Origin of the sequence: Kitasatospora sp. SUK 42 (assembly GCF_015776785.2) — a bacterium.
Classification (GTDB): Bacteria; Actinomycetota; Actinomycetes; order Streptomycetales; family Streptomycetaceae; genus Kitasatospora.
Genome location: NZ_LFMD02000005.1, coordinates 31,930 through 89,600, shown reverse-complemented (window position 1 = coordinate 89,600; position 57,671 = coordinate 31,930). Strand labels below are relative to the sequence as shown.

At 72.0% G+C, this 57,671-nt stretch carries 43 protein-coding genes and 1 rRNA gene (1 of these 44 running past the window's edge); 30 read left to right on the top strand and 14 right to left on the bottom strand.

Translation table 11 applies throughout. The features are described 5' to 3' along the window. Together RZ50_RS19065 and RZ50_RS19060 are read right to left on the bottom strand one after the other, a co-directional pair. Positions 1-1,000, bottom strand: partial view of a hypothetical protein gene (locus RZ50_RS19065; protein ID WP_308271853.1) — the 5' portion only. 2,255 nt of this gene lie to the left of the window's left edge; the window shows 1,000 of its 3,255 coding nt (coding positions 1-1,000); the start codon lies at positions 998-1,000; the stop codon falls past the left edge of the window. Positions 1,001-1,199: 199 nt separating this feature from the next. Beyond that, the gene (locus tag RZ50_RS19060) at positions 1,200-1,925 is read right to left on the bottom strand and encodes a LuxR C-terminal-related transcriptional regulator (protein ID WP_196946971.1); all 726 of its coding nucleotides are present in this window, start codon (positions 1,923-1,925) and stop codon (positions 1,200-1,202) included. 321 nt (positions 1,926-2,246) lie between these two features. Between RZ50_RS19060 and RZ50_RS19055 the strand changes: the two genes are divergently transcribed. After that, on the top strand, positions 2,247-3,689 hold the full coding sequence (locus RZ50_RS19055) for a hydrolytic protein (protein WP_196946970.1): 1,443 nt from the start codon (positions 2,247-2,249) through the stop codon (positions 3,687-3,689). 428 nt (positions 3,690-4,117) lie between these two features. On the opposite strand, the gene RZ50_RS19050 is transcribed toward RZ50_RS19055, so the two are convergent. The 3 genes from RZ50_RS19050 to RZ50_RS19040 form a co-directional block, all read right to left on the bottom strand. Then, entirely contained in the window at positions 4,118-4,546 is a 429-nt protein-coding gene (locus tag RZ50_RS19050; protein ID WP_196946969.1) for an SMI1/KNR4 family protein, read from the bottom strand. A gap of 68 nt (positions 4,547-4,614) precedes the next feature. Next, the gene (locus RZ50_RS19045) at positions 4,615-4,992 is read right to left on the bottom strand and encodes a hypothetical protein (protein WP_196946968.1); all 378 of its coding nucleotides are present in this window, start codon (positions 4,990-4,992) and stop codon (positions 4,615-4,617) included. A gap of 23 nt (positions 4,993-5,015) precedes the next feature. Further along, positions 5,016-12,254: an RHS repeat-associated core domain-containing protein gene (locus RZ50_RS19040; RefSeq protein WP_196946967.1), complete on the bottom strand. Its 7,239-nt coding sequence runs from the start codon at positions 12,252-12,254 to the stop codon at positions 5,016-5,018. A 368-nt stretch (positions 12,255-12,622) separates the two neighbouring features. Between RZ50_RS19040 and RZ50_RS19035 the strand changes: the two genes are divergently transcribed. From RZ50_RS19035 to RZ50_RS19020, 4 genes are all read left to right on the top strand, one after another. Continuing rightward, positions 12,623-16,417: an RICIN domain-containing protein gene (locus RZ50_RS19035; RefSeq protein ID WP_196946966.1), complete on the top strand. Its 3,795-nt coding sequence runs from the start codon at positions 12,623-12,625 to the stop codon at positions 16,415-16,417. A 193-nt stretch (positions 16,418-16,610) separates the two neighbouring features. Then, the gene (locus RZ50_RS19030) at positions 16,611-17,165 is read left to right on the top strand and encodes a TetR/AcrR family transcriptional regulator (RefSeq protein WP_254802878.1); all 555 of its coding nucleotides are present in this window, start codon (positions 16,611-16,613) and stop codon (positions 17,163-17,165) included. 277 nt (positions 17,166-17,442) lie between these two features. Further along, on the top strand, positions 17,443-18,480 hold the full coding sequence (locus RZ50_RS19025; protein WP_196946964.1) for an agmatine/peptidylarginine deiminase: 1,038 nt from the start codon (positions 17,443-17,445) through the stop codon (positions 18,478-18,480). A gap of 64 nt (positions 18,481-18,544) precedes the next feature. Then, a complete protein-coding gene (locus RZ50_RS19020) occupies positions 18,545-19,732 on the top strand; it encodes an agmatine/peptidylarginine deiminase (RefSeq protein WP_196946963.1) in 1,188 nt (395 codons plus the stop codon). Positions 19,733-19,772: 40 nt separating this feature from the next. Here the strand turns inward: RZ50_RS19020 and RZ50_RS19015 are convergent, their stop codons facing one another. Next, positions 19,773-20,225 carry a MerR family transcriptional regulator gene (locus RZ50_RS19015; protein ID WP_196946962.1) on the bottom strand — a complete coding sequence of 151 codons (453 nt, stop codon included), beginning with the start codon at positions 20,223-20,225 and terminating at the stop codon, positions 19,773-19,775. Positions 20,226-20,290: 65 nt separating this feature from the next. Between RZ50_RS19015 and RZ50_RS19010 the strand changes: the two genes are divergently transcribed. The 6 genes from RZ50_RS19010 (at position 20,291) to RZ50_RS18985 (ending at position 27,078) form a co-directional block, all read left to right on the top strand. Further along, complete coding sequence (locus RZ50_RS19010) at positions 20,291-21,508, top strand: MFS transporter (protein WP_196946961.1); 1,218 nt, start codon at positions 20,291-20,293, stop codon at positions 21,506-21,508. A gap of 117 nt (positions 21,509-21,625) precedes the next feature. After that, complete coding sequence (locus RZ50_RS19005) at positions 21,626-22,453, top strand: DUF6292 family protein (protein WP_196946960.1); 828 nt, start codon at positions 21,626-21,628, stop codon at positions 22,451-22,453. 83 nt (positions 22,454-22,536) lie between these two features. Continuing rightward, complete coding sequence (locus RZ50_RS19000; protein ID WP_308271848.1) at positions 22,537-23,919, top strand: NtaA/DmoA family FMN-dependent monooxygenase; 1,383 nt, start codon at positions 22,537-22,539, stop codon at positions 23,917-23,919. Further along, positions 23,916-25,136 (top strand): LLM class flavin-dependent oxidoreductase, encoded by a 1,221-nt coding sequence (locus RZ50_RS18995; RefSeq protein WP_196946959.1) that lies wholly within the window; start codon positions 23,916-23,918, stop codon positions 25,134-25,136. The genes RZ50_RS19000 and RZ50_RS18995 overlap by 4 nt, the downstream gene beginning before the upstream one ends. Positions 25,137-25,216: 80 nt before the next feature. Further along, positions 25,217-26,086, top strand: a complete 870-nt coding sequence (locus RZ50_RS18990; RefSeq protein ID WP_196946958.1) for a polysaccharide deacetylase family protein — start codon at positions 25,217-25,219, stop codon at positions 26,084-26,086. Between the two features lie 323 nt (positions 26,087-26,409). Beyond that, positions 26,410-27,078 carry a response regulator transcription factor gene (locus RZ50_RS18985; protein WP_196946957.1) on the top strand — a complete coding sequence of 223 codons (669 nt, stop codon included), beginning with the start codon at positions 26,410-26,412 and terminating at the stop codon, positions 27,076-27,078. A gap of 80 nt (positions 27,079-27,158) precedes the next feature. Here RZ50_RS18985 and RZ50_RS18980 read toward each other — a convergent pair whose 3' ends face one another. Together RZ50_RS18980 and RZ50_RS29740 are read right to left on the bottom strand one after the other, a co-directional pair. After that, on the bottom strand, positions 27,159-27,902 hold the full coding sequence (locus tag RZ50_RS18980) for an arylmalonate decarboxylase (RefSeq protein WP_196946956.1): 744 nt from the start codon (positions 27,900-27,902) through the stop codon (positions 27,159-27,161). 7 nt (positions 27,903-27,909) lie between these two features. Beyond that, entirely contained in the window at positions 27,910-28,527 is a 618-nt protein-coding gene (locus RZ50_RS29740) for a helix-turn-helix transcriptional regulator (protein WP_308271844.1), read from the bottom strand. Positions 28,528-28,972: 445 nt separating this feature from the next. Between RZ50_RS29740 and RZ50_RS18970 the strand changes: the two genes are divergently transcribed. The 12 genes from RZ50_RS18970 (at position 28,973) to RZ50_RS18915 (ending at position 41,985) form a co-directional block, all read left to right on the top strand. Then, positions 28,973-30,124 (top strand): isopropylmalate synthase, encoded by a 1,152-nt coding sequence (locus tag RZ50_RS18970; RefSeq protein ID WP_196946955.1) that lies wholly within the window; start codon positions 28,973-28,975, stop codon positions 30,122-30,124. A 32-nt stretch (positions 30,125-30,156) separates the two neighbouring features. Beyond that, positions 30,157-30,342: a lysine biosynthesis protein LysW gene (locus tag RZ50_RS18965; RefSeq protein WP_196946954.1), complete on the top strand. Its 186-nt coding sequence runs from the start codon at positions 30,157-30,159 to the stop codon at positions 30,340-30,342. A 5-nt stretch (positions 30,343-30,347) separates the two neighbouring features. Next, entirely contained in the window at positions 30,348-31,199 is an 852-nt protein-coding gene (locus RZ50_RS18960; protein ID WP_196946953.1) for a RimK family alpha-L-glutamate ligase, read from the top strand. After that, the gene (argC, locus tag RZ50_RS18955; RefSeq protein ID WP_196946952.1) at positions 31,196-32,251 is read left to right on the top strand and encodes an N-acetyl-gamma-glutamyl-phosphate reductase; all 1,056 of its coding nucleotides are present in this window, start codon (positions 31,196-31,198) and stop codon (positions 32,249-32,251) included. Before RZ50_RS18960 ends, argC begins: the two co-directional genes overlap by 4 nt. Then, a complete protein-coding gene (locus tag RZ50_RS18950) occupies positions 32,248-33,051 on the top strand; it encodes an acetylglutamate kinase (protein WP_196946951.1) in 804 nt (267 codons plus the stop codon). The genes argC and RZ50_RS18950 overlap by 4 nt, the downstream gene beginning before the upstream one ends. Positions 33,052-33,063: 12 nt before the next feature. Next, positions 33,064-33,627, top strand: a complete 564-nt coding sequence (locus RZ50_RS18945; protein WP_196946950.1) for a gamma-glutamyl-gamma-aminobutyrate hydrolase family protein — start codon at positions 33,064-33,066, stop codon at positions 33,625-33,627. 117 nt (positions 33,628-33,744) lie between these two features. Next, entirely contained in the window at positions 33,745-34,860 is a 1,116-nt protein-coding gene (locus tag RZ50_RS18940) for a Glu/Leu/Phe/Val dehydrogenase (RefSeq protein WP_196946949.1), read from the top strand. Further along, on the top strand, positions 34,857-36,509 hold the full coding sequence (locus RZ50_RS18935; RefSeq protein ID WP_196946948.1) for an AMP-binding protein: 1,653 nt from the start codon (positions 34,857-34,859) through the stop codon (positions 36,507-36,509). Before RZ50_RS18940 ends, RZ50_RS18935 begins: the two co-directional genes overlap by 4 nt. Before the next feature lie 64 nt (positions 36,510-36,573). Continuing rightward, positions 36,574-37,866 carry a pyridoxal phosphate-dependent aminotransferase gene (locus RZ50_RS18930; RefSeq protein ID WP_196946947.1) on the top strand — a complete coding sequence of 431 codons (1,293 nt, stop codon included), beginning with the start codon at positions 36,574-36,576 and terminating at the stop codon, positions 37,864-37,866. 36 nt (positions 37,867-37,902) lie between these two features. Then, complete coding sequence (locus RZ50_RS18925; RefSeq protein ID WP_196946946.1) at positions 37,903-38,805, top strand: fumarylacetoacetate (FAA) hydrolase; 903 nt, start codon at positions 37,903-37,905, stop codon at positions 38,803-38,805. Positions 38,806-39,016: 211 nt separating this feature from the next. Next, the gene (locus tag RZ50_RS18920; RefSeq protein WP_196946945.1) at positions 39,017-40,042 is read left to right on the top strand and encodes an alcohol dehydrogenase catalytic domain-containing protein; all 1,026 of its coding nucleotides are present in this window, start codon (positions 39,017-39,019) and stop codon (positions 40,040-40,042) included. Positions 40,043-40,146: 104 nt separating this feature from the next. Then, the gene (locus RZ50_RS18915) at positions 40,147-41,985 is read left to right on the top strand and encodes a glycoside hydrolase family 15 protein (protein ID WP_196946944.1); all 1,839 of its coding nucleotides are present in this window, start codon (positions 40,147-40,149) and stop codon (positions 41,983-41,985) included. Positions 41,986-42,020: 35 nt separating this feature from the next. Here the strand turns inward: RZ50_RS18915 and RZ50_RS18910 are convergent, their stop codons facing one another. The 3 genes from RZ50_RS18910 to cysC all read right to left on the bottom strand — a co-directional run bounded on the left by RZ50_RS18910 (position 42,021) and on the right by cysC (position 46,427). Beyond that, on the bottom strand, positions 42,021-44,678 hold the full coding sequence (locus RZ50_RS18910) for a SpoIIE family protein phosphatase (protein WP_254802877.1): 2,658 nt from the start codon (positions 44,676-44,678) through the stop codon (positions 42,021-42,023). Between the two features lie 235 nt (positions 44,679-44,913). Next, positions 44,914-45,852 carry a sulfate adenylyltransferase subunit CysD gene (gene cysD, locus RZ50_RS18905; RefSeq protein ID WP_196946942.1) on the bottom strand — a complete coding sequence of 313 codons (939 nt, stop codon included), beginning with the start codon at positions 45,850-45,852 and terminating at the stop codon, positions 44,914-44,916. Then, positions 45,849-46,427 (bottom strand): adenylyl-sulfate kinase, encoded by a 579-nt coding sequence (cysC, locus tag RZ50_RS18900; protein ID WP_196946941.1) that lies wholly within the window; start codon positions 46,425-46,427, stop codon positions 45,849-45,851. Before cysC ends, cysD begins: the two co-directional genes overlap by 4 nt. 98 nt (positions 46,428-46,525) lie before the next feature. Here cysC and RZ50_RS18895 point away from each other — a divergent pair, with 98 nt between their 5' ends. Next, positions 46,526-47,122: a sulfotransferase family protein gene (locus tag RZ50_RS18895; RefSeq protein ID WP_196946940.1), complete on the top strand. Its 597-nt coding sequence runs from the start codon at positions 46,526-46,528 to the stop codon at positions 47,120-47,122. A gap of 6 nt (positions 47,123-47,128) precedes the next feature. Here RZ50_RS18895 and RZ50_RS18890 read toward each other — a convergent pair whose 3' ends face one another. Next, positions 47,129-47,914 (bottom strand): class I SAM-dependent methyltransferase, encoded by a 786-nt coding sequence (locus RZ50_RS18890; RefSeq protein WP_196946939.1) that lies wholly within the window; start codon positions 47,912-47,914, stop codon positions 47,129-47,131. Further along, positions 47,895-49,943: a DUF2264 domain-containing protein gene (locus tag RZ50_RS18885; protein ID WP_308271841.1), complete on the bottom strand. Its 2,049-nt coding sequence runs from the start codon at positions 49,941-49,943 to the stop codon at positions 47,895-47,897. The genes RZ50_RS18890 and RZ50_RS18885 overlap by 20 nt, the downstream gene beginning before the upstream one ends. Positions 49,944-50,194: 251 nt before the next feature. Here RZ50_RS18885 and RZ50_RS18880 point away from each other — a divergent pair, with 251 nt between their 5' ends. Genes RZ50_RS18880 through RZ50_RS30185 form a run of 6 tightly spaced genes read left to right on the top strand, consistent with a single transcriptional unit; the run spans position 50,195 to position 57,339 of the window. Then, positions 50,195-51,043 (top strand): SDR family oxidoreductase, encoded by an 849-nt coding sequence (locus tag RZ50_RS18880; RefSeq protein WP_196946937.1) that lies wholly within the window; start codon positions 50,195-50,197, stop codon positions 51,041-51,043. Further along, positions 51,040-51,639: a non-canonical purine NTP pyrophosphatase gene (locus tag RZ50_RS18875; protein WP_196946936.1), complete on the top strand. Its 600-nt coding sequence runs from the start codon at positions 51,040-51,042 to the stop codon at positions 51,637-51,639. Before RZ50_RS18880 ends, RZ50_RS18875 begins: the two co-directional genes overlap by 4 nt. Then, positions 51,624-54,011, top strand: coding sequence for an MBL fold metallo-hydrolase (locus RZ50_RS18870; RefSeq protein ID WP_196946935.1), 2,388 nt, complete (start codon positions 51,624-51,626; stop codon positions 54,009-54,011). Before RZ50_RS18875 ends, RZ50_RS18870 begins: the two co-directional genes overlap by 16 nt. A gap of 46 nt (positions 54,012-54,057) precedes the next feature. After that, complete coding sequence (locus tag RZ50_RS18865) at positions 54,058-55,227, top strand: deoxynucleoside kinase (RefSeq protein ID WP_196946934.1); 1,170 nt, start codon at positions 54,058-54,060, stop codon at positions 55,225-55,227. Between the two features lies 1 nt (position 55,228). Beyond that, positions 55,229-56,263: a GTP 3',8-cyclase MoaA gene (gene moaA, locus RZ50_RS18860; RefSeq protein ID WP_196946933.1), complete on the top strand. Its 1,035-nt coding sequence runs from the start codon at positions 55,229-55,231 to the stop codon at positions 56,261-56,263. Between the two features lie 5 nt (positions 56,264-56,268). Next, complete coding sequence (locus tag RZ50_RS30185) at positions 56,269-57,339, top strand: glycosyltransferase (protein ID WP_196946932.1); 1,071 nt, start codon at positions 56,269-56,271, stop codon at positions 57,337-57,339. Between the two features lie 62 nt (positions 57,340-57,401). Here RZ50_RS30185 and rrf read toward each other — a convergent pair. Beyond that, positions 57,402-57,518: ribosomal RNA gene (rrf, locus tag RZ50_RS18850) — 5S ribosomal RNA — on the bottom strand. Positions 57,519-57,671 lie beyond the last annotated feature (153 nt).

Genomic DNA, 57,671 nt, shown 5'->3' with positions numbered 1-57,671 from the left:
TGGTGCTGTAGAGCAGTTGGGGGTCGGTGCAGGAGCAGGTCGGCGCGCGGTAGAGGTTCACGACCGGCGGCTGGGCCGGGTCGGCCGGCGGCCCCGGGGGTGCGGGGGTGAGCCGGTCGGCGCTCAGGAAGAGCACCCCGGTGCCGTCGGCCAGCCAGGAGGCGGAGCCGCTCTTCCAGGTGGAGCCGGTGCCGGGGAAGAAGGCCTTCTCGCCGCCGGTGGGCGAGGTGAGGATCAGGGTCCGGCCCTTGTCGCCCTGGTCCCAGGTGTAGACGATCTCGTTGCGGTGCGCGTCGTCGTTCACCGGGTTCCAGGTCGGGTCGATGGCGTCCCCGCTGGTCACGTTGGTGACCTTGACGGGCGCGCCGCCGCCGAACGGCCGCAGGTAGATCTGGAGGTGCCCCGGCTCGCCGGTGCAGGCGTACGCGACCCACTGGCCGTCGGGCGAGACCGTCGGGTGCGTCTCGTCGGCCGCGCCGTCGGTCAGCCGGCGCAGCCCGGTGCCGTCCCGGTTGACCACCCACAGGACCTTCTGGGACGTGCCCGGGGTGCTGGTGGGCTCCAGCGCGACGAAGACGACGGCCTTGCCGTCCGGGGCCAGCGCGGGCTGGGAGGTGTCCATGCCGGTGGTGAGCCGGTGCACCGCGCCGGCCGCGTCGCGCAGGTACACCTGCGGCAGCGGGCCGTCGCGCAGGCTGGTGAAGACCAGTTCGCCGCCCCGGGCCGAAGGGTCCTGGTCGAAGTGGATCGGGCCGGGCCCGAACAGCGGGCTGCTGTCCGCCGCGCCGGTCACCCGGCCCAGGCCCCGGTGGTTCGTGCCGGCGAAGACGATCCGCCCGGCGGCCGGGTCGGCCGCGGCGGCCTGCGCCGTGGGGCTGCTCCGCCCTTCGGGGGCGGAGGTGCCCAGGGTCACCACGGCGGCCGCCAGCGCGAGCAGGACGGCGACGGCGGCACGGGCCGGCCGCCGGATGGAGCGGGGAGTGCCGGTGGCGCCGATCACGCTCGACCTCTCAGGGTGGCAGGGGCGGTCTCCCCCGCAGTCTTCCCGGCCCGGGCGCCCGGGAACAGAGCCCGGGTGCCCGAGCCGGGGGTAACGACCTGTGTCCCCAAAGGGCAGGCCGCTACGGCCGTCGGCCACGGATGCGGCCACGGATGCGGCCTCGGACGCGGGCCTCGGACGTAGGCCTCGGACGCAAGGCTCAGATCAGGCCGCGCCGCATGGCGTACCCCACCGCGTGCGCCCGGTTGCGCAGGCCCAGCCGCGTGATGATCTCGTGCAGCACGTTCTTGACGGTCCGTTCGGAGTACGAGGTCTTGGTGGCGATCTCGCTGGTGTCGAAGCCCTCCGCGACCAGCCGGAGCATCTCCGCCTCCCGGGCCGTCAGGGTCGACAGGGTCAGGCCCCGCCCGTCCAGCATGGTGCGCTGGAGCAGCCCGATCCGGTCGAGCAGCTCGCCGAGCAGGTCCCCGGGCATCACGCCCTCGCCGTTGGCCAGCGCGGTGATGAGGTGCACCAGCCGGTCCTGGTCCGCCTCCGAGCGGCGCAGCACGGCGGCGACCCCGCACTCGACGATCGTCTGCAGCCCGCCGGCCTCGAACTGCCCCACCACCAGGCCGATCCGGCCCGACGTGGCGAGCCGCAGCCGGCGCAGGTTCTCGGCCACCGCCTCGGTCAGGGCGTCGACCACCAGCAGGGAGACGTCCGCCCCCGCCGCCTCGGCCTCGCTCAGCAGCTCCACCTCGGGCCGCTGGCGCAACTGCTGGACCACGCCGGTCTGCAGGATGAGATCCTCCGCGTACACCGCCACGCGCACCTGCGCGGCGGCGCCCGGCCGGGCCGACGGCCGGGCGGTGCGGGACCGCTGTGCCACCACGGTCCGCCTGGCGGTGACGGCTTCCTCACGAGAGGTCTCGGTCGTCGTCATCGAACTACTCCATTCTCCAGTGGCCCTGGGGTCTCCAGTGGACCTGCTGCGGTGACGGCCGTCCGCCGTAGCGCCCGGCCGGCCATGGGCCTGAGGGTGGTGCGGACGCCCGGGGGTCTGAGGCTCCGGGCGTCCGCGGGTCTGAGTGGCGCGGGCGTTCGCCCGCGGAGTGGTACGGCCGCCGGCGGGACGAGCGGCGCGGGCGCGGTTCGGCGCGCCGGCGCCGGGCAGGGCCGGTCCGCCCGTACGGGCAAGGGGTGTGCCCACGGGTTGCCCGTACGGCTCTCTCCTCGGACCGCCCGGCGGTCCTACCGTCAGGCTATGACCACATCCGCCGAACTCGGCCTGCCCGCACTGACGGTGGCGCCCGGTGGCGTGGCCACCACGACGCTGACGGTACGCAACGACCTCGACATCGTTGAGGCGTACACGCTGGAGGTGGTCGGCGACTGCGCCGCGTGGACGACGGTCGAGCCGGCCCGGATCTCGCTCTATCCGGGCACGTCCGAGACGGTGACGGTCCGACTGGCCCCGCCGCGTTCGTCCTCCGCGCGGGCCGGTGAGTTCCCGCTCGGCATCCGGGTGCTGCCGACCGAGCGCCCGGACCTGGTGACGGTACCGGAGGCGACCGTCACCGTGACGCCGTTCCACGAGCTCCAGGCCGCGCTCGCGCCGCGCCGCCGCCGCGGCTGGCTGCGCGGCCGCTACCGGACGTCGGTGCGCAACCTCGGGAACGCCCCCGACACCATCGTCCTCACGCCCGGACAGGCCGGCGAGGACCTGCGGTTCCGGGTGACCCCGGAACGGCTGAAGCTCGAACCGGGCGAGTCCGGCGAGCTGCGGGTGCAGGCGCGCAGCCGCAAGCTGATCTGGTTCGGGAAGCCGGCGTCCTGGCCGTTCGAGGTCACGGTGGGCCTGGCGCAGGGCGCGGGCGGCGCGGCCTCGGGCGGCGCCGCCTCGGGAGCCACGGCTTCGAGCGGCGCGGCTCCGGGCGGCAAGGAGGCCGACGCGAAGGCCGCCGACGGCAAGTCCGCGGCCGCCCCGGCCACCGAGGCCCCGGCCGTCCAACGTCCCGTCCTCGACGGTGAGTTCATCCAACTCCCGATCCTCCCCAAGTGGCTGCTCGCTCTCCTCGCGGCGCTGCTCGCGCTGCTGCTGGCCTGGTTCGCCCTGGTCCGCCCGGCGGTGCGCAGCTCCGCCAAGCAGGCCGCCGAGCAGGCCGTCGCCCAGCAGTCCGCCACCCCGGCGCCGACTGCCGCCGCTCCCGCCGGCGGCGCACCGACGGCCCCCTCCGGCGGGAACACCGCCTCCCCGGGCAAGCCGGGCACCGGACAGCAGACCCCCGGCACCACCGGCCGCGGCGGCACCGGCCCTGGCGGCCTGGCCGTGCCGGGCACCGGACAGCAGAGCTCCGCCACCATCGACGTGCAGACCGGCAGCGGCGCCGCCGCGGTGGGCAGTTACCAGGTCCCGCACGGCAAGGTCTTCGACATCACCGACATCGTGGTCTCCAACTTCCAGGGCGACCAGGGTCTAGTGACCATCACGGCCGGCAACCAGACGATCACCACCATCGCGCTGGAGACCTTCCGCAACCAGGACTACCACTGGGTGACTCCCATCCAGGTCCCCGAGGACCAGGCGGTGACGGCGAGCGTGACCTGCGAGGCGCCGGGCACCCCGGCCTCGGGCAAGCAGGCCGCGACGTGCCGCGAACTCCTGAACGTCAGCGGGACGTTGAGCGACATCAGGCAAGGAAACTGATTCGACGGGCACGGCGCATCCTCCCCTCCGGGCAACCGGACCGGAAGGTGCGCCGCTTGCCCCTCATGATGCCGACGGGTCCGTTCCGACCCGTCCATCTCCACGATCCCCCTCCCGTATCTCCCCTTACAGCACGTGGCCATGTCAAATCCGCCGCCCACCGCGACCGGTTCGGACACTCACCCCATACCCGCTCCAACCGCACCCACCCGCCCAATCTGCCCCCCACGGGCACCCGGCCCGTCCCCCACGGACCGCGAACTCTGCCCCGACACACGGTTCCTGACGCCCCCAGAGCCCCCGGTCCGGGCCGAAAGCGGCGGCCGACGCTCCACTACCGGCCGGGGGCGACTCCACAGTTCCCCGGCAGGATCCGGGAACGCCGGAAGGCGTGCCCCGGTGTTGCCCGGGGCACGCCTCCGTCTCTCCTACTCAGCCGATCCGATCCCGACGAGGGAGAGGAATCGATTCACATTCTCCGCAACGACCCTCCAACCGTCGGCGCCGCAGTACAGGACCCTCGGCTCCGCCGGGTCGCCCCGGTAGTCCAGCGCGATGGGCATGTCGGCACCGAGGCTGCCGATCAGCAGAGACCGCTCCGGATCGATTCCCACCCCCGGCACGACCCACAGCTCACGCTCCTCCTCGTCACCGCGCGCCTCCCGCCGGAAGTCGGCGGTCTGACGACCGATCGCGGCCGGATCGAACAGCTCGAAGAGGTAGCCGCCCTCCTCCTGGAAGACCTCCCGGATCCGCTCCGCGTCGTACCGCAGCCGCACCCGGCCACCGGCCGTCAGCCGCAGCAGCGACTCCGGCAGCACCAGGCCGGCCACGATCCCATCGAGTTCGGCGACCATCAACTGGCCTTCGTGAGGGCCTGGGCGAGTGCGAGCTCGTCGGCACTCTGATGGGCCCGACCCCGAACTCACCTGGGAAAACCGAACGACGTGTAGACCTGCCACAGCTCGCAGCACCCGGTAGAACTCACCACTCGGCCAACGAGGGACGGGGGTGGCGCATCGGCGGCGACCCGTTCGACGACCTCGGTGGCACCCTCCGAGACCTCGCCGGGGTCTCCCGGCCAGATGATCGGCCGCCCCTCCGCCGCTCCGAACTCGTCCTCCAGGACAAGCGCGTCGTCCGCCGGGACCTCCGAGAAGGCGTAGAGGCACTGGTCGATGTCGTCCGGATCGAAGCGCGTGGCCAGCGTCCGGAAGTACCACCACGCCCCGTGCCCGGTCTCCAGCCGGGCGAAGCCTTCCCGGGGACCATCCTGCCAGTCGAAGATCGCGACCGCCTTCATGACGGAGCGACCTTGGTCCGAGGTCATCGCTTCTTCCTTCCGAATGCCCGGTTGAACGCCCCCTGAGCCTCTGCCTGGACAGGTTTCGGGAGAACGACGGTGTGGTGCATGTTATCGGCCCTCGTCGGTGTGTAGCGCAGTTCGAAGTGTGCCACGATCGCTCCCTTCGTAGCCGTCGAAGCGTCCGCGGGATTGTTCGACAGTGCCGCGTTGGACTCCGGCACGGTCACCGAAACCCCGTAGGGCAGGCGACCGGTCGCCTCCGCCTCGCTGGCCATGCGCTCCAGACGGCCTGTGCTCTCCCAGCTCGTGCCTCGGCGAACGAAGACGTCGTCCATCGAGCAGGTGCAGGGCAAGTTCTGCCCGGGTCGACCGTCCCCGCAGTTGTGAACGAGGACCGCGACGTCGCCGACCACCACGAAGTATGCGTGGGTCTGCTCGACACTCAGGTCGTACGTCCGCTCGTGATCGGTGAAGGGAGTCACCCCTGTCACCACGACAGTCCTGCCGTCGGTGGTGCGCAGGCTCGCCCCAGGCACGAGATCGGCCGCCTCCACCCAACGGTCCTGCGAAGCGCTCCAGAACGGGTGGTTCTCGGTCGAGGTCAGGTTCTCGGTGCGGTCACCGTCGAAGACAGCGATCCTGACGAACGCCTTGTCGCTCTCGGTCGTGATCACGTCGGTCACCGGCGCCGACGTCGTCGCCGCGCCGTCCCCGTCTCCCGAGATCACCTTGTCACCTGGCTGGACCTCGGAGATCCTCTTCCGGGAACCGTCGGCCATCACCACCTCGGTGTCGGCCGGGAAGCTGTGGCACACCCCCAGGCTCCAGCCGCCCCCGAGGTCGATGGACATCTGGTTGGGCATCGGCCCCCCGATCTTCCCCACGCCCTGGAAGCCGTATGTCAGACCGTCGGGCTCGTAGTAGACCGCCTTGTTGCCGTCACCGCACGCCGACTTGAAGGCACATGCGTTGATCATGACGCCCGCATTGTGAATCGGCGGCGCGCCGAACTGCGCGGGTCCGACAACATCCACCGCCCACAGGCCCTCGATCATGTCCTCAAGGTCGCGGTTGCAGGCCGGCCCAATGGCCTTGCACGCCTCGGCCAGGGCTGCGACGTCGTCCTTCGCGGTCATGTACTCCGGGTGCGGGATTTTGGCGACCGCCGCGTTGTACGCCTTGGCGAACTTCTGAACGAGGCCCGATCCGTCGTCCTGGATCGACAGGCTGCTGTTGATCGCGACGTACTTCGGCCCCACGTCGTCACTCCCACCGTTGCCCGCACCGCTGCTGCTCCCGGTGCTGCCTCCGCCACCGGAGTTGCCGGCGCCCGCGGCCTTGGCGGCCCTGTCCTCCTCTTCCTTCTGGGTCGCATCGGCGCAGGCTTGGGAGGCGCACCAACTGCCGTAGAGACCGCTCGGGTCGCTGGCGTTGACCGGGTCGTTGTAGGAGTAGACGTAGGCGTTCCACTGACTCGGGCTCGACGGGTCGAGGATGGGGTCGGGGCTGATGAAGCGGCCCGTTGCCGGGTCGTACTGCCGTGCTCCGAGGCTGGTGAGACCGGTGGCGTCGTCCTTCAGACCGCCGACGAAGCCCTTGGTGCCGGCCCAGGCGGATGCTGCGGGCTGGGTTCCGCGCGGGTTGCCGAAGGGGTCGGTGGGCCGTCGGGTGACGGTCATGGCCGGGTCGGTGCCGATCTGCAGGCCGTTGGTGCCGTGCGGGTCAGCGGCCTGGATCACCACGGTGCCGCCGCCAACCGGGGCAGTGACGCGGGTGAAGGTCAGCCCGCCGCCGCCGTCGAGGGAACGGGTGTTGGCGATGGCCTGGGTGGCCGTGTTCAGGGTGAGCTCGTCGGTGCCGGCCAGCAGGGTGGTCTTGCCGGGGCTATGCCGGACCAACTGGTTGCCGTCCGCGTCGTAGACGTAGTCCGTGTCGCTAGCCGTCCCGGTCTTGCTGACCTTGGTCGGCTTGCCCTCGGCATTCCAGGCCAAGCCGGTGGTGCCGGAAGTGTCGGTGATCGCGGTGGTATTGCCAGTCGCGTCGTACTGGTAGCGGGTGGTCTTGGCACCCGACGGACCAGTGGTGACGGAGCTCAGCAGAGCGTGCGGACCACCCGTGCCACCACCGGTATTGGGGGCGCTGGTCGGGGTGTTGCGGGTTCCGGCGGCTCCGAAGGTCTGGATGGTGGTGGTGTCGTTGAGGCTGTTGCCGGTGATGTCGTGCTGGACCAGGCCGATGCGGTTGCCCGCGGTGTCATAGCTGTAGGTGTTCCAGTACGGCGCCGGACCACCGACGGTGCGCCCGCCGGGGTTGACGGCCGCCGGTCCGGTGGCGTTGTCGCATCCACCCGTGCCGGGGACCTTGGTGGAACTGCCGGTGCCGTGCTTGACGCCGGAGGTATCCGTCCAGTCCGCCGTGGTGTGGGTACCGCCCGTGTCCGTCCAGGCGTTGGTCAGCCTGCCGAGCCCATCGTAGGTGAAGCACTGCAGGTCCCGGTCGCGGGCCTCCTGAAGGTTGGTCACCGAGGTGATGCGGCCGGACTCGGTGTAGGTATAGCTGCTCTGGTCGGCCGAAACCGTACCGTTCTGCCGATCGACGAAGGCGTTGATGACCCGCCCGGTGGCCCAGTCGTACTGCTGCGTGGAGACCACCTGCGTGCCGTACGGACCGACGGTGGTCCGCACGGGCCGGGAGGCGGCGTCATAGACGATCTCGGCCACCACGGACTTCTTGAGACTCTTGCTGGAGACCAACAACCCGGTGTCGTTGTAGGTGTAACCGATGGTCTCCGAGGGGAGCCCGCCGGCGGCCGGCAGCGTGAGGGTGTCCACCAGCCCGAGGACGGGCTCGTAGGTTGCCTCGGTGCTGTAGGTGCCGGCCAATGTGCCCTCGGCAGAGGGGATGGTCACGGCCGTTCCGGTCGGTCGGTAGGCGACGTCATAGCCGGTGACGGCGTTGACGTACTTCGCGCCGGCCTTCCCGCCGACGTAGCGGGTGGACGAGGTCGGCTTGCCCTTGGCGAGCGTGTCATACGTCCAGGAGGCGAGCAGGTTCGCGTCCGCGACGCCGCCGTTGTACTGACCGGTCTTCCGGCCGATCAGGTCGTAGGTGTAGACAAGCGTGTTGCCCTTGGCATCGACGGTGTGATCGATCCGGGAGTTGACGTCGTAGTACGTCCGAGAGGTACCGGCGTCCGGGTCGGTGACCGAGGTCTGCCGGCCCAGCTGGTCGTAGGCGTAGTTCCAGGTGTTCCCGGCGGAGTCGGTGTGCGTGGCCGGCTGGCCTAGAGCGGTGTAGGTGAAGCTGCTGATGGCGGCGTCGGCCGGGTTGCCCGTCGGCGTCGCGGTCCGGTACTGCCAGGCCACGACGGTGCGCCCGCGGGCGTCGGTCACCGTGGTCGTCGGCGAAGCGCCCGCCGGCGGGGTCACGTCGACCCGGTCCGCGCCCGGGTACGCGGTGGTGGTGGCCCACTGCAGGTTGGCGTTGGAGCGGAACTCGGCGCGCACCGGACGGCCCATGCCGTCGTACGACGTCCAGGTCTGGGCCGGCACCTGCGAGTCCTGCGGCAGGAACAGCGTGCCGCTGGGCGCGGTGGTGGCCTCGTAGTAGGGCGCCGAGGTCTTGATCACCCAGCCGTGCGAGTCGTACGCGGTGTCGGTGATCAGCCGACCGGTGGCCCGGGCGTCGCTGGTCCGCTGGCTCTGCCGTGGGCGACCGAGGCCGTCGAAGATCTCCCGCTGGCCCGAGTAGGTGTTGCCGGTCTTCTGGAGCCACTCACTGGTGATCACCGAGGGGCCTGTGGTGCCGTTGACCGCGTAGCTGAAACGCTGGTTGGGAAGGTCGCCGGTGCTGCGGCCCGGCGCCCAGACGGCGGTGCGGCGGCCGAGGCCGTCGTACTGCTGGGTGGTGGTCCGCTGGTTGGCGTCCGTCTCGTTGAGTGGCAGGCCACGGCCGGGCTCCTGGTTCACCACGACCGTCCAGCCGGCGCCCATCGGGCCGGTGGTGGTCACGGTGGTCGGGAACAGGCCGGTGGCCGGGCTGCGGGTGGTGCGGGTGGTGGCCGGGGTGAGCGTCGCGTCACTCAGCCGGGCGCCGTTGCCGTCGTACGTCGACCCGTCCGGGGTGGACGTGGTGACGGTACGACCGTAGGCGTCGAAGGTCGTGCTGCCGCCGTGGGCGTAGACCGGCTTGCCGGCCGCGTCGTAGTGGTCGAGGACCTGCACGCTGGTAGCGTCGCCGATGGTGCCGGCCTGGCCGAACGGCCGCCCGTCGTACAGGGTCCGGCTGCCGCCGACGGTGTTCGCTGCGGTCGCGGCGGTGCCGCAAGGGCCCTGGACCGTGATCCGGCGGGAGGGCAGGATCTGCAGGGCCGGGTTGTCGCTGGCCGCGTACTCGATCGAGGTGCACACCTCCGGGGTGGCGGCGGTGCCGTCACCCTTGTCGGAGGTCTGGAGAACCCGGTTGCCGTGGGCCGGATCGGTGGTGGTGACCGCCGTGGTGGTGCGCCAACTGCCGTCGGACAGCTTGGCCTTGCCGATGTCGGTGACCTGGGAGTCCGCGTAGCGGGCGTAGATCTTCGGCACGCCCGCACTCTGGGCGTGGGTCGCGGTCACCGTCTGCCCACTGTGCAGGCTGCCGGACACGGACCGGACGGTGCCACCGGCCTGGTCGAAGACCTCGGTGGCGACGGCGGTGCCGGCCAGCCAGTCGCTGTCCTTGACGGTGCCGCCGAGCGGACTCGCGACGTCGACGCCGCGCTGCGTGCCGTCGGCCTTGTAGTCGCCGTCCATGCCGCGCAGGTAGGTGGTCTTCTTCTGGGTCTTCGGGGCCTCGTCCTTGAAGGCACTGCCGGTCGTGGTGACGACCCACTCGTAGCCTCGGAAGTAGTCCCAGGTCCGGGTCTTGGGGTCGGTGAACTCGGCGTCGTCGCGGTGCCAGGCGGCCTTGTCACCGTAGGTGTACTCGGTGGTCCGGGTGACCGATGGGCTGGTGACCAGGTCCTGTTCGGTGACGGTGCGGACCATCGGCTTGTTGAACCAGTCCTGCACCGGGTCCGGCGAGGACTGGCCCGGCAGGTACCAGTTGACCGGCATGCAGGCCATGGTGTTGGTGTCGGCGGAGGCTGGCATGTGCTTGTTGACGCGCGAGCACTCCGCGTCGGAGTAGACCACGTTGATCCGGCCGCCGGTCTCGGTGGTGATCTCCCGGATGCGCGGACGCATGAACATCGGTGAGGCCGGCACCAGGCCGTCCACCCGGTTCGGGATCATCTTGTAGGCGAAGCCGACGGCCGGAAGGGCCACGTCGGGGCGACCGTCGCTGCCGGTCCGCTTGATGGAGTCCAGCCAGAGGGTGCGCTTGGTACCGTCGCCCGGGTCCACCAGGGACTGGCCGAGCGCCCAGGTGTCCACGGTGACCGGCCCGGAAGCGGTCGTCACCCGGGTGGTGATGGAGGTGAGCCGCTTGGTGGAGAAGAAGGCCGGCGCGTAGTTGGTGCAGGTTCCCGAGGCCGCGCAGAGCTGGTCGATCGGGACGTCCGGCCAGGCGTCCGCGTTGGCGGCGGTGCGCTGGCTCTCGGCGCAGGTGATGCTGCCGCTCGGGTTGCAGCGCTCGGCCGTGGCGTCGAACAGCACCGACGCGCCCGGAGTGAGTGTGCCCTTCGCGGCCTTCTGCTCGTCGTAGCGCTGGTTGTAGCCGATCTCCTTCAGGGTGACGGCCCGCTCGTAGGAGGTGAGCGTGCCGTTGCCGTTGTTCTGCCCGCCGCCCCGGTTGTAGTGGTTGCCCTCTGAGGCGTAGCGGTAGGTGATCAGGTTCTTGTGCGCGTCGACCACGTAGTCGAGTTGCCAGCGCCAGGCCATCTGGCACCAGGAGCCCTTGCCGGTGGCGGCGCTGTAACACGGGTCGCCCGGGTTGGGCGAGTAGACCGGGCTGGTCAGAACGGACTGGGCGGCCGGGTCGGTGGCGTCGCTCCCGGGCAGGTGGTTACTACCGAAGTAGTACTCGGTTCCGTCCGGCGTGGTGATCCGCCAGTACTCGGTGTCACGGTAGTCGCGGTCACCTGCCGCGTGCGGGGCACCGGTGAGCTGCTCGACCTTGGAGCCGTCGTCGCTCTGCAGGTGCCAGACGCCGCTGTCGTCGTCACGGACCAGGGCTCCGGAACGCCCCGCTAGCGAGAGCGTGGCGTTCTGCCCGCCCCAGCAGCGGTCACCCGAGTCCTTGATGCCCTTGTCGCCGCCCTTGTCACAGGTGCGGTAGGAGCGCTCGATGAAACCCGGCTCGTACGACCAGCCGTCACCGATCCAGGTGGATTGGGAGTTGGTCGCCGATGTCCGGCCGTCGACGGCCGAGGAGTTGTAGTCGAGCACCACCGACGGCGCCAGGCCGCCTAGGGTCGGCGGGAGCTGGATCGTGTAGTTGTACGTGAAGCTGCCGACGTTCGAGCCGGCGCTCCACTCCATCGACGGAGCCAGTGGCGTCGCCGCGTAGCTGCCGCCGGCGCCCGACGGGCCCGGCTCGGCGGCCAGGACCATCGGGGCCGAGAAGGCGCTCTGGGCCGCCGGAGCGGCCTGTGCCGTCGCCGACTTCGCGGCCGCGGTGCCGACGGGCGGCAGAGTGACCTCGGCGGTGACCTGACCCGCCGCCACGTCCACGGTGGAGTCCACCGGAGTCCTGGTGCGACACTCGGCCCGCTCAGGCGTGGTCAGCGCACAGCCGGGCAGCGCCACCAGTCGCGCCCGGTCCACCCAGCCTCCGGCCTGGAACCCCTTCAGGTCCAGCGAGACCTGCGCCCGCCGTCCCTCGGCGGACGGGGTGGCGTCGGCGTCGGTCAGCGCGACCAGGGCGCCTCCCGTGCCGACGGCCCTGCCCTTGGCGGGGTCCGTCACTTCGACGGCCACCGCCGTCGCGCTCGCCGCACCGTCGGCGGTGGGGGCCAGCAGGACGGGCAACTGCCCGGCCCGCCCGGGTATCGTGCCGTCCGAAGCGGGGGACGCCCCACCGGTCGCGGCCCGAGCCGCCTTCGCCTCCTCACCGTCGGCGCCCAGCCGGACGACTGCCTTGCCGGGCTCCACGGGCGGCGCGACGACCGGCGTCCATGACGCCGGTCCGCTGCTGCCCTTTTCGTCCGGGACGTAGTCCCGGCCAGGCACTGACGGCGTGTCCGCGCCCAACGGCGTCTGCGGCGGCGACCAGACCTGCTCGTCCGGCTCGGCCGCCGCCCAGGCCACGCCCGGCGGCACCACCACACCCGTCAAGGTCAACGCGAGCAGGGCGGCCAGGCCGGGTGACCAGCGGCCGCTCCTCCTCCGTCGTCCGTCGCCCCGTCCCGGGGCATGCCGAAGCTCCACCAGTGTCCTTCCGTCTGACGGACGGGCTGACGCGGTATCACCAGTGCGGACCCGTCCGTGTACCGATCAGGCGACGGACCCTAGTGAGATCAACTACCTGCCGCTACCCCGAATCGGACGAACCGACCCGGCTTTACATGTTCGTTACTCAAAGCGGAATCACCAATGGGACATGTGAAGACAAAATCGCAATGAGGTTGACGAACTGCCAGATGAGACACCATCGTTCGTTCCCGCACGTGCTGCTCGGTCGCGACGGCTTCACCGAAGGGGACAAACCTTTGTCCATCAAACACACACAATCATCACTGATCCAGACACCCCATGGAGGCCCGCGACGAGCGCCGAACCGGGCCCTCGCCGTACTCGGTACGAGTCTGGCGCTCGGCCTCGGCCTGCTCGGCACGCCCTCGGCAGCGGCCGGGCCGGGCCCCGCCGACGGAACCCCCGCGCCGATCGTGCCGGTCGGCCCGGCTCCGGCACGCACGCCGGAACAGCAGGCACTGCTCGACGCCCTGACCACCGCGAAGTCGACCGGCAAGCCGGTCACGGTCGAGACGATGACCACCGAAGCGTCGAAGACCGTCGCCAACCCGAACGGCACCCTCACCACCACCGACAACAGCGCCCCGGTCCGCACCAAGCGGTCCGACGGCTGGGCCGACCTCGATGCCACACTGCGCGCCAACCCCGACGGCACGCTCTCCCCGGCCGTCGCATCCACCGCACTGACCTTCTCCGGCGGCGGCAACGGCCCTATGGCCACGGTCGCCACTGACGACGGGAAGAGGCTCGCCGTCGAGGCGCCGTTCGCCCTTCCCAAGCCGACCCTGAACGGCGACACCGCCACCTACCCGGACGTCCTGCCCGGGGTCGACCTCCAGCTCACCGCCCTGCCGGTCGGCGGGTGGCGGGACGTGATCGTGGTCCGCTCCGCCGAAGCCGCCGCCAACCCGGCGTTGAAGACCCTGCGCTTCCCTCTCAAGGCCGAGGGGCTCACCGTCTCCGCAACCGAGTCCGGCTCGGTCGAGGTCAAGGACGACAAGGGCGGCCTGCGGTTCCGTTCCCCCTCTCCGCTCCAGTGGGACTCCTCCCGCCCGGTGTCCGCCGTCGCGGCGGCCAGGCTGGCTGCTGCGGCACATGACCCCGAGACTCCCCCGGCGACGCCGGCGTCCTCCGTAGAGGGGCCGGGCGACGGCGCCAACGTCGCCGCTATCGCGACCCGGGTGGTCGGCGGAGCCCTCGAACTGACGCCGGACCAGGGTGCGTTGCGCTCCGGCACCGGCCCCTGGTACCTCGACCCGACCCTGGCCTCGGTGGCCAGCTACTCCGAGGGCTCGGTCCAGGTCCAGGAGAACTACAAGACCGCCGAGAACTACAACAAGAAGACCGACCTCTCCACCGGCTACTGCGGCTACCACAGCAGCGACCCGCGGCTGAACTGCGCCGTGGAGGGCCGCGAACGCGCCTACTTCCAGTTCCGAATCAACCCGGCCATCTACACCAAGCCGGCCGGCGCCGAGTTCCCGCCCACGGTGTTCACCTCGACGCTCAACGGCCAGGTCAGCGACGCCTCCAGCATGGACACTCCGACCGACCTCGGTGTGTACGCGGCGCCACGGGACTACCTCATCCACGAGCACAGCAACTGGAACGACCAGCCCTGCGGCACCAACGGCAACCTCGTGATGAACGGCTGCACCTACGTCGGCGGGCAGCAGATCAAGGGCACCGGACCGCTCGCCGTCAACGTGACCGGCGCGATCCAGCAGGTCGCCGCCGGCCAGCAGTCCATCTGGACCGTCGGCATCGCGCCGCAGGCCACCGAGTGGGAGAAGCTCTACCGGCACAAGATCGCCAGCAACCTCAGCATCGCCACGACCTACGACATCACGCCCACCGTCTGGTACCCGCGCACCAGCCCCGGACCGGGCTTCGCCGACACTCGCCGCACGGCCGAGTGCACCAGCGGCGGCGCCCACCCCTGGGACAATCCGGGTTGGGTCGGCAACAACCAGAACATCAACCTGATCGTCAACAGCTGGTCCCCCACCGGGCAGAGCCTCTACACGGGCTTCCACATGTGGGACGACAACGACCCCAACTTCTCCCTCCTCGACGGAGGTTGGGGTGGTAGCTACAACGACCCGGGCTACAGCCAGCCGGTCGGGTCGCTCTCCGACGGCCACCAATACGGCTGGTACGCCAAGGCCGCGGACGGTGCGCTCACCTCACCGTCGAGTGCCTGGTGCTACTTCCGTGTCGACCGGACCGCCCCGCGCGTCAGCATCAGCTCCCCGGACTTCCCGCCGTCCGGGACGCCCAACGACCACCCGACCCGGTTCGCCATGGACACCCAGCCCGGCACTTTCGTCCTCAACGCCGAGGACCCGGCTCCCGGGCCCGGCCTGTGGGCCTCGGGTGTCGCCTGCACGCGCTTCAGCACCGATCCGACGCCGGTCGTCGGCTGGCAGTGCGGTCAGTCCGGCACCTACCGCCCCGGTGAGACGGTCAAGTTCACGCCCACCAGGTGGGGCACCAACACCGTCTACGCATGGGCCATGGACATCGCCGGCAACTACAGCCAGCGCGCCGACTACTCCTTCTACGCGCCGTGGAAGCCCGGCTCCGTCCCGGTCTTCGGCGACACCGACGGCGACCAGCTCGCGGACATCGTCATCGCGGACGCCGGCGGCAACCTGCGAACCATCGCCGGTAACGCCGACCCGATGCGTGCCATCACCGCGGCTGCTGCCAGCGCGCCCCGCAACGGGGTCAACGACACCACCACGACCTGGGCCGACTACCAGATAACCCACCGCGGCACGCTGAACGAGGCGGGCACGCTCGACCAGTTGATCGTCCACAACACCAAGGACGCCAACCTCAAGAAGAACCTGTACCTGATCGACAACGACGGCACCGGCCGGTACGACGTCTACCAGAAGACGCCGCTGACCCGGCCGAAGTCCACCGCCTGCGCCGCCGTACCGACCTCGGGGGTGGCCTGCCCGGACAGTCGGCCGTTCGCCGCCGACTGGTCCCAGGTCAGCCAGATAGTCGCCCTCGGCACCCCCGACGGGGAGCTGACCAGCACCACCCCGGCCACTCCGACCAACCCGGCGAAGACGTCGATCATCAGCCAGACGTCCCTGCTCACCGTCGAGGGCGGCCGGCTGTGGCTGCACAACGTGAGCGAACAGAAGTGGAACGACGTCAGCTCCACCGCCCTGCTCATTCCCACCGCCCCCAACAGCGGCACCTGGGACGACTACGAGCTGATCAACCCCGGACCGGCGAACGGCACCACCTCGACGATCGGCAAGCCCGCGACCCGGCAGGCCACGCTCTGGGCGCGGCACCGCACCAACGGCAACATCTACGCCTACCCGCTCGGGTTCACCGCGGACGGCCAGGTCGACTTCAGCACGCTCACCAAGCCCAACAGCGGGACCGTGATCCTCAGCGGCGCCAACTGGACCGTCGCGGCCCAGCCCAAGGTCGGTGCCGCCGACCTCAACGGTGACGGCTACCCCGACCTCTGGGCAATCAACAACAACAACGCGATCACCGTCTTCCCCGGCAAGAGCAGCATCGGCAACCCGGGCAAGGTCGACGGCTTCGACAACTGGCAGCTCCTCGGCTACGCCAACGCCAGCGTGTCCCTGCACTCCAACCAGGTCCCGTGGCAGTGCGTCGACGCCGAGGGCGGTCCCCGCAACGGCGCCGACGTGGCCGCGTACGCCTGCTGGGAGACCATCAATCAGCGCTTCACCCTCGGCATCGACGGCACCATCCGGGCCTCCGGCTACTGCCTGACCGCCAAGAACGCCTCGCTGGGCAACGGCGTCCAGGTCGGCATGGCCGTCTGCGACAACCAGCCGACCCAGAAGTGGGCAACCACCCCAGAGGGCCGGATCTACCTCCCGGCCACAGTGAGCCCGTCCCTCCCCGGAGGCCGCTGCCTCGAACGACCGGGCTGGGCCGCCGACCAGGGCATCCGCCTCGGCATCTGGGACTGCATCGGCGCCAATGTCAACCAGCTGTGGACCGTGACCCCCGAATCGAAGCCCTGACCTCTCCGATACCCGCGCGGCCCGGCCGCCGTGACTCCTCCCCGGAGTCGCGGTGGTCGGGCCGTCCGCATGCCCGGCCCCGGTGTGCTCGCCACCATCCGACTCCGCCTGACTGGATTTTCAGCATACGGAGCGATCCCGGCTCGCACCCCCGGTAAGGTGATGGATCGTGGCCAGTCGTAAAACGTCGATCATGGAAGCAGCGGCGCGGGTGATCGCGCGGCGCGGGGTGCGAGGGCTGCGGGTGGAGGAGCTCGCGGCCGAGGCGGGCGTGTCCACCGCGCTGATCTACTACCACTTCAAGGACCGCACGGGGATCCTCCGGCAGACGCTGGAGTTCATCAACGACCGGGCGGGACGGTACACGACCGATCGCGCCGCGGACGCCCCGCCGCTGACAGCCCGCGAGGAGCTGGAGCAGACGCTGCTGCTGGAACTCCAGGACACCGTCGAGGTGCGGGAGAACAGCACCGCCTGGGGTGAGCTGCGGGCGAGCGCGGTGTTCGACGAGACCCTGCGCGAGGACCTGGCACGGGCCACCCGGATCTGGGTGCAGGAGGTCGCCGAACTGCTCGGTGACGTGCGACCGATGGCCTCGGCCGTCGGCCTGGCCGGCGCCGCCGAGCGGCTGACGGCCCTGCTGGAGGGGCTGAGCACGCGCTGGCTCAGCGGCAGCCTGCCGCTGGCGCACGCCCGGACGCTCATGCTGGACGCGATCGACGCCGAGGTGGCCCGGCTCGGCTCCTGAGCCCTCCCGGGCCCTCCTGCCCGCCCCCGGCCCCTCCTGAGCCCTCCCGAGCAGGAACGACGAACCGCTCCGTGACGCCCCGCGCACACGCGGATCCGCCGGGTCATGGCATGGGCATGAGTTTGACTGACTTTTCAGTCAGTGCGAATCTGAGTCCGCGGAGAGGGTGCTGCCGCCGACCCGTCCCACGTGGTGCGCCGGTGCGTTGCGGCGCGAAGAGTGGAACCGGCGGCCTCCCAACACCCCCCCGGCACCGTCGCACGATCTGGAGACCCTCATGACCCGCTACCACGACGCCCGCTCCGCCGAGCCCTACCCCCGGGTGCCGGCGGACGACGTCCCGCACGCACGGACCTGGATGTCCTGGCCCTCCCGCCGGGGCGTGTGGGGACTGCGCCTGGGCGGCGTCCAGGAGGACATCGCGCTGATCGCCCGCACGATCGCCGAGTTCGAGCCGGTGGTCATGTGCGCCCCCGACGACTGGACGGCGGGCAAGGCCCGGGCCAGGTGCGGCTCCGGCGTCGAGGTGATCAGCGCGATCCCCACCGACGACCTGTGGATGCGCGACACCGCGCCGGTGTTCCGCCGGGACGGCCACGGCGGCCTGGACGCCGTGGTCCTCAACTTCAACGGCTGGGGCAACAAGCAGGTCCACCACGACGACGCCCGGGTCGCCGAGCTCCTCGCCACCCGCCGGGGCCTGCGGTACACCTACGCCGACTTCGTCGGCGAGGGCGGCGCGATCGAGACGGACGGCGACGGCACCGTGATGGCCACCGAGAGCAGCCTGGTCAACAAGAACCGCAACCGCGGCATGAGCCGGGACGAGATCGAGGAGGCCGTCCTGGAGGCCTACGGCGCGGACACCATGATCTGGCTGCCCGGGATCAGGGGCCAGGACATCACCGACGACCACGTGGACGTCACCTCCCGGTTCGTCCGGCCCGGCGTGGTGATGGTCCAGCTGCCGCCCCCGGAGCGCGACGACGTCTGGGCCCGGGACGCCCGCGAGCAGTTCGCGGTCCTCTCCACCGCCACCGACGCCCGGGGCCGCCGCCTCCAGGTCGTCCCCGTGCACGGGCCGGACACCGTCCGCTCCCGCAGCTCGAAGTTCGTCGACTCCTACCTCAACTTCCACGTCGTCAACGGCGGCGTCATCACCACCCAGTTCGGCGACGCGTACAAGGACGCCGCCGCCAGGGAGGCGCTCGCCGCGGCCTTCCCCGGCCGCGAGGTGGTGCAGCTCGACGTCGACCGCCTGATGGCCGGGGGCGGCGGCATCCACTGCTCGACCATGCACGAGCCACTGCCGTAGCCGCCGCGATCGCAACCACCGCCGTTTACCGTTGTCGAAGCCACCCCTCAGCCGGAGTACCCGCATGACCAACGCCCTGTCCCGCCGCACCCTGATGCGCTCCCTCGCCGGAGTCGGTGCCGGTGTCGGCGCCCTCACCCTCGGCCTCACCGCCTGCGACCCCAGCAGCGTCGACGGCGCCGGAGGCGTCGACGGCACCGCGTCGACGCCCCCGCAGCCCGGCGGTACGGCCCCGGGCACCCCCGCCGCCCGCCGCTTCGGCGCCGAGTGGGAGAAGCACCTGCGCACGGTGATGTCCTGGCCCGCCTCCGAGAGCGTCTGGGGCGATCAGCTTCCGGACGTCCGCCGGGACGTCGCCGGCCTCGCCCAGGCCATCGCGGCGCGCGAGCCGGTCGTCCTGATGGCCCGCCCCGAGCAGAGGGACGCCGCGCGGAAGGCCTGCGGCTCGGCGGTCGAGGTCGTGCCCGTCGCCGTCGACGACCTGTGGGCCCGGGACACCCTGCCGGTGTTCGTCGAGGAGGGCGGCAAGGTCAAGGGCGTCGACTTCAACTTCAACGGCTGGGGCGGCAAGCAGCAGCACGGCAACGACGCCAAGGTCGCCCGGACGGTGCTGGCCCAGTACGGCGTCGAGCGGGTGGAGACCCGGCTGGTCGCCGAGGGCGGCTCCTTCGAGACCGACGGCCAGGGCACCCTGATGGTGACCGAGAGCTCCGTCGTCAACGACAACCGCAACCCGGGGATGAGCCGGGACGAGATCGAGGCGGAGCTGAAGAGGGTCCTCGGCGTGAGCAGGGTGATCTGGCTCGCGGGCGTCAAGGGCAAGGACATCACCGACGCCCACGTCGACTGCCTGGCCCGCTTCGCCGCCCCCGGCGTCGTCCTGCTCGACCGGGCCTTCCCCGGCACGCCGCCGGACGTCTGGTCGCGCTCCGCCGACCAGGCCCGCACCGTCCTCAAGGACGCGACCGACGCGACGGGCCGCAAGCTCCAGGTGGTCGAGCTCCAGCAGCCGGACCCGGACGTGATCACCGGGCGCGGCGACGCCTTCGTCTCCTCGTACATGAACTTCTACATCGGCTCGAAGGGCGTCTACCTGCCGAAGTTCGGCGACGCCAGGGCCGACGACCGGGCGCAGCAGATCCTGAAGCAGTACTTCCCGGGCCGCGAGATCGTCCCGGTCGGGATCGACGCGATCGCGGCCGGTGGCGGCGGCATCCACTGCGCGACCCACGACATCCCCGCGGTCGGCTGACGGCGGCGCTCCGGGCCCGGCCCCCGCACGGGGCGCCGGGTCACGCCGTGGCGGCGCCGGTGCCGGCCCGTGCGATGACAACCTCCGGGTCGCCGGTGCCGGAGCCGGCCCTCGCGACGACAACCTCCGGGTCGCCGGTGCCGCTGACCGCTTCAAGGTAGTCGGCCACCGCGTCCCGGTTGCGGATCAGGCAGTTGATCCGCTCGGTCATCCGGTCGCGTTCGAGCGTCAGGGTGGCGATCATCTCCGGCGTCGCGTCGGAGAAATGGATCGTGCGGGGCTTGTCGAGGCAGGGAAGAATCTGTTTGATGATCCTCGTGGGCAACCCGGCGTCGAGCAGTCCCCGGATCTGCATGACGCGGTCCGCCAGGCGCTCGTCGTACTCACGGTAACCGTTCGCGGAACGGGTGGAGACGATGAGCTGCTGCTCCTCGTAGTAGCGCAGTAGGCGGCGTGACGTGTTGGTTCGCTCCGACAGCTCTCCGATGCGCATGTGATCCACCCCACACCAAGTCGCGTTGACCCTCACATATATGTGAGGGTTTCACGATAGCCGCCATGAGCACACAGTTACCAGTCGAGTCCGCCACCGAAACCCGTGACAGCCCGGAGCCCCGGAGACAGACGCTGCCGATGCCGGCACTGCTGGCCCTGGCCACCGCCGTCTTCATCACCAGCCTGACCGAGACCCTGCCCGCGGGCGTGCTGCCCGCCATGAGCTCCGACCTCGGGGTCAGCGAGTCGGCGATGGGCCAGTCGGTGACGATCTACGCGATCGGCACCGCGCTCACCGCGATCCCGCTGACCGTGGCCACCTCCGCCTGGCGGCGCAAGCGGCTGCTGCTGACCGCCATGGCCGCGTTCGCCGCCGCCAACACGGCCACCGCCGTGTCGACGAACTACCCGGTCACCATGGTGGCCCGTTTCATCGCCGGTGTGGCCGCGGGCCTGGCCTGGGCCCTGCTGGCCGGATACGCCCGCCGGATGGCGCCCGTCCACCTCCAGGGCAAGGCCATCGCGATCGTGATGACCGGCATCCCGGTCGCGCTCTCGCTCGGCGTCCCCGCCGGCACCTTCCTCGGCAAGATGCTCGGCTGGTGGGTGACCTTCCTCGTCATGACCGCGCTCGCGCTCATCGTGATCGCCTGGATCGCCGCGACCGTGCCGGACTACCCCGGTCAGCGGCCCGAGGGGAAGACCCGCATCCTGGGGGCCCTGTCCGTCCCCGGCGTCACGCCGGTCCTGTTCGTCACCCTGGTCTTCGTCCTGGCCCACACCGTTCTCTACGCCTACATCGCGACCTACCTCGACCACCTGGGCATGGGAAGCTCCACCGACCTCGTGCTGCTGGTCTTCGGCGTCGCCTCGCTGGTGAGCATCTGGATCGTGGGTGCCCAGATCCACGGCAGGCTGCGCGTCCTGACCATCGGCAGCGCCGTGCTGGTCGCCGTCGCGGCCGCCGTCCTGGGCCTGCTGTCCGGCACCCACGCCCTGGTCTACGTCGCCGCGGCGCTGTGGGGCCTGGGCTGGGGCGGCGTTCCCACCCTGCTGCAGACCGCGGGCGGCGACGCCGGCGGCGAGCAGGCGGACGCGGCCCAGGCCATGCTGGTCACTCTCTGGAACGTGGCCATGGCCGCCGGCGGTGTCGTCGGCGGAGTGCTCCTCGAAACGGCGGGCGCCACGTCCTTCCCCTGGAGCGTCCTGGTCCTGATGGTCCCGGTCCTGGCCGTGATCGTCGGCGCCCGGTCCCACGGGTTCCCCGCGAAGCGCGGTTGAGCACCCGCCCGTGAGCACCCGCCCCGGGAACGCCGGCGCGCGGCACCGGGGCCCGTCCGGCTCCCCCCGGCCGGTGCGCCGGCCGCCCACTGAAGGAACGTCACGAGGAGGATCCGGATGGCCGCGGAGATCGACGCGCGTACCGCCAGAACGCTGGAATTCCGGGCCGCGCACTACGTCACCGCCGTCGCCGGGCAGTTGATGGCCCAGGGCGTCCCGGTGGCCGCCGTGTACAGCTGCGGGCCGTACTCCGAGCCCGAGCACTTCTTCAACGACGTCGAGGGCGGCATCGACTTCACCCGGCGGTTCGGCCAGCGGATCAGCGCCGACTCGGACTGCGGCCTGTACTGGGCCGGGACGTCGGGCTGGTGCTTCCTGCGCAACGGCGGGCGGGCCGACGACTTCCTGGCGAACGCCCGCTGGATGGGCGACGGCCTGCTGCCCGAACCGCACCGGGTGGCGGCCTTCCTGGACGCCATGCGGCTCACGCCCACCGCGGCGGGGAGCTCGGAGCGCCCCTACTACCGCGCCGAGGGGTGCGAGTTCCCCGCCCTGCTCGACCGCCTGGCCGCGTACGTCCCCGACTCGGCGGCCCAGCACGCGCCCAAGCCCCGGTTCGCCGAACTCCGGGCGCGGGCCTACCAGGAGCGGGTCCGCGCGGCGCTGACGCCGAGCGGCCACGATCCCGTGCTCGATCTGCCGCTGCGGGCCAGCGAGTTCCAGGCGGTGCTGCACCTGCTGGAGTTCGCCGAGGTGGCCTCGTCCCCCTACGGCCCGGGCGTCCTCGCCGCGGATCTGGCCGAGGACCTCCAGGCCCGTCAGGTCGGCGGCCACGAGACCGCGCTGCACAACCGCAGGGCGCTGTCACACGCCGCCGACCTCCAGCGGCGGATGGCGGAGGAGCGCCGCCGGCGCCGGGAGGACCCGGGCGGCCCGATGCTCTGACCCGACCCCGCACCGACCGCGCGGAACCCCGCCGACCACTGCCACACCCGCCCCCGAACCCGCTGCCGCAGGAGGCCGTCTTCGTGCCCGTCAAGCAGATCCACCTCGCCGCCCAACTCCCCAGCGTCCAGAACACCACCGTCTGGTCGGACCCGAGGTCCGAGAGCCAGATCGAGTTCGACTCCTTCGCCCGGCTCGCCCGGACCGCCGAACGCGGCAAGTTCGACTTCTTCTTCCTCTCCGAGGGGTTGCGGCTGCGCGAGCACAAGGGCCGCTTCCACGACCTCGACGTGGTCGGCAGACCCGACTCCCTCACCGTGCTGAGCGCCCTCGCCGCCGTCACCACCCACCTCGGGCTGGCCGCGACGGTCAACTCCACCTTCAACGAGCCCTACGAGGTGGCCCGGCGGCTGGCGACCCTGGACCACCTGAGCGAGGGCCGCTCCGCCTGGAACGTGGTGACCAGCTGGGACGCCTTCACCGGCGAGAACTTCCGCCGCGGCGGCTTCCTCGACGAGGCCGACCGCTACACCCGGGCCGCCGAGTTCCTGGAGACCGCGCGCGAGCTCTGGGACAGCTGGCAGCCGGACCATGTCCTGGCCGACGCCGGGGCCGGGGAGTTCCTGCGGGCCGGGGCGGGCGAGTTCGCCCACCGGGGCCGCCACTTCGACATCTCCGGCCGGTTCAACACCCCCCGGCCTCCGCAGGGACACCCGGTGATCATCCAGGCGGGGGACTCCCCGCAGGGGCGCGAGTTCGCCGCCTCCGACGCCGACGTGATCTTCAGCAAGCACAGCAACCTGGAGGACGGCCGCGCCTTCTACAAGGACGTGAAGGGGCGGCTCGCACGGTACGGCCGCGACCCGGAGGATCTGAAGATCATCCCCTCCGTCACCTACGTCCTCGGTGACACGGCGGAGGAGGCCGCCGAGCGCGCCGTCGAGATCGGCCGGGCGCAGGTCGGCCCGCAGACCGCGCTGATGCTGATGGAGGCGCTCTGGGGCCGGGACCTCTCGGGCTACGACCCTGACGGCCCGCTGCCCGACGTCGATCCGCTGCCCGACACCGTCGTCACCAAGGGGCACACGGAGTACCGCAAGGGCCGCGAGGCGGCGGTCCGCCGGTGGCGGGAGCTCGCCGAGACGCGTGGGCTGAGCATCCGCGAGGTGGTCATCGAGGTCACCGCGAAGCCCACCTTCGTCGGCACTCCGCGCCAGGTCGCCGACTCCATCAACGAGTTCGTGCAGACCGACGCCGCCGACGGCTTCATCTTCGTGCCGCACCTGACCCCCGGAGGGCTGGACGACCTGGTGGACCGGGTGGTGCCGCTGCTCCAGGAGATGGGCGTCCACCGGGAGGACTACACCGGCCCGACGCTCCGCGACCACCTCGGGCTGAAACCACCCCGCACCCCGGGGGCCGCCCGGAACGCCACGACCGGACGCCCCGCGAAGGAGATATCGTGACCCGCCTCCACCTCTCGGTCGCCCTGGACGGCACCGGCTGGCACCCCGCGGCCTGGCGGGAGCCGGGCGCCCGGCCGGCCGACGTCTTCAAGGCCCGCTACTGGGCCGACCTGGTCCGCGAGGCCGAGCGCGGCCTGCTCGACTTCGTCACCTTCGAGGACACCCTCGGCCTCCAGTCCGCCGCGTTCCACCTGACGGACGACCGGACCGACCAGGTCAGGGGGCGGCTGGACGCCGTCCTGCTGGCGGCCGCGATCGCGCCGCTGACCTCGCACATCGGCCTGGTCCCCACCACCAACGTCACGCACACCGAGCCGTTCCACGTCGCCTCGGGCATCGCCTCGCTGGACTTCGCGAGCCGGGGACGGGCGGGCTGGCGTCCGCAGATCACCTCCCGCGCGTCCGACGCCGCCCACTTCGGCCGGCGGACGACCCCCCGGCTGACCTCGGAGGACGTCCTCGACTCGGAGCTGATCGCCAAGCGGCTGCGCGAGCTGTTCGGCGAGGCCCGCGAGGTGGTCGAGGCGGTCCGCAGGCTCTGGGACAGCTGGGAGGACGACGCGGAGATCCGCGACGCCGCGACCGGCCGCTTCATCGACCGCGACAAGCTGCACTACATCGACTTCGAGGGCGAGCACTTCAGCATCCGGGGCCCGTCGATCACCCCGCGCCCGCCGCAGGGCCAGCCGCTGGTGACGGTCCTCGCGCACGCGAGCACGCCGTACGAGCTGGCCGCGGCCGGCGCCGACGTCGTCTACCTGACGCCGCACTCGCGGGAGGACACCGTGGCCAGGCTCGGCACGCTCGGGCGGGCGCTGGCCGTGGTCGGGAGGCCGGCCGCGGAGCCGCTCAAGGTCTTCGCCGACCTCGTGGTCTTCCTGGACGACGAGCCGGGCCGGGCCGCCGCGCGCAAGCGGCGGCTGGACGAACTGGACGGCGCCGAGTACGCCTCGGACGCGGAGATCTTCACCGGCACGCCGGGCGAGCTCGCCGATCTGCTGCTGGACTGGCGGGAGGTCGGACTGGACGGCTTCCGGCTGCGGCCCGGCGTGCTGCCGCACGACCTCGCCGCGATCACCGGCGGCCTGGTGCCCGAGCTCCGCCGGCGCGGGGTGTTCCGCTCCGCCTACGAGGCGGGCACCCTGCGCGGACTGCTGGGCCTCCCCCGGCCGGCCAGCCGTTACGCGCCGACCGGTGCCACGGGAGTCACCCTCTGAGCCGGGCAGCGTGAAACCGGTCGCACCGTGACCGGGCGCCGCTCGCCGACCGCATGAACCGGGTACGAAGTGAGGAAACGATGCACAACGAACTCTTCGACTACAGCCCGATCGTCGACCGCGAACCGATCCACTGGCCGGGCGGCGCCCGGGTCGCCTGCTACGTCGCCGTGAACATCGAGCACTACCACGTCGACCGGGGGTCGACGAGCATCTTCCCGGGAACCGCCGGGCTGGCACCGGACCCGCTGAACTACGGGTGGCGCGACTACGGCCCCCGGGTGGGGATCTGGCGGTTGATCGAGAGCCTCGACCGGCACCGGGTGCGCGCGAGCGTGATGCTCAACTCCGACGTCTGCGAGCGCTATCCGCAGATCGTCCGGGCGGGCCTGGAGCGCGACTGGGCCTGGATCGCCCACGGCAGGGACAACTCCACCTTCCAGGCCGGCCTGGACGCCGACGATGAGCGCACCCTTCTGGCCGAGGTCGTCGACACCATCGAGAAGGCGACCGGCCGCCGGCCGCGGGGCTGGCTGGGACCGGCACTCACCGAGACCTTCCGAACGCCGGCCCTCCTCGCGGAACTCGGCCTGCGGTACGTGCTGGACTGGTGCAACGACGATCAGCCGTACCCGTTGAACGTGCCGGGGATGCTGAGCGTGCCGTACTCCATCGAGCTGAACGACGTCAGCCTGTTCGTCGGAAGGAACCTCTCCGGACCGGAGTTCGTGCGGATCGTCGAGGACCAGCTGGAGCAGCTGCACGCCGACTCGGCGGAGAGCGGACGGGTGATGGCGCTGGTGCTGCACCCGTTCATCGCCAACCAGCCGTTCCGGCAGAAGTACGTGGACCAGGCGCTCCGCCATCTCGCCGGTCACCCCGGGGTGTGGCTGACGACCAGCGACGAGATCGCGGACCACTACCTCCGGACGGCCGGACGCGAGGCGTGATTATGCGCCCGGGATTCCGGGCCGCCCCCTGGGCTTCGTAAAGCTGACACGAATTTGAAACATCATTGCACGAGTGCCGACGCTAGGGTTCCACCCAATGACCACGTACAGCGTCGACCTCGGACTCGCCCGCCTCACCAGCAGAAACCGGCCAAGGCATTATTCGCTTGCCTACGCACGGATTCCGGGTGTTATATTGAACAGGTCGCGCCTCGATCCGATCGCAAAGCTGTAGTGCATCTCCGCGGGCCGCCACAGCCTCTTCCGTCGGCTGGTCCTGCGCCGAAACTGGTGAGAGCTTCCCTGGAAGGCGGCTGAGGAACATGGTATGCGTGCTCGTCGTGGGAGAACATCCCGCGGTGGCCGAATCAATGCTTCACAACCTGCGGCGGCAGGGATACGAGGTAAAGAGCGCCGGCACCGGGCGAGAGGCGCTGGAAACGTATCACGACGTCGACCTGGTCCTGCTCGATCTCGAACTTCCGGACGTCGACGGGCTGGAGGTCTGCCGCGCCATCCGGGCCGCCGGCAACACGCCCGTCATCGCCTTCGCCGGCCGCGACACCGAACTGGACCGGGTCCTCGCCCTGCAAGCCGGATCCGACGACTGCATCGCGAAAACCTGCGGTCCCCGCGAGGTCGCGGCGCGCATCGAGGCCGTGATCCGCCGCACCCGTTCACACACCCGGTCGGACAATTCACGGGACATTTCACTCAGATCGCTGCGCATAGACGGCAGAGCCCGCGTGGTCCGATTAAACGACCGAGTAGTGAACGTCACCGCCAAGGAATTCGAGCTCCTTTACATCCTCGCCTCCAACCCGGAATCCGTGATGTCCAGGAAGGAGCTGATGGCGAAGGTCTGGGAAAGCGACTGGAGGGAATCCAGCCGCACCCTCGACACCCACGTCAGCAGCCTCCGCGGCAAGCTCGGCGCCAGCAGGTGGATCATCACCGTCAGAGGCGTCGGCTACCGGATCGGCGGCGCCTGAGACCGCGGATCCGGCGCGGCCGACCGGGGCTTGAGCGCCGGCCCGGCACACCTCGGGGCCGGCGCGCCCCGGACCGGGCCTCAGGCCGCGTTCGCCAGCGGGGTCAGGCGCCGCAGCAGCGGGTGGCCGTCGAGCGCGTCGGTCCGAGCGCCCACCGTGCGCAGCGCCCACCAGACACTGGCCAGGTTCGAGCTCATCACCACGCCCTCCCGCCGGCCGCCCAGCTCTTCCAGAGCGGCCAGGGTGAACATCCCGGTGCCGGTGCAGAGCAGCGTCGTGTCGTCGGCGAGCTCGTGCCGCCGCACCTGGGCGAGGAGCGCCTCGGTGGTCACGGCGTAGGGGTCGTACCGGTCGCCGGCCGGCACGGGCACGACCTGGTCGACGGTGAGGCCGGCCTTCTCCCAGTAGCTCCGGGAAAGGTCGGTCAGCCACGGCTCGTAGGGGGAGACGAGGGTCAGCCGGGTCAGGCCGAGCGCCTCGCAGGCGTCGAGGGTGGCCAGCGCGGAGGACCGGACCGGAAAGCCCATGAGGTCCGTGAGCTGCTCGCAGAACTTCCGGTCGCCCTCGGGCGAGAGCAGGTAGTGCGACGCGCTGCAGGCCACCACCGCGGCGTCCAGCGGCAGCCGGCCGAAACCGGCCAGGACGTCGGGCAGGACCTCGTTGTACGTCTCCAGCATTTCCTGGAGGCTCTTGCCCGGCGTGGTCGGGAAGCGCGCCGTGTGGACATTCGCCCCGGATCCCAGAAGGTGGCTGTACTCCGGTTCGGCGGTGGGATTCTCCGGAGGGACGACAAGCCCGATCCGGGGCGCGGAAGGAATATCCATGGCGGTATCACCCGTTCGTCGGAGGGATTTCCCCCACGCTATCCCCGGGCCATGGCCGGTGCACTACGGGAAACCGCAGCCTCGCGAATTCCGGTCCGCGCGGGCCGAGTCGCTGCGGAGGCTGCTCCGCGTTCCGGCGCCGGCTCAGCGCGGGGGCCAGCTGGGCCCGCCGCTGTATGGCCAGTTTCAGATAGATGCGGGTGATCCGGAGTTCCACCGCACGCGTCGAGACGGAGAGCGTCTCGGCGATTCTCCGGTTCGTCATGCCGTCGACCACCATCGCCGCGATGCGCTCCTCGTGCGGGGTCAGTTCCTCGGCCTCGGCGGTCGGCGCCGTGTCCGCGGCGCCCGTGGTGCCGACCCCGTCGGCGGCGCGGGCGTCGCCGGCGGAACACCGGCGCCCGTCCGGTAACGAGACCCCGCGCACCACGTCCCACTCCCGGACGTTCGCCAGCGCGAGGGTTCCGGACCGGATGCCCGGGTCCTGGTCGAGGATGCGGAACAGACTGGTCCGGTCCGGCGCCTCGCAGAGCAGCAGCTCCCCCGAGCCGTCCCGCCACGGGCCGCCGCCGATCAGCACACCCTCGCGGGCGCGGCCCCCCCAGTAGTCGTCGCGCTCCCCCACTCGTCGCAGACGGTCCCCCGCGTCCTTCCGGCGGACCAGCTCAACAACGAAGATCATGCTCTTCCTCTCGCCGTCCCCTGCCGGCCGTCCGTGCACCGTAGACCAGAAGTCCGGCGATCCGCAGGAAGTCGAGCGGGAATTGGCGGTCCGCCGAGCCGGATCTTGCATTCCTTTCCCTTCCTGACACGGCCGTGATGAAACTTGACGAACCCCTGACATGGAGGATCTTGACCTCCGTTGCCGAATCCGTGAGGCTGATCATCGGCTTCCACCGCACCTCACCGTCCCGATTCGGGCGGTCCGCGGCAGGCATTCTCCCGAAGCCGGTGGGACGTGTTCCCCACCCCTGGAATCCGGGATGCCTGGCCGAACTCCCGCGATCGACCGCCTGCCGAAACTCGGTGCTCAGACCCTGTTCCAGGTTCTGAAATAAGGAGTTAATGCAATGGCAATATCAGAAAGTGGAGAGAACCTCCAGCGCGAGCTGCCGCACATATCCGATGCGACCCTGCGCGACTCCGCGCACATGGCCGGTGTCGAATTCGGCCCCAAGGACGCCGCCGTCATCGCCGACCTGCTGGTGAAGACCGGCGTCGAGCTGGTCGAGGTGGGCATGGTGTCCGGGCCCTCGTCGGCCGACGCCGACCTGGTCCTGGCCACCCACGAGGCCGTCGGGCCCGAACGCAGCCTCACCCTCGTCGTGGTGAGGGACCGCCAGCAGGTCGCCAAGGCGCTGGACGAGGCGCTGCGCCTGGGCGTCCGCTCGGTGATGTTCTCGATCCCGACCTCCGAGGAGCACGCGCGGCTGAAGCTGGCCTCGCCGAGCACCAAGTACCTGATCGCGACCGCCCGGGCCGCCATCGAGGGGGCCAAGGAGCGCGGCTTCCACGTCACCTTCAGCGGCGAGGACGGCGCCCGCACGCCCAAGGAGCGGCTGGTCCCGTACGTGACCGCCGGCTTCGAGGCCGGCGCCGACCGGTTCCGGCTGGCGGAGACCGTCGCCTACCTGTCGCCCTGGCAGATGGAGAGCGTGATCGGGGACCTCACCGCGATCGACGGCTCCGAGATCGAGATCCACTCGCACAACATGCTGGGCCTGGCCGTCGCCAACTCGCTGGCCGCCTACCGGGCGGGGGCGAAGTGGATCTCCGCCACGGCCGGCGGCATCGGCGAGCGCGGCGGCAACGCCCCGCTGGCCGAGCTGCTCACCTCGCTCCGGGTGATCCACGGCGACACCCGCTTCGACCTGAGCCACCTCACCGAACTCACCAACATCGCCCTGCGCGGTGCGAGGCTCGGCGAGGCCTTCCAGTCCGGCCCGACGACCCCGCACGCCTTCGCGTACGAGCTGCCCGGTCAGCTCACCCACCCGGCGGCGTACGAGACCCTGGCCCCGGACGTGGTCGGGAACACCCGCGAACTGCGCGTGCGCACCCGCCTGACGAACCCGCTCGTCTCCTGGGCCCTCGACGAGCTCACCGACTCGGTCGACGTCCCCGCCTTCACGGCCTGGCTGACCGAGCGTCAGGAGCGCAGCGGCGAGCTGATCGACCGCGACGCCATCCGCAAGGCCGCCGTCGAGTACCAGTCCCTCTGATCGACCGACAAGAACCGACGAGGAGAGAAACCATGTCCGCTGGAACGCTCACCGGTCTCTGCCCCGAGTGCGAGACCGATCTGACCACCCCGCCGATGGTGCAGGGTGAGACCATCGCCTGCCCCGAGTGCATGCTGACGCTCCGGGTGGAGGAGGTCGTGGAGGGCAAGCTCACCTTCCAGATGGTCGAGGTGCAGCTCCGCGATTGGGGCCAGTAACCGTCATGGACCGTACAGTCGCCATTGTCGCCGACCGGGTCGGCTGGGAAGAACGCCGACTGATCGACTCCGCCGCCGACTTCGGCCTGCGGATCGAGTGGGTCAACGACGAGTCCCTCGGCCTGGGGGACGCGGAGTCGGCCTCGCTCAGCGGCTACGACGCCGTGCTGATCCGCAGCCGCAGCTACACGCGCGGCGGCCTGATCGCCACCGTCGCGGAGTCGGCCCGGATCCCCACCCTGAACACCGCCTCGGCCATCCACGCCTGCGAGAACAAGCTGACGCTCCGCGCGCAGCTGCGCGCCGCCGACGTGCCGGTGCCCGACTACCGTCTCGCGCTCTCCCGGCGGGACTTCGAGAAGGCGCTGACCGAACTGCCGCCCCCCGTCGTGCTGAAGCCGGTCTTCGGCGGGATGGGCAAGCGGGTCACGCTGCTGCGTGACGCGGACACCGCGCACTCGGTCTACGACTACGTCGAGGACCTCGGGCACGGGTTCGAGCAGGCCTCGCTGGTCGAGCCCTACCTGGCCGGCGGATCCTCGCTGCGCTGCTTCGTGGTCGGCCGCGAGCTGGTCGCCATCGCGGAGTTCCGCAGCGCCGGGACCGACTGGCGCAGCAACGCGGCCCTGGGCAACCGCAACCGCGCGGTCGACCTCGATCCCGCGGTGCAGAAGATCGTCGACGGCGTCCTGGACGTCCTCGGCGAGGGCATCTTCGGCATCGACCTCTTCGAGACGCCCGACGGCCACGTCGTCAACGAGGTGAACCACGCTCCGGCCTTCCGGGCCGTGGCCTCGGCCACCGGCGTGGACATCGCCGCCGCCATCAGCCGCTACCTGCAGGAGGAGGCCGGATGATCCGGGTCGGTATCGTCGGAGCCTCCGGGCTGGCCGGCGGTGAACTGATCAGACTGGCAACCCAGCACCCCGAGCTGGAGCTGACCTTCCTGGGCGGCTCCTCCAGCGCGGGACGCCGCCCGGCCGAGCTCCACCCGGGCCTGCGGCTGGACCTCGGACTGACCGTCGAACCGGTGCCGGAGGACCTGTCCGACCGCTGCGACGTCGTCCTGCTGGCCACGCCCGCGCCCGCCTCGGCGGAGCTCGCGGCGCGGCTGGCCGACCAGGTCCCCTGCGTCATCGACCTCAGCGGCGCCTTCCGGATCCGGACGCCGGCCCTGCACGACCGGTGGTACCCGAACGTGCCGCGGACGGCGGAGCTGGCCGACCGGTTCGTCTACGGCGTGCCGGAGCTGGTCGGCGACCAGCTGGTCGGCGCCTCGCTGATCTCGCTGCCGGGCTGCTTCGCCACCGCGATCACGCTCGGGCTCGCCCCGCTCGTGACCGCCCTCGGGCTGAACCTGAAGAACGTGGTCGTGGACGGCAAGACCGGCTCCAGCGGGGGCGGCCTCCAGCTGCGCACCGCGGACCTGCACCCGCTGCGCAACGGCGCCATCGCGCCCTACGCACCGGCGGGGCACCGGCACGCCGCGGAGGTCAGGGACTTCCTGGAGCGCAGCAAGCCGGGCGGCATCGAGGCGCTCAGCATGTCGGCGTACGGGGTGTCGCACGTGCGGGGGCTGATGGCCAGCTCGTACGTGTTCACCGACGACGAGGTGGACGCGCGCACCCTGCACCGGGCGTACCTGCGGTTCTACAAGGAGCACCCGTTCGTGCGGGTCCGCCGGCACAACGAGACCCTGATCCCGGTGCCCGACCCGCAGGCCGTCCTGGGCTCCAACTTCTGCGACGTGACCGTCCTGCACGACGAGGAGGGCGGCCGGATCGTCGTCCTGTCGGCGCTGGACAACATGGTCAAGGGTGCGGCGGGCCAGGCGGTCCAGGCCCTCAACATCCGGTTCGGCCTGCCCGTGGAGACCGGCCTGACCATGCAGCCGGTGATGCCCGCATGAGCACGACGGTAGGATCCCCGACCCCCACCGTCGTCAAGCTCGGCGGCAGCACCGTCGACGCCCTCGCCGACTCCTGGTGGGACGACCTGGCCCGGCTCGGGCAGGAGCGGCCGCTGGTCCTCGTGCACGGCTGGTCCAAGCCGCTGAAGAAGCTCAGCCCGCGCTACCACGATCCGTCGGCGATCCTGCGGGACCGCTACGGCAACCAGAGCCGCTGGACCACGCCCGAGGTCATCGAGGACATCAAGACCGTCAGCGCCACGCTGACCGAGGGCGTCCTCGACCGTCTGGAGCAGCGCGGCATCGTCGCCGAGCGGGTGCTCGGCAGCGACGGCCTGGTGACGGCGGGCGAGGGCGAGCGCTGGTGGTGGAAGGAGAAGCAGCTCGTCGAGCTGGAGAACCTCGTCGGCCCCATCACCGGGGTCGACCCGGCCCCGCTGAAGAACCTCGCACCCGGCCACGCCTACCTGGTCACCCCACTGGCCCGGAACGCGGCCGGCCAGGAGGTGAACACCGACGGCGACCGCGCGGCCGCCGCCGTCGCCGGGGGCATCGGGGCCGACCAGCTGATCCTCGTCACCGACGTCGCCCATCTCCTGATCGACGACGAGCCGGTGCGCACGATCAGCGCCGAGGCCGCGGCCAGGTTCCGGGACAAGGGCGCCACCGGCGGCATGCGCAAGAAGCTGCGCGCCGCCGGCGAGGCCCTGGACCGGGGCGTGGAACGCGTGATCATCGGCAGCGCCCCCGTCACCGAACTGATCGCCGCCCGCACCGGAACCGTCATCACCCGATCGTGAGGAGCGCCGAACGTGGCGAAATCCCGTGTGCTAGTCGTCAACAACGGAACCCTGTCGCTGAAACAGCTCCGTAGCCGCTTCGAGGAGCTGGGATCGGAGACCGACGCGGTAAACGCCGCGTCCGTCCCCGCACGGCTCGACGGCCGCTACCAGGCGATCGTGCTCAGCGGCACCAAGGTGCGGGCCTACGACCGCGACTTCTACAAGCCGCTCATCGACCTCGTCATGGGCGCCGACGTCCCGGTCTTCGGGATCTGCGGCGGCATGCAGATCCTGGCCGTCGCGAACGGCGGCCGGCTCGCCGAGGGGCCGCAGCGCGTCGGCGGCTACGAGGTGAAGGTCGACAAGGAGGAGCCGCTCTTCACCTACGTGAAGCCGGTGGTGACGGTCTTCCACCGCCACACCCTCTACCTCCAGGAGGCGCCCGAGGGCTTCCGGTCGATCGGCCGCTCCGAACACGCCCCGGTGGAGTTCCTCCGCTCCGAGGACGGCCGCATCCACGGAGCCCAGGCGCACCTGGAGTTCCGCAGCGACGGCCTGGAGATCCTGCGCGGCTTCGCACAGCTCTACCAGTGACGGTCCGTCGCGTACGGGCGGTCGGCCGGGCCACCGTGGCCGGCCGCCGCCCGTGCGCAGCGCACCCGCACCTCTCCCCCTCTCCCTACCGAACCCCCCGTACCGAAGGACTTCACCATGACTGTGGAAGACTCCCTGCCCCCGGCGCTCGTCACCCATCTGAACGGCAGCGGCGGCGCCATCAAGGGCTGGGTGGTCGTCGACTCCCTCGTCGACGGCCTGGCCATGGGCGGCACCCGGATGACCACCGGGGTCACCGAGGAGGAGGTCGCGGGCCTGGCCCGTGACATGACCGACAAGTTCATCCTCGCCGGGCTGCGCATCGGCGGTGCCAAGGCCGGCATCGTCTCCGACGGCAGCAACCGCGAGGAGACCTTCCGCACGTTCGGACGCACCGTCAAGCCGCTGCTGCACGGCGGCATCCACCTCGGCATCGACATGGGCGTCACCCCCGCCGACCGGGCCGTCTTCTTCGAGGAGGCCGGCTACGACCCGCGCTTCCGGCCGGGCGCCCCGGACATGCCGATCGACTGGCGCACCTACTACGAGCCGCTGATCGACTGCACCGGGCACGGCGTGGGCGTGGCCGCGGTCACCGCCCTGGAGGCCAGTGGCCACACCGGCTCCGCCCGGGTCGTGGTGCAGGGCTTCGGCGCGGTGGGCCGCGCCGTCGCCCGCTTCCTGGAGGACCGCGGCCACACCGTCGTGGGCGTCGCGGACGTCCAGGGCACCATCAGCGCGGACCGCCTGCCGGTGGCCGACCTGGTCGCCATCACCGACGAGTTCGGCCGGATCGACCGCTCCCGCCTGCCGCAGGGCGTCACGCAGTCCGGTGAGCCGGACGCCTGGCTCGACGTCGACGCCGACCTGCTGATCCTGGCGGCCCAGAAGCACGCGATCAACGCCGACAACGCGCACCGCCTGCGTTCTCGGCTGGTCGTCGAGGGCGGCAACCTCGCCTCCAGCGCCGAGGGCAAGGCCAAGGTGCTGGCCGCCGGCGTCACCCTCGTCCCGGGCGTGATCGCCAACATCGGCGGCGCCGGCTCGGCGGCCCTGGCCGTCACCCGGGTCGTCCCCTTCGAGCTGGAGGCGGAGGCGCGCAAGGCCTGGGTCTTCGACTGGGTCGGCGACCGGGTGCGCCAGAACACCCGCGACCTGCTGGAGATCGGCGCCGGCCGCGCCGGCGACCCGCTGCCCGAGCTGCTCGACGTGCGCCGCAAGGAGCGCGGATGAGCGCGGACACGGCCGCCGTCCCGGGCCGGGCGCCCGCCCAGGACCGCGCGGCCGAGTACCGGCGCCGCGGCTGGTGGCGGGACGAGACCTTCCTGGACGACCTGCGCCACCAGGCACGGGTGCGCCCGCACAAGCTCGCCATCGCCGGGCGCCGGATCGGCGAGGCCCGCACCGACACCCTCGACTACTCCGAACTCGCCCGGCTGACCGACCGCTTCGCCGTCGCGCTGGTCGAACTCGGCGTGCAGCGGGGGGACTTCGTCGCCGTCCAGCTCCCCAACCGGTGGGAGACGGTGCCGCTGCTGTTCGCCTGCATCCGGGTCGGCGCGGTGATCTGCCCGATCGACCCGATCTGCCAGGAGGAGGAGCTGCGGCACCGCCTGGAACTCACCGGGGCCAGGGTCTGCATCACCGTCCCGGAGTGGAACGGCTACCCGCTCGCCGCGCACCTCACCGCGCTCAAGGCCGAACTGCCCCTGGAGCACGTGGTGGTGGTCGGCGGCCGGGACGCCGGAACGCTCTCCTTCGACGACCACTTCGTGCGGGTCCCCTGGGAGGAGCAGCGCGCCGGTGAGCTCGACGGGCGTGAACTGGCCCCGGACGACCCGTTCGTGGTGCTCTTCACCTCCGGCACCACCGGCCCCTCCAAGGGCGTCCTGCACAGCCAGAACACCATCCACGCCGCCGTCCGCGGCTACGCCGACACCTTCCTGCTCGACGACAGCCTGGTCGCGGCGGTCACCACCCCGCTGGTCCACTACTCCGGCTTCGGCCAGGGCATCCTGACCGGCGTCATGCTCGGCGGCACCGTCGCCTTCCAGGACATCCGGCAGAACGCGGCCCTGCTCGACCTGGTCGAGCGCTACGGCGCCACGCTGCTCTACGGGCCGCCGTCCACGCTCTTCGACATCACGGCGTCCCAGCGGACCGACCCCCGCGACGTCTCCACGCTGCGCCACACCATCACCGGCTCCGCGCCGGTGCTCCAGCAGCTGGTCGACGAGGTCCGCGAAACCCTCGGCGCCCGCACCTACTCGGTGTGGGGCATGTCCGAGTTCGGCCCCGTCACCATCACCCGGCTCGACTACAACCCGGACTGGGCGGCGCAGAGCAACGGCGGGCCGATCGACTCGATGGAGATCCGCGTCGACGACCGCGAGCACCCCGACCGGCGGGCCACCGTCGGCCGGCTCCGGGTGCGCGGCGCCGCGCAGGCCCTCGGCTACTACAAGCGCGAGGACGTCTTCGCCGCCGAGTTCAACGCCGAGGGCTGGTTCGACACCGGGGACCTCGCCCGCGACGACGGCCGCGGCGGCATCCGCGTCCTCGGCCGGGCCAAGGACGCCCTGATGCGCGACGGCATCGTCGTCCCCATGACGGAACTGGAGGCGATCGTCTCGCAGCACCCAGACGTCACCGAGACCGCCTTCATCGGGACCACCGGCTCCCTCGACGACCCGATCATCGCGGTCGTCGTCCCCAGCGGCGGGGCGACGCCCGAACTGGACCGGCTCCGCGCCCATCTGCGCGAGGCCGGCCAGGACGAGCGGTTCCTCCCGGAACGGCTGGTGGTCGTCGACGCCCTGCCCAAGACCCTCACCGGCAAGGTCCGCAAGGCCGAGCTGCGCCGCCGCCATGGCGGGCAGTGACCGGGCCCTGCCCGACCCCCGGAACCCGACCCCTGGAACCCGATCCGACGTGTGGAGCCCACCCATGACCGAGCCACCGAAGGTGACGCTGTCGGCGACACTGGCCGCCGACGAGGCCCTCGCCCGACGCCGTGCCGCCGGAGAACAGGTCCTGATCATGGCCAGCGGCGAGATCGGCCTGACCGTCCACCCCGAACTGCGGGCACGGCTCGCCGCCGCCGCGGACCAGGCGGCCTACGGCCCGGTGTCCGGCAGCCCCGCCCTGCGGGCCGCGGCGGCCGGCTACTGGCAGCGGCGCGGCCTGGACGCCGACCCCGACCTGGTCGTCGCCGGGCCGGGCACCAAGTCCCTGCTGTTCGCACTGATCATGGCGGTCGGCGGCGACGTGGTGATCCCGCGGCCCAGCTGGGTCACCTACGCCGCACAGGCCGAACTCGTCGGCGCCCGGGCCTTCCACGTCCCCGTCCTGGCGGGCCAGGGCGGGGTGCCGGACCCGGACGGCCTGCGCGAGGAGGTCGCCCGGGCCCGGGCCGCCGGCCGCGACCCGCGGTCCGTCGTGGTCACCCTGCCGGACAACCCCACCGGCAACGTCGCCTCGCCCGACACCGTACGGCGTCTGGCCGAGGCGGCCCGGGAGCTCGACCTCGTCATCATCTCCGACGAGATCTACTGCGACCTGGTCTTCGAGACGGACACCCCCGCCGTCTCCCCGGCCGTCATCGCCCCCGAGCGCACCGTCGTCACCACCGGGCTGACCAAGAACCTGGCGGTCGGCGGCTGGCGGACCGGCATCGCCCGGCTGCCCTCCGGCGACCTCGGGCGGCAACTGCACTCCCGGCTGGTCGCCATCGCCAGCCAGATCTGGTCCAGCCCGCCCGCCCCCGTCCAGGTCGCGGCAGCGTACGCCCTCGACGAGCCGCCGGAGATCACGGCCCGCGTGGCCGCCTCCCGCCGGCTGCACGGGATCGTCGCCCGCGCCATGGCGGAGCGGTTCGTCAAGGCCGGGGCGCTGCTCGACCCGGTCGTCGCCACCTGCTACCTGTACCCGGACTTCGAGCCGCTGCGCGAGCAACTCGCCACGGCCCACGGGGTGCACACCGGCGCCGAGCTGGTCGGTCTCCTCAGCGAGCGGTACGGCCTCGGCGTGCTGGCCGGCGAGGCCTTCGGCGAGGACCCGGGGCTGCTGCGGCTGCGCGCCGCCACCAGCCGCCTCTACGGGGAGACCGCCGAGCAGCAGGACACCGCGCTGGCCGCCGCCGACCCGCTCGGACTGCCCTGGGTCCAGGCCCCCCTCAACCGGGTCGAGGAGGTCCTGGCCGACCTCACCGCCCCCTCCACAACCACCCGGCCCCTGTAGGGCCGACCCCACCAACGAGCCAGGAGGACCACCGAGATGTCCGTACTCTTCGAATGCGAATACCGGGGCGAGCGGTACGTGGGCTTCGAGAAGCCCGTGCCCGGCGAGGCGCTGACCCTGTACCGGGTGAACGACGGCCGGCTCCAGGCCGAGTTCATCGCCGCCGAGAGCCCCGAGGAGGTCGTCGCCGCGATCAAGGCCGAGGTCGAGCCGATCACCGTCGAGGGCGGCGAGGAGCAGGTTCGATACCTGCCGCCGCTGCTGCCCGACACCACCGGGAACGCCCTGCTGAGCGGCTTCATGCGCACCCACAAGTCCAAGTTCGAGGGCGAGTGGAGCGAGGACGACGAGTTCGTCGCGCCGAACTGGTTCTTCAAGGGCTTCGGCTCCTGGCTCCGGCTGCCCGGCGACACCCTCGTCGTGCCGGAGAAGGCCGTCGCGCTGATCGAGGAGCCGGAGGTGGCCCTCGTCTACGTCAACGACGACGCGGGCAACCCGCGCTACGTGGGCTACACCTTCGGGAACGACCTGTGCGACATCGGCCTGCACATCCAGAACCCGGGCTGGAACCCGTACTGCAAGCTCTGCGACACCTCGATCGCCCCCTGGCTGTTCCTCGGTGAGCCGCCGCAGTCGGTGACCGGCCACGTCACCATCGAGCGCGACGGCGCCCCCGCCTGGGAGGGCCCCTTCGACTGCGGCGGGGACGCCCTCTACTGGCCGATCCAGCAGATGGTGGACAACCTCTTCGAGTACCCGGCGCTGCGCCGCCCGGGCCTGGTGAACTACGTCCTGCTCGGTGCCGACAAGGCCAGCTACCACGACGGCTTCCGGATCGCCCACGGCGACCGCATCACCATCGACGTGAAGAGCCACGGCGTGGTGCTGTCCAACGACGTGTCGTTCGGCCTGCCGAAGCCGGCGGCCCAGCAGGGCTAGTCGGCATGCCACGGTGGCGTCGGAGCGCCCGGGGCGGGGGGACGACCCCGCCCCGGGCGCTCCGGCGCACGGGGCTCCCCGTGACGGCGCCGACCTGCGGCCCGGCCCGGGATCCGCGAGGATCGTCCTGTCGGCACACGACGGCGCACCGGCGTGCGCGGCCGCCGGCACGAGCCAGGAACGGTGACGACTTCCCGGAGGAGCGCTGAGCATGAGTACCTACCAAGTCGCACAGGCGACCGCCCCGGGCGGCACGCTCCACCCGGCCGAGCGGGAGGTGCCCCGGCCGGGCCCCGGCCACGTGAGGATCGCCGTGGAGGCGTGCGGCATCTGCCACTCCGACGCGCTCTTCGTGAACGCCGCGCTACCGGGCGTCTCATTCCCCGTCGTCCCCGGGCACGAGATCGCCGGGCACATCGAGGAGCTGGGCGAAGGCGTCCAGGAGCGCGGCTGGCAGGTCGGCGACCGGGTGGCGGTCGGCTGGTTCGGCGGCAGCTGCGGCCACTGCAAGCCGTGCCGCCAGGGCGACTTCATCGTGTGCCGGAACCTGAGGGTCCCGGGATGGGCGTACGACGGGGGCTTCGCCGAGAAGGCGGTCGCGCCCGCCGACGCGCTGGCCCGGATCCCCGGTGACCTGGCGGCGAGCGATGCCGGGCCACTGGCCTGCGCGGGCGTGACCACGTACAACGGGCTGCGGCGCAGCGCCGCCCGGCCCGGCGACCTGGTCGCGGTGCTCGGTCTCGGCGGCCTCGGGCACCTCGGGGTCCAGTACGCGGTCGCGATGGGCTTCGAGACCGTGGGGATCGCCCGGGGCGCCGAGAAGGCGGGCTTCGCCAAACAGCTGGGCGCCCACCACTACGTCGACAGCACCGCCGACACCCCGGTCGCCGAGGCCCTGCAGTCCCTCGGCGGCGCCAAGGTCGTGCTGGCCACGGCCGGCAACTCCGCGGCCATCACGTCCACCGTGGACGGCCTGGCCCCGCGCGGGGAGCTGGTGGTGATCGGGGCGGACACCTCGCCGATGGGGATCAGCCCGGCCCAGCTGCTCATGAACGGCAACATCGTCCGGGGCCACCCGTCCGGCACCTCGCAGGACGTGGAGGACACGATGGCGTTCAGCGCCCTGCACGGCATCCGCCCGATGACCGAGACCGTGCCGCTGGGCCAGGCCGAGGAGGCGTACCAGAAGATGCTCGCCGGCAGGGCCCGCTTCCGGATGGTGCTCACGACCGGCTGACGCCCGGCGCCACGCCGCCTCGCTTCGGCGCCCCGACCTGCCGCGATCTAGCATGAGACGAGGGGTTGGCTCGATGCCCCGCGGCACCGGGTGAGGAGGCCGCCATGGCGCAGCACGGCAGGGGCGGATTCGAGCGGCCGGACGGTTCCCGGTATCCGCCGATCTCCGAGCACGGTCTGATCGGTGACCTCCGCACCGCGGCGCTCGTCGCCACGGACGGCACCATCGACTGGTACTGCTGCCCGCGCTTCGACGCACCCAGCGTGTTCGCGTCCATACTCGACGCGGACCGGGGCGGCCGCTTCGAACTGTCCGCGGACGTGCCGGCCCGTACCCGGCAGTTCTACTTCCCCGACACCAACGTCCTGATCACGCGGTTCTTCGCCTCGGACGGGGTGGCGGAGATCCAGGACTTCATGCCCGTCGTCGACGAGTCCCGCGAGGCGGGCCGCCACCGGCTGATCCGGCGGGTGCTCTGTGTCCGCGGGACCCTGCCGTTCCGGGCGAGGATCGCCCCGCGCTTCGGCTACGGGGCCGAGGCGCACACCGTGCAGGTCGGGGGCATCTACACGGAGTTCCACTCCCCCTCGCTGTCCCTGGCGCTGACGGCCACCGTGCCGGTCGAGACCGACGGCGTGGACGTGTGGTCGCACTTCAAGCTGCTGGAGGGCGAGTCCGCGGTGTTCGCCCTGGACCGGATGGGCGCCGACGTCAGCCCGCGTGCCTGCCCCCACCTGGAGGCGGAGCGGGAGTTCGAGGCCACCGTCCGGTTCTGGCGCCACTGGCTGTCCCGCTCGCAGTACCACGGGCGGTGGCGGGAGATGGTGCACCGCTCGGCCCTGGTCCTGAAGCTGCTGACCTACGCGCCCACGGGCGCGATCGTCGCCGCCCCGACCACCAGCCTGCCCGAGCAGATCGGCGGCGAGCGCAACTGGGACTACCGCTACGTCTGGGTCCGCGACGCGGCCTTCTGCGTCTACGCCATGCTCCGGCTGGGGTTCACCTCGGAGGCCGAGGCCTTCATGGGCTTCATCTCCGACTACGGGATCCTGCGGGGCACCAGCGAGTCCGGCCCGCTGCAGATCATGTACGGCATCGACGGCCGCTGCGACCTGCCCGAGTACGAGCTGCCCCACCTGGAGGGCCACCTGGGGTCGGCGCCGGTCCGGGTGGGGAACGCCGCCACCCGGCAGCTCCAGCTGGACATCTACGGCGCGCTGATCGACTCCATCTATCTGTACGACAAGTGGGGGCAGCCGATCAGCAGCGGTCACTGGGACGAGGTCGGCGACGTGGTGGACTGGCTCTGCGAGTCCTGGGACCAGCCCGACGAGGGGATCTGGGAGACCAGGGCGGGCCGGCGCGACTTCGTGTACTCGCGGCTGATGTGCTGGGTCGCGTTCGAACGGGCGATCCGGACGGCGAACCGGCGCGGGCTCCCCGCCGACCTGCCCCGCTGGCGCCAGACCCGCGACGCGATCTACCGCCAGATCATGGCGCGCGGCTGGTCGGAGGAGCGCGGCGCGTTCGTCCAGGGGCTGGACGACAAGGTCCTCGACGCGTCCCTGCTGATGATGCCGATGGCCAAGTTCATCTCGCCCACCGACCCCAAGTGGCTCTCCACCCTGGACGTGCTCACCTCGGACCTGGTCTCCGACTCCCTGGTCTACCGCTACGACCCGACGGCCAGCCCGGACGGGCTGCGGGGCTCCGAGGGCACCTTCTCGATCTGCTCCTTCTGGTACGTCGAGGCGCTGGCCCGGGCGGGCCGGCTGGAGGAGGCCCGGCTGGCCTTCGAGAAGATGCTCACCTACGCCAACCACCTCGGCCTGTTCGCCGAGGAGATCGGCCGCACCGGTGAACAGCTCGGCAACTTCCCCCAGGCGTTCACCCACCTCTCCCTGATCAGCGCCGCGTTCAATCTGGACCGCGCCCTGGGCTGACGGCGGCCTCTCGGGGAGTCCGCGCCGGGCGCGGCCTACCCGCCCACGGGCCAGTCCAACAGGCCGCTCGGTTGCAGCAGCTGCTCGGCCCAGATCGTCTTGCCCTCGGGGGTGTAGCGCACGCCCCAGCGTTCGGCGAGCTGCGCGACGAGGAACAGGCCGCGGCCGCCCTCGTCCTCGGCGGCCGCGTACCGCAGGTGCGGGGCGGTGCTGCTGGTGTCGGCGACCTCGCAGATCAGCGTGCGGTCGTACAGCAGCCGGACCCTGATCGGTCCGCTCGCGTAGCGGATGGCGTTGGTCACCAGCTCGCTGAGCACCAGCTCGGTGACGAAGACGGACTCCTCCAGGCCCCACTCGGTGAGCTGTCGGGTCGCCTCGGCGCGGGCCTGGGCCACGGCCGCGGGAGTCGCGGTCACCTCCCACTCGGTGGTCCGGTCGGGCGCCAGCACGCGGGTGCGGGCGACGAGCAGGGCGATGTCGTCGGTCTGGCGGGCGGGCAGCAGGGCGTCGATCACGGCGTCGCAGACCTCCTGGGGCGACCGGTCGGCGTGGGCCAGCGTGGCGGTGAGGATCTCCAGGCCGACGCTGATGTCCCGGGTGCGGTCCTCGATGAGGCCGTCGGTGTAGAGGACCAGGCTGCTGCCCTCCGGCACCCGCACCTCGGTGGCCTCGAAGGGCATCCCGCCCAGGCCGAGCGGCGGGCCGGCGGGGAGCATCAGGATCTCCACCGTGCCGTCCGCGTGGACGAGGGCGGGCGGCGGATGGCCCGCCCGGGCCAGGGCGCAGGTGGCGGTGGTGGGGTCGTAGATGGCGTAGAGGCAGGTGGCGCCCGTGATCGCGAGCTCCCCCTCGGCCGCGGCCGTCTCCTGGTCGATGTGGGCGACCAGTTCGTCCAGGTGCCCGAGGAGCTCGTCCGGCGGCAGGTCGAGGGTGGAGAAGTTCTGGACGGCGGTGCGCAGGCGGCCCATGGTCGCGGCCGCGTGCAGGCCGTGGCCGACCACGTCGCCGACGACGAGCGCGACCCGGGTGCCCGGCAACGGGATGACGTCGAACCAGTCGCCGCCGACCCCCGCCTGGGCGGGGAGGTAGCGGTAGGCGATGTCGAGGGCGCTCTGCTCGGGCAGCGCGCGCGGCAACAGGCTGTGCTGCAAAGTGACGGCCATCGTGTGCTCGCGCGTGTAGCGGCGGGCGTTGTCGATGGACACGGCGGCCCGGGCGGCCAGCTCCTCGGCCAGGGACAGGTCCTCCTCCTCGAACGGCCCTCTGCCCCGGCTGCGCCAGAAGCAGGCGATGCCCATCAGCACGCCCCGGGCCGAGAGCGGGACGACCATCAGCGAGGCCAGGCCGAACTCCAGCACCGCCTCCGTCCGCTCGGCGTCCTGCCTGCGCCAGCCGGTGTCGGTCGCCAGCTCGGTGACCAGCGTCGGGCGCCCGCTGACGAACCCCGTCGTCTGCGGGGTGCCCTGGGCCCACCTGACCAGCTCCCCCTCGGGGTACAGCGGCGAATCGGCCCGGGCGCCCGCGACCGCCACCCGCCGCAGCTCCACCGGGGCGTCGGCCGCCAGGGGCCGCGGTTCCTCGCCGTGCAGGACGGCTTCGGCGAGGTCGGCGGAGGCGTAGTCGCAGAACTCCTGGGCGGCCGTCCCGACGAGCTCCTGCGCGGTGCGCCGGATGTCCAGGGTCGTGCCGATGGCCACGCTCGCCTCGTACAGCAGCCTGAGCCGGCTGCGGGCGACCTCGGCCTTCCCCGCGAGGGCGCGCAGCTCGGTGGAGTCCCGCAGGGTCGTGACGCTGCCCGGTGGACCTCCCCCGCTGTCGGTGGGGCGGTTGTTCACGGCCAGCAGGCGGTCACCGACGGGGAGCACCTCGTCGGTCACCGCGCGGTCGGAGAGCAGCAGCTCCGCCGTGCGGGGGGCGAGATCGAGCTCGGCGACGGTGCGCCCCTCCACGTCGGGGGGCAGGTCGAGCAGCCGGCGCGCCTCGTCGTTGGCGAGCAGGACCCGGCCGTCGCCGCCCACGATGGCCACGCCCTCGCGCACCGCGTGCAGCACCGCGTCGTGGTGCTCGTACATCCGGGTCATCTCCTCCGGCCCCAGGCCGCGGGTCTGCCGCAGGAGCCGTCTGCCCACCAGCGCCGTACCGGCCGTGGCCAGGCCGAGCGCGGCGGCGCCGGCGCCCAGGACGACCGGCAGCTGACGGTTGAACGCGCTGCTCACATTGGCGACCTTCATGCCGGACGCGACGATGCCGACGACCGCGCCGTGGGAGTCCTCCACCGGCACGACCGCCTGGTACTCGAAGCCGAGCGGGCCGTGCACCTGCTCGATGGTGACCTGGCCGTGCAGCGACGGCTCGATGGTGCCGACGAACCTCTTGCCGATCTGCGACGGATCGGGGTGGGTGTAGCGGATGCCATTGCGGTCGGTCACCACGACGAAGTCGACCCCGGCGGCCTTGCGGGCCTCGTCGGCCAGCGGCTGGAGCACCGCGGTGGGGTCGGGGCCCTGCATCGCCGCCACCAGACCGGGAGCGTGGGCGAAGGCCTGCGCCGCGGCGAGCGAGCGGTCGCGCGCCGCGTCGAACCGGTCGCTGCGGGACTGGATCAGCATCGCGACGACGGCCGTCACCACCAGCAGCAGCACGATCGACACCTGGAGGACGAACATCTGACCGGCGACACTGTGGATGCTCATCACCGACCGCAGACGTCGCGGCGACCGCTCCCTCGGGGCCGGGCGTGGATGTCGCCGCTCACGACGGCTACCCGATCGACCCGGGGGGAGCCAGGAAGAGCGGCCCTTGTCTCTGGCCATACACCCATGATCCACCGCACCCCGGGCGCGAGCGGGGCGCACTACGCTGATGGGGGCGAAGTGCCCGCGCGAACGTGGCCCGGTCGGGGCCGGGTGGCCCGGGTTCCGCCCGTGGTCAGAAGTACCCCTCCCGCTTGCGGTCCTCCATCGCGGCCTCGGAGAACCGGTCGTCCGCACGGGTGGCGCCGCGCTCCGTCGAGCGGCAGGCCGCGAGTTCCGCGATGACCTGAGCAGGGGTCGTCGCGTCCGAGTCGACGGCTCCGGTGCAGGACATGTCGCCGACGGTGCGGTAGCGCACCCGTCGGGTCTCCAGCCGCTCGCCCTCCCCCGGGCCGCCCCAGACGCCGGGGGTGAGCCACATGCCGCCGCGGGCGAACACCTTCCGGCGGTGGGCGTAGTAGAGCGCGGGGAGGCCGATCCGCTCGCGCGCGACGTACTGCCAGACGTCGAGCTCGGTCCAGTCGGACAGCGGGAAGACCCGGACGTGCTCGCCGGGGCCGCACCGGGCGTTGTAGAGCCGCCAGAGCTCGGGGCGCTGGCGCCGGGGGTCCCAGCCGCCGGACTCGTCGCGGATCGAGAACACCCGCTCCTTGGCCCGGGCCCGGTCCTCGTCCCGGCGGGCACCGCCGAACACCGCGTCGAACCCGTGCTGCTCGATCGCGGCCGTCAGGGGAACGGTCTGCAGCACGTTGCGGCTGCCGTCGGGGCGCTCGCGCAGCCGCCCGTCGTCGATGAACTCCTGGACGGAGGCGACGTACAGGCACAGCCCGTGTGCGGCGACCACGTGGTCCCGGTGGGCGAGGACCTCCGGGAAGTTGTGCCCGGTGTCGACGTGGAGCAGCGGGAAGGGCAGCGGCGCCGGGCTGAACGCCTTGCGGGCCAGATGCAGCAGGACGATGGAGTCCTTGCCGCCCGAGAAGAGCAGCACGGGCCGCTCGGACTCGCCCACCGCCTCCCGGATGACGTGGACGGCGTCCGACTCCAACTGGTCGAGCGGGGACGGGACCGGCGGGCACGCGCTCGGGCCGTCGGCCGAGGCCCCGATGGCCGTCATGGCGTGCACAGCCCCCGGTCGATCAGGAGCGCGCGCAGCGCCACGACCGACTCGGCCGCGCTCTGCCGATCCGTGTCCAGCCTCAGGTCCGGCCGCGACGGCTCCTCGTACGGGGCGTCCACACCGGTGAGCCCGGTGAGCAGGCCCTCGCGCTGCCGCGCGTAGAGGCCCTTGACGTCGCGCCGGGCGCAGACCTCGACCGGCGCCGCGACATGGACCTCCAGGTACGCGGTCCCCGACCTCTCGTGCCGCTCGCGCACGGCGTCGCGGGCCTGCGCGTACGGGGCGATGACGGGCACCAGCGCGAGGACGCCGTTGCGGGCGAGCAGTTCGGCCACCAGGCCCACCCGCCGGACGTTGGCGTCCCGGTCGGCCCGTGAGAAGCCGAGGTCGGCCGAGAGCAGGCCGCGCATGTCGTCCCCGTCCAGCACCTCGGTCCGGCGAGCCTCGGCGCGCAACCGTGCGGCGAGGGCCTGCGCGATGGTCGACTTGCCGGCGCTGGGCAGGCCGGTCAACCAGACCGTGGCCCCCGGGAAACCGGCGCAGGAGGCGGCGGGGCGGGACGGATCGTTCACACCCGTAGAACGAGGCCGCCGCCCCGACGACACGATGCCGGGCGGGCCCGGAACTCCGTGGTCCGCACCTCGTGGGACTCCTCGTCGTTGGTACCTCCGTGAGCGAATCCCCTGAACCGCGGGCCGGTTCCACGAGCCCGAAGATCTTCGGCGTCGGTCTGTCGCACACGGGCACGCGCTCCCTGACCGCGGCCCTGGGCGTCCTGGGATTCGACGTCGCCCACTACCCCGCCGACCGGGCCACCTACGGGACGCTGCTGGCCGGCAGCGCGCGGTTCCCGCTGCTCGAATCGCACGACGGCATCACGGACATCACCGTCGTGCCCTACTACCAGGATCTCGACCGCGCCTGGCCGGGCAGCAGGTTCGTGCTGACCGTCCGCGAGGAGGAGAGCTGGCTGCGGTCCTGCCGGAGGCACTGGGAGCGGCCCACGCCGCACCAGGCCGACCGGAGCGAGGTCCACCTCGACGTCCAGCTCTTCCTGAGGTCCGCGGTCTACGGCTGCCACGCGTTCCACGCGGAACGGTTCCGCGGGGTGTACCGACGGCACGTCGCCGAAGTGACCCGCTACTTCGCGGACCGGCAGGACGATCTGCTGGTCCTCGACATCGTCGCGGGCCAGGGATACGAACGGCTCGCCCCCTTCCTCGGCGTGCCGGCCCCGAACGAGCCGTTCCCGTTCGTCAAGCAGTAGACGTCCTCACCTCCGCGTGGCTGTCAGCGCCTCGGTGCGGACGGTCTGTTCGAAGTGGCCGTCAGGGCTGAGGTCGGCCAGCGCCGTCCGCAGGTCCCGTTCGAAGGCGTCCTTCCGGGCGCCGAGCCGGGCGGGGGTGAAGGAGGAGTGCGAGAACTGGAGGCCGACGACGTCGTCGAGGGTGTGGTCGACGCGGTACGTCCAGTGCTCGGCCGTGACGCGGGGGAAAGGGGAGCTCAGGAGGATTTCACGGTGCGAGACCTCCGGCTCCGGGTAGGAGCCGTCGTCCGGGCTCCCGGGGAGGGTCCGGTACCGGTCCCGCACCTCGTCGACGGCACGGGTCCACTCCGTTTCGAACGGCTTCGTGGAGACGATGACCACCCCGCCCCGGTGGTTGACGAGCGCGCCGAGGTCGACGAGGACCTGCTCGCGGGACATCCAGTGGAACGACCTCCCCATGACGCAGAGGTCCAGTGGAGGAAGGCCCAGCGCGCGCAGATCGGAGGAGTCTCCTCGCCTCCACTCGATGTTGCCGAGGTTCCGCCGTTCGGCGGTCATCTGCCCCTGTTCGAGCATGCCCGGTTCCGGGTCCACGGCGATGACCCGGGCGACCAGCCGGGACAGCGGGAGGGAGAGGGTGCCGGGTCCGCTTCCGAGATCGAGGACCGTCTGGGTCCCGTTCAGCTCGAATTCCCCGACGAGGGAGTCGTAGAGTTCCCGCGGATACCGCGGCTGATGACGGGCGTAGTGCGACGCTCCCGAAGCGAAGATCTCACTCGGCGTGGACGGCATGCGGCCCTCCGACGACCGGCCGCGCCGTACCGGGCCTGATCAGCCATGGCCTGTGGCCCTGGAGTTCCAGCCGCACGACGAGGCCGTCGACGCTCGCCGAGAGGCCGTACGGGAGCACCTCGTGAGCGGGATTCCCCCCACGGGCGGTGAGCAGGACGGCGGACACGTGGATCGATTCCCGAACCGCCGCCGTCGTCGAGTCCGGGCAGGCGGTGGTGACGGCCGAGCAGTACGGCACGGCGGAACGCGTTCCGAAGGCGTTCGAGCCGTACCCGTGCCGGACGTGCGCCCCGGTCCACCCGTACAGTCCGGCGATGGCGCTGACGAGCCCGTCGCCGCGTCGCACGGTGGCGCGGGTGCCATCGATGTCGGCGGAGAGCGGGGCGTGATCGGCGAGCGCGTAGCCGCCCTCGCGGATCGTGTGGCCGGCGGGTGCGGCCACACGGTGCACCCGCACCTCCCAGGCGCCGATCACGACGGACACGCTGTCGATGCGGCAGTCGGCCGGCAGCACGTCGTCGTCCATCCGGGGCCGGTGCCAGGACGCGGCGTAGTGGTCGGTGACACCGACGCGGTGGATGCGCTCGCGCCGGGAGACCTGCCCGCCCGGTGAGACGAGGGCGATGTGGTTGTCGAGGCGCTGCTCCCGTGCCGCACCTCCGACTTCGGGGCCGGTTCGCGTGGAGTAGGCGAACTTCGCGTAGTGCGGGTCGTCGCGGCGCGTACCCGGCGGCGGGGTCAGGTAGTGGCTCCCGTGGTTGAGCAGCCGGACCAGGCCGTCCTCGCGGGTGGCGTGGACGAGGAAGCCGGGGACGGGGAGCGCCGTCGTGCGGCTCGCGTGCTCGACGGGCAGCTCCTCCTCGGGCGCCGTCCAGACGGGGTGATCCTGAGGAATCAGCAGTCCGAGGAAGCCCTTGCTCGCGGCGTACGGCGAGCCGGGGCCGCTGTAGGCCTGGGCCGAGGGCCGGAACGGCCGGTACCAGCCCAGCGGCAGCAGCCCCCGTTCGTCGATGGCCCCGTTGCGGACGAAGTGGCGCAGCGTCGCGTTCGCGAGCCGGCGCGTGAGCCCGGGCGGCAGGGGTGTCGCGTCCTCCTCGGCCCCGAGCCACACCGGGGCGAGGCAGGCGAACCGGTAGGAGAGCGAACGCCCGTGGTGCACCGGCGCCCCGTCCGCGCCGAAGAGGCGGACGTACTGGGCCAGGAAGGCGCGCAGGCGTTGCCGGTAGACGGCGGCGCGTGCGCCGCCCCGGGGGCCGGCGATCCGGCTCCAGAGCAGGGTGTAGTAGTGGAAGCCCCAGGCGTTGTAGTAGTCGAAGCGTTCACCGGCGTCGTACGTCGACTCCCCTCGGCGGACCACCCCGTCGGCGTCGTCGCGGTGGTCGCCGCGCCGGACCGGGCCGTCCTGGTACCAGCCGTCGCCCCGGTACCACGCGTCGACGCGGTCCAGCCCGGCCTCGATCTCCGTGCGGTCGCCGAGGGCGCCCAGGGAGTCGAGGAACTCCTCCACGACGACCTGGAAGAGCACGTGGTTGTTGTCCCGGGTGCTGCGGCCGACCATCCGGGAGAGCCAGTCGACGAGTTGGCCCTGCGTCGCCGGGGCCAGCCGGTCCCAGAGCCAGGGCCGGGACAGGTGCAGGCCGACGGCGATGGATGCCGCCTCCACGATCTGCTGGGAGCAGTCGGTGATGTCCGGCCAGGCCTCGGGGCCGCCCCGGCGGACGCCCGCGGCCAGCCCGAGCGCCCAGCGCTCGGTGCGGTTGGCCGGGTCCGCACCCCCGGCGCCGACGAGTCGGACGGCGAGCAGGAGGAACGCGCGGGCGAAGCCCTCAAGGCCGTCGGTTTCCGGGCCGGACCAGCTCGGCGTGCCGGGTGGCCGCACCGCGGCTCCCTCCGGGCCGGTGAAGGGCGGCAGGGCGTCCAGCAGGCGGTCGGCGACGGCCTCCCAATGGGCTCGCGTCCAGCCCGTGTACGGGGACAGTCGGCGGTCCTCGGGAGGCAGCGGAAAGCCGGGGTTCGCGGGCGGGGGCACAGGCGCTCCTCTTGCTCTCGGCGGGCCAGGCCCTGTCCGGCAAGATCGGCCGGACAGGGCCTGGAGGCCCGGCATGGGCGACAGGCGCGGTTGCGGCGCGTATCACCACGTGCACCATAAGTCACAGGTAGGTGGATCGTCTGGAGACCGATCGCCGTCGCTCCGAGCCGAGGAGGCGGGACATGGCGCTGCACCCCGACCCTGCGGGGACCCCTTCCCCGTCTCAGCAGAGCACCACGGAGCAGAGCGTCATGGACCAGAGCGTCGCGGGGCAGGGCGTCGCGAACACGACCTGCGTGATCACCGGAGGCGCGTCGGGCATCGGTCGCGCCGTGGCCCACGCCTTCGTCGGCGCGGGAGCGCACGCCGTCCTGGTGGACCGGGACCCCGACGGCCTGTGCCGCGTCGCCGGGGAGCTCGGGGAGGCGGCCACCGTGGTGGTGGGCGACATCTCGCGGCACGCGGACTGTCTGGCGGCCGCGCGGGCGGCCGAGGCAACCGCACGGCCGGTCCGCTCGCTCGTCAACTGCGCGGCGAGCTTCCTGGCCCGCGGCGAGGGCGCCAGCCCGGCGGAGTGGGACCGGAGCCTGAGCGTGAACATCAAGGGCAGCGCCATGATGACCTCGGCCCTGGCGCCCCTGCTGCGCGAGGCGCGGGGGGCCTCGGTGGTCAACGTCGCCTCGGTCTCGGGGCACATCGCCCAGCCCCACCAATGGACGTACAGCGCCGGCAAGGGAGCGCTGCTCGCGCTGACCCGCTGCCAGGCGCTCGACCTGGCCGACGACGGCATCCGGGTCAACAGCGTTTCGCCGGGCCTGATCTGGACTCCGGAGACCGACCGGATGACCGGTGGCGACCGGGCACGCTGGGGCCCCGTGCTCGGCGACCACCACATCCTGCGGCGGGTGGGGCAGCCGGAGGAGGTCGCGGCCGTCGTGCTGTTCCTGTGCGGGCCCGGCGCGTCGTTCATCACCGGCGCCGACCTGCCGGTCGACGGCGGCTACCTGGCCATGGGCCACAGCAGGTCGGAACCCGAGGTGCTGCCGGGTCGCAGGGACACCCGGGCACACCCCCTCCAGGCGGACGGGAGGCGCGCATGATGCGGGCCGTCCTAGCAACCGCCAACCCGCGCAAGGCCGCCGAGATCGTCGTGCTGCTCGACGGGGTCCTGGAGCTGCTGCCCAGACCCCCGCGGCTGCCCGACACCGTCGAGGACGGCACGACGGTCGAGGAGAACGCCTACCTCAAGGCCTGGGCGGTGGCCGTCGCGACCGGCCTGCCCGCGGTCGCCGACGACACCGTGATGGAGGTGGACGCCCTCGGGCGCGCCCCGGGGCTGTTCTCGGGCCGCTACGCCGGCGAGGGCGCGGGCGACGCCGCGAACGTGGCCAAACTGCTCGCCGAGATGACGGGCGTCGCGGCCCCCCGGCGCGGGGCCCGCGTGCGCACCGTGGCGCTGCTCTGCTACCCGGACGGCCGCCGGGTGGTCGGCGAAGGAGTCGCACGGGGGTGGATCACCGAAAGTCCGCTCGGCGACCACGGGTTCGGCTACGACACCGTGTTCGTCCCCACGGAGGGCGACGGACGCACGCTCGGCCAGATGACCGCGGACGAGAAGGCCCGGCTGTACTGCCGGGGACGCGCGTTCCACGGCCTGGCCACCTTCCTGAAGAGCGCGGCATGCCGGTCACGCTAGAGCTCGGCGGACACGCGACGGTCCTGATCCGGGCGGGCGCCTTCACCCTGCTGTGCGATCCCCACCTGCACGACAGCTACCGCGGCGGCCTCCTCGGCTTCGCCCCGGCCCGGCGCGTCCTGCCGCAGGCGCTGCCCCGACCCGACGCGGTCTGGATCTCCCACTCCCACCGCGACCACTTCGACCTCGCCTCCCTGGCCCGCCTCGACCGGGCCCTGCCGGTCCTGCACCCCGACGACCCGAGGATCGTGCACGCCCTGCGCCGGCTCGGCTTCCGCGACACCACGGTGGTGCGCGACTGGACGGCGCTCACCCCCTGCCCGGGCGTCGAACTGGTGTGGACGCCCTCGACGATGGCGGTCCCCGAGCACGGACTCTCCGTCCGCACCCGGGACGCCTTCGTCTGGCACATGGTCGACAGCCTGGTCACGCCCGCGTGGGTGGAACGGCTGCTCGCCGCCGGACCGCCGCCGGACCTCCTGCTGGCTCCGTGCCAGCCGATCGAGGAGACCCGCAGTGTGGAGGGCGTCCCGCCCGGAGCGGACACCGACTGGGCCGATCCGCTGACGGCCCTGATGGCCCGGGCCCGCCCCGCGCATGTGGTCCCGCTGCCGGAAGGACAGTACGGGCTGGGCGACGCGGCCTGGCTCAACGGGCACAAGTTCCCCGTGCCGCCCGGCCTGGTCGACCAGGCGCTGCGCGCGGACGACCCGGACCGCCGGGTGCTGCGCCCCGGTCCGGGGGACCGGCTCACCGTGGCAGGAGGGAGTGTGCGGTGGGAGGAGGGCGCCGTGGCCTGGGCACGGGCCACGGGCGAGCCGCGCGACCGCGGCTACCGCCCGGGGAACTGGATCGGCCCGCTGGCCGCGGACCCCGGCGCGGCGGCCGCGACTGTGGCTGCGGCTGCGGCTGCGGCGTTGGACCGGCTGCTCGACGGATCCGGCCCGGCGGCGGTGCCCGACCCCACCGGCCTCACCAGCCGCACCGGCCTCACCGCCCTCACCGACCTCACCGACCTCGCCGCGGCCGCCCCGGGCCGGCTGCGCGCCACCGCGTACCGCTTCGTCACGGTGGGCCCCGACGCGGAACCCCTGGCGGAACGGACCGTGCGACTGGACGGCGACGGCGCGCTGTCCCCCCTGCCGCCGGAGTGCGTGCCCGACATCGAGGTGGCGGTCACCGTGAGCGATCTGGCGGACCTGCTCGACGGCCGCCTGGGCTACTCCGCCGCCCAGTACGGCGGGCGGCTGCGCGAGGTGCGGCCCGGACCGGCGGCCGATCCCGCCCCGGGCCCGGCCGTCGTCACCAGCCGTCACGACCCGGTCCCCGCCACCGGGGCGGTGATGCTGTCGGGCACCGGCCTGTTCGCCCTCCTGCTGCGCGCCCGCCTCGGTTCGGCGCTGGTGGAACTGGACCGTGAGCTCGACGCCTGGCTCCAGGACCGCCCCGTGCGGCCGCCCGCCGTGGCGCGTACCCGTGCCGTCCCCCTGGGGTCCGGGCCACCGTCGCGGCCCGGACCGGAAGCGCCCCCGATCTGGTCGCGCATCGCCCGCTGCCTGGCACGGGGCGAGGACCCGGGCCGAGCGTCCGGGACGTTCACCGACGCGGGCCGCACGCACTACCTCGGTGTGCTCGGGCGCGGCGAGTGGCCCGCGCCCGTGGCCGCCCCGGACGGCGGCGTGGGCCTGCTCGTCCTGACCGGTCTGGTGGACGCCCAGCCCCATCTCGGCGGCGGGGTGCGGTTCCCGGACGCCTCCTACCGGCAGCTGCTGGCGAACATCGAGGCTTCCCCCGTCCGCCGGTGGCGCGTACCGACCCTGCTTCCGCCCGGGGTGAAGGTGCCCCGGTGGCGCGCGGCCTCGCTGTTCCCCGTCCCGGCCGACCGGCTCCGCGCCGATCTGGCACGCCGGGGGTGGGACGGTGAGCTGCTCGGCCCGACCGACTCTCCCGCGTCCGCGCTGAGGGAGGCCGGGCGCTGCTGGTGGCTCGGCGTGCCTCCGCCCGACGGACCGCCAGGCGGCCGGCGGGCCCTGGTTCTGCGGGAGTCGCCCGGCTGCCGGCTCCACGGCCTGTTCGAGGCCGGCAGCGGACCGGAACCGCGGAACACGGACGGCACGGCGGTGGAACAGCCCGCGTTCCGGGTGTGGGCGGCGCCGCCCTCCCGCCTGCCGCCCGAGGACGCCGTCCTGCACACGCTGCTCCGCGGTGACGTGCGGTTCTCCTGGCTGCTGCCGCCCCGGGAGACCGTCAGGAAGGCGGGACGGGCCGTGGATCCGGTCGCCTTCGCGGAGCGGGTGGCCCTGCTCGCCCTGGCGGAACTGGCCCGCAGGGCGTCCGTGGAGACCGCGCCGCCACCGGCCGGCGCTGTCTGACCCCGTCCCGATCCCCGGCTGCCTCCGATCGACCGCGAGGACTGTGATGCTCACCGAACTACCGCCCCGGCACCGCCCGGACCACCTCCGCGCCGCGTGCGTCATCCTCGACGCGCAGGACCGGATCCTGCTCACCGAACCGCAGTCGGCCGACGAGCAAGCCGGCCTGCCCTGGGCCGTCGTGCCACCGGGAACCACGGTTCGGGGGATCGCCGCGGACGTGGCGCGCCGGGCCTGCCGGGAGCGGGTGACCGCCGCCCGGCTGCACTACCTCACCGAGCTCCACCTCCCGCCCGGGCCCCGCGGCGAGGCGCCGTACGACCTGCGGGTGTTCGTCCACCAGCACCGGGGCACCGCCCCGGGCACCGCCCCCGGCCCCAAGCTCCGCTGGAGATCGGTGGAGTCCGCCGCCGCAGCGGCCGCCGGACTCGACCCGGCTTCCGCGCACTGCGTCGGCGAGCTGCGGCGCTTGCACCCCTCCGATGCCGAGGACGGGAGGATCCACGCCGTCGCCGGGATCGAGGACGAGACGCGGCGGCTGATCGATCCGGTCCCCGCGCTCTGGCGCAAGGACGCGGCGGCCCGCGTGGTGGTCATCGGCCCGCCCGCCGTCGGCAAGAGCACACTGCTGAGGAGGCACACCGCCACCGCCCCGGAGACCAGGCACGTGCGGGACATCGTCCCGGTCAGCCGGAGCCGGGGCCCGGGCCCGGACAACTACCTGACCCGCTATCTGCGCGGCGACGACGCCTCGGGGTTCTTCTGCCAGATGGAGACCCTGCTGCTGCGGGTGCTGCAGAACCTGCGCACCGACGACACGGGCGTCATGGACCAGGACGTACCCAGCTCACTGGCCTACGCCAAGGCGCTCCGGCTGAGCGGCACCCTGACCGCGCAGCAGTACGAGACGTACTACCGCTACCACCACCTGATCACCTCCGCGCTGCCGCCGCCCCGGGCGGTGGTGCACCTGACCGCCCGGACCGACGTGCTGATGCGCCGCCTCCGCCGCCGCAACCGCGTCCTGGAACGCTCGTTCACGCCCTCTTACGTGTCCCTGGTGGCCCAGTGCTTCGAGGACGTCGCCGAGGAGCTCGCCGCGCGGATCCCGGTCCACCACCTCGACACCTCCGACATGAACCCCGCCCAGGTGCTGGCGCGCTTCGAGGAACTCCTCCCTGCGCGCACCGGCCCCGCCTCCCGAAGGAGCAACTGACATGACCAAGCCCACGGTTGACTGGCGCAATCCCGGACCTGCCCCCACCAGCGGCCCGCTCATCGACACGTTCGGCCGAGTCGGCGGCGACCTTCGCATCTCCGTGATCGACAAGTGCAACCTGCGCTGCACCTACTGCATGCCGGCCGAAGGGCTGCCCTGGCTGGAGAAGGAGGAACTGCTCACCGTCGACGAGATCGACCGGCTCGCCCGGCTCTTCCACTCCCTCGGGGTGCGCGACTTCAAGATCACGGGCGGGGAGCCGACCGTCCGCCGGGAACTGCCCGAGATCGTGGCCCGCGTGTGCGCGCTGGAGGGGGTGGACGTCTCCATCACCACCAACGGGCTGCTCCTGGACCGCCTGGCCCGCCCCTTGCGCGAAGCGGGGCTGCGCCGCATCACGGTGTCCTGCGACTCCCTGCTGAGACACCGGTATGCCGAGATGACCCGTCGGGACGCGTTCGACAAGGTGACCGCGGGGCTGGAGGCGGCCCGCGAGGCGGGCTTCGACCCGATCAAGATCAACTGTGTGGTGATCCGCGGCACCAACGACGACGAGGCCGTCGACTTCGCCCGCCTGGCGCGGGAAGGCGGCTACGACGTGCGCTTCATCGAGTACATGCCGCTGGACGCCGAGCGGACCTGGGAGCGGGAGAAGGTCGTTCCGGCCGCGGAGACGCTGGCGGCGGTCTCCTCGGCCTACGACCTCGTCCCCGTCACCCAGGACGCGCCGCAGCCGGCCACCTCCTACCGCTTCGCCGACGGAACGCCGGGGGTCCTGGGCTTCATCCCCTCGGTGACCAAACCCTTCTGCGACAGCTGCAACCGCATGCGGACCACGGCGGAAGGAGCCTTCCGCGTCTGCCTGTTCGCGCTGGAGGAGACCGATCTGCGCACCGCGCTGCGCTCGGGTGCCGACGACGCCGAACTGGAGCGGCTGGTCCGCGAGGCGCTGTGGCGCAAGTGGCCCGGACACAAGATCAACCACCCCGACTTCGTCCGGCCCGACCGCAGCATGTCCATGATCGGCGGCTGAACGCCGTGAACGGCCGCGTGGTCTCCTTCACCTGGGGCCGAGGGCTGGGCCACGTCTCCCGTCAGATCGCCGTGCACGGCGAACTGCGCGGACTGGGTTGGGACTCCCTGCTCCTGACCGAGCGGGCCCAACGGCTGATCGACGACTACGGCTTCACCCAGACCGTCCTGCCCACCGACGCCGACAGCCTGGTCGGCGAACCGCTGCACGGCACCGGCCCGACGGTGGACCACGATCTCGCCCGGGCCATGGTCGCCCGGGTCCTGCGGCCCGACGACGTGGTGCTGCACGACGTGACGGTCCAACGGGAGTTGTACGACCGCGCCGCCCGGCTGGGCTGCCCGCAGTTCCTGGTGCACCGGTTCCAGCGCAACCACCCCGAGCCGCCCGCCTGGGTGGCCCGCCACGCGCCCGCCATCGGCACGATCTACCTGCTGGGCGAGCCGGGACGGGAGGAGACCGTCCACGGGGTACGCGTGCTGGGGGTGCCCCACGTCGTCCGGCCCCTGCTCGACGACCGCTCCCCCTGGCCCGAGGCCACCCGGGCCCTGCGGATCGCCGTGGTGGCCGGCGGCGGCGGGCACGACGACGCGCCAGGCTTCCTCACGGCCTCGCTGCACGGCGTCCGGGAGTACGCGCGCCGACACGCCTCCGCCCCCGTCGACGTCCTGGTGCTCACCGGGCCGCACTTCGACGGGGCCGTCCTCGTGCCACCCGGCATGCCCGGGCCGGTACGAGTCCGCCCGTACCTGGGCCCCGCCTACGACGTCTACCGGCACGCCGACGCCGCGATCACCCACGCCGGGTACAACACCGTGCAGGAACTGGTCCGCTCCGGCGTACCGGCCGTGGCCGTCCCCGGAGTGCGCGACTTCGACGACCAGCGCGTCCACCTGAGGGCCGCCGCCTGCCCGACCGTGACGGTGGCCGACGCCGACGAGCACGCCATCGCCCGCGCCCTGGCCGAGGTCCTGAGAGGCTCGGCCGGGCCGCCACGCCGGCCCACCACGGCACCGGCCCCCGAGGCCGACGGCGCCGCCCGGATCGCCCGAGACCTCGTCGCCGCCACCACCTGAAACCAGCGCCGAAATGCAGAAAGACCCCCTCCCGAATGGGAGGGGGTCTTTCTGGAATAATTGTTCGGCGGCGTCCTACTCTCCCACAGGGTCCCCCCTGCAGTACCATCGGCGCTGTGAGGCTTAGCTTCCGGGTTCGGAATGTAACCGGGCGTTTCCCTCACGCTATGACCACCGAAACACTATGAAACTGTCAACCGCACCAACCACGAATGGTTGGGGTCGTTGTTTCAGAACAACACAGTGGACGCGAGCAACTGAGGACAAGCCCTCGGCCTATTAGTACCGGTCAACTCCACCCCTCACAGGGCTTCCATATCCGGCCTATCAAC

Bases quoted from the DNA above. Each gene is read 5' to 3' on its own strand.
- RZ50_RS19060 (WP_196946971.1), bottom strand. From the start codon at position 1,925: ATGACGACGACCGAGACCTCTCGTGAGGAAGCCGTCACCGCCAGGCGG.
- RZ50_RS19055 (WP_196946970.1), top strand. From the start codon at position 2,247: ATGACCACATCCGCCGAACTCGGCCTGCCCGCACTGACGGTGGCGCCC.
- RZ50_RS19050 (WP_196946969.1), bottom strand. From the start codon at position 4,546: ATGGTCGCCGAACTCGATGGGATCGTGGCCGGCCTGGTGCTGCCGGAG.
- RZ50_RS19045 (WP_196946968.1), bottom strand. From the start codon at position 4,992: ATGAAGGCGGTCGCGATCTTCGACTGGCAGGATGGTCCCCGGGAAGGC.
- RZ50_RS19030 (WP_254802878.1), top strand. From the start codon at position 16,611: ATGGAAGCAGCGGCGCGGGTGATCGCGCGGCGCGGGGTGCGAGGGCTG.
- RZ50_RS19025 (WP_196946964.1), top strand. From the start codon at position 17,443: ATGACCCGCTACCACGACGCCCGCTCCGCCGAGCCCTACCCCCGGGTG.
- RZ50_RS19020 (WP_196946963.1), top strand. From the start codon at position 18,545: ATGACCAACGCCCTGTCCCGCCGCACCCTGATGCGCTCCCTCGCCGGA.
- RZ50_RS19015 (WP_196946962.1), bottom strand. From the start codon at position 20,225: ATGCGCATCGGAGAGCTGTCGGAGCGAACCAACACGTCACGCCGCCTA.
- RZ50_RS19010 (WP_196946961.1), top strand. From the start codon at position 20,291: ATGAGCACACAGTTACCAGTCGAGTCCGCCACCGAAACCCGTGACAGC.
- RZ50_RS19005 (WP_196946960.1), top strand. From the start codon at position 21,626: ATGGCCGCGGAGATCGACGCGCGTACCGCCAGAACGCTGGAATTCCGG.
- RZ50_RS18990 (WP_196946958.1), top strand. From the start codon at position 25,217: ATGCACAACGAACTCTTCGACTACAGCCCGATCGTCGACCGCGAACCG.
- RZ50_RS18985 (WP_196946957.1), top strand. From the start codon at position 26,410: ATGGTATGCGTGCTCGTCGTGGGAGAACATCCCGCGGTGGCCGAATCA.
- RZ50_RS18980 (WP_196946956.1), bottom strand. From the start codon at position 27,902: ATGGATATTCCTTCCGCGCCCCGGATCGGGCTTGTCGTCCCTCCGGAG.
- RZ50_RS18970 (WP_196946955.1), top strand. From the start codon at position 28,973: ATGGCAATATCAGAAAGTGGAGAGAACCTCCAGCGCGAGCTGCCGCAC.
- RZ50_RS18965 (WP_196946954.1), top strand. From the start codon at position 30,157: ATGTCCGCTGGAACGCTCACCGGTCTCTGCCCCGAGTGCGAGACCGAT.
- RZ50_RS18960 (WP_196946953.1), top strand. From the start codon at position 30,348: ATGGACCGTACAGTCGCCATTGTCGCCGACCGGGTCGGCTGGGAAGAA.
- argC (WP_196946952.1), top strand. From the start codon at position 31,196: ATGATCCGGGTCGGTATCGTCGGAGCCTCCGGGCTGGCCGGCGGTGAA.
- RZ50_RS18950 (WP_196946951.1), top strand. From the start codon at position 32,248: ATGAGCACGACGGTAGGATCCCCGACCCCCACCGTCGTCAAGCTCGGC.
- RZ50_RS18940 (WP_196946949.1), top strand. From the start codon at position 33,745: ATGACTGTGGAAGACTCCCTGCCCCCGGCGCTCGTCACCCATCTGAAC.
- RZ50_RS18935 (WP_196946948.1), top strand. From the start codon at position 34,857: ATGAGCGCGGACACGGCCGCCGTCCCGGGCCGGGCGCCCGCCCAGGAC.
- RZ50_RS18930 (WP_196946947.1), top strand. From the start codon at position 36,574: ATGACCGAGCCACCGAAGGTGACGCTGTCGGCGACACTGGCCGCCGAC.
- RZ50_RS18925 (WP_196946946.1), top strand. From the start codon at position 37,903: ATGTCCGTACTCTTCGAATGCGAATACCGGGGCGAGCGGTACGTGGGC.
- RZ50_RS18920 (WP_196946945.1), top strand. From the start codon at position 39,017: ATGAGTACCTACCAAGTCGCACAGGCGACCGCCCCGGGCGGCACGCTC.
- RZ50_RS18915 (WP_196946944.1), top strand. From the start codon at position 40,147: ATGGCGCAGCACGGCAGGGGCGGATTCGAGCGGCCGGACGGTTCCCGG.
- RZ50_RS18910 (WP_254802877.1), bottom strand. From the start codon at position 44,678: ATGAGCATCCACAGTGTCGCCGGTCAGATGTTCGTCCTCCAGGTGTCG.
- cysD (WP_196946942.1), bottom strand. From the start codon at position 45,852: ATGACGGCCATCGGGGCCTCGGCCGACGGCCCGAGCGCGTGCCCGCCG.
- RZ50_RS18890 (WP_196946939.1), bottom strand. From the start codon at position 47,914: ATGCCGTCCACGCCGAGTGAGATCTTCGCTTCGGGAGCGTCGCACTAC.
- RZ50_RS18880 (WP_196946937.1), top strand. From the start codon at position 50,195: ATGGACCAGAGCGTCGCGGGGCAGGGCGTCGCGAACACGACCTGCGTG.
- RZ50_RS18875 (WP_196946936.1), top strand. From the start codon at position 51,040: ATGATGCGGGCCGTCCTAGCAACCGCCAACCCGCGCAAGGCCGCCGAG.
- RZ50_RS18870 (WP_196946935.1), top strand. From the start codon at position 51,624: ATGCCGGTCACGCTAGAGCTCGGCGGACACGCGACGGTCCTGATCCGG.
- RZ50_RS18865 (WP_196946934.1), top strand. From the start codon at position 54,058: ATGCTCACCGAACTACCGCCCCGGCACCGCCCGGACCACCTCCGCGCC.
- moaA (WP_196946933.1), top strand. From the start codon at position 55,229: ATGACCAAGCCCACGGTTGACTGGCGCAATCCCGGACCTGCCCCCACC.